The sequence below is a fragment of the Pseudomonas sp. Irchel s3b2 genome, assembly GCF_900187445.1.
Classification (GTDB): domain Bacteria; phylum Pseudomonadota; class Gammaproteobacteria; order Pseudomonadales; family Pseudomonadaceae; genus Aquipseudomonas.
In genome coordinates, this window is record NZ_FYEB01000005.1 from 345,090 (window position 1) to 401,841 (window position 56,752).

The 56,752-nt window shown below is 59.3% G+C and carries 52 protein-coding genes and 4 pseudogenes (1 of these 56 running past the window's edge); 35 read left to right on the top strand and 21 right to left on the bottom strand.

What is annotated here, in order from left to right:
* From CKW20_RS14975 to CKW20_RS15065, 19 genes are all read left to right on the top strand, one after another.
* Positions 1–103: the final stretch of a TonB-dependent siderophore receptor gene (locus CKW20_RS14975; protein WP_095053596.1), read on the top strand. It extends 2,021 nt beyond the left edge of the window; only the last 103 of its 2,124 coding nucleotides appear in the window; its start codon lies off the left edge, out of view; the stop codon is at positions 101–103.
* Between the two features lie 272 nt (positions 104–375).
* Positions 376–639 carry a PepSY domain-containing protein gene (locus CKW20_RS14980; protein ID WP_095053597.1) on the top strand — a complete coding sequence of 88 codons (264 nt, stop codon included), beginning with the start codon at positions 376–378 and terminating at the stop codon, positions 637–639.
* Between the two features lie 8 nt (positions 640–647).
* On the top strand, positions 648–1,175 hold the full coding sequence (locus CKW20_RS14985; protein ID WP_095053598.1) for a cytochrome b/b6 domain-containing protein: 528 nt from the start codon (positions 648–650) through the stop codon (positions 1,173–1,175).
* 197 nt (positions 1,176–1,372) lie between these two features.
* Positions 1,373–2,044, top strand: coding sequence for a GntR family transcriptional regulator (locus tag CKW20_RS14990; RefSeq protein WP_038980174.1), 672 nt, complete (start codon positions 1,373–1,375; stop codon positions 2,042–2,044).
* Positions 2,045–2,157: 113 nt separating this feature from the next.
* Positions 2,158–3,090 (top strand): 4-hydroxyproline epimerase, encoded by a 933-nt coding sequence (locus CKW20_RS14995; protein ID WP_095053599.1) that lies wholly within the window; start codon positions 2,158–2,160, stop codon positions 3,088–3,090.
* Positions 3,087–4,202 carry an FAD-binding oxidoreductase gene (locus tag CKW20_RS15000; protein WP_095053600.1) on the top strand — a complete coding sequence of 372 codons (1,116 nt, stop codon included), beginning with the start codon at positions 3,087–3,089 and terminating at the stop codon, positions 4,200–4,202. The genes CKW20_RS14995 and CKW20_RS15000 overlap by 4 nt, the downstream gene beginning before the upstream one ends.
* Complete coding sequence (locus tag CKW20_RS15005; protein ID WP_095053601.1) at positions 4,195–4,431, top strand: (2Fe-2S)-binding protein; 237 nt, start codon at positions 4,195–4,197, stop codon at positions 4,429–4,431. The genes CKW20_RS15000 and CKW20_RS15005 overlap by 8 nt, the downstream gene beginning before the upstream one ends.
* The gene (locus CKW20_RS15010; RefSeq protein WP_095053602.1) at positions 4,428–5,684 is read left to right on the top strand and encodes an FAD/NAD(P)-binding oxidoreductase; all 1,257 of its coding nucleotides are present in this window, start codon (positions 4,428–4,430) and stop codon (positions 5,682–5,684) included. The genes CKW20_RS15005 and CKW20_RS15010 overlap by 4 nt, the downstream gene beginning before the upstream one ends.
* A 71-nt stretch (positions 5,685–5,755) precedes the next feature.
* A complete protein-coding gene (locus CKW20_RS15015) occupies positions 5,756–6,505 on the top strand; it encodes an AraC family transcriptional regulator (protein WP_095053603.1) in 750 nt (249 codons plus the stop codon).
* A 529-nt stretch (positions 6,506–7,034) separates the two neighbouring features.
* On the top strand, positions 7,035–7,394 hold the full coding sequence (locus CKW20_RS15020; protein WP_095053604.1) for a DUF6124 family protein: 360 nt from the start codon (positions 7,035–7,037) through the stop codon (positions 7,392–7,394).
* A 384-nt stretch (positions 7,395–7,778) separates the two neighbouring features.
* Positions 7,779–8,597 (top strand): transporter substrate-binding domain-containing protein, encoded by an 819-nt coding sequence (locus CKW20_RS15025; RefSeq protein WP_095053605.1) that lies wholly within the window; start codon positions 7,779–7,781, stop codon positions 8,595–8,597.
* 10 nt (positions 8,598–8,607) lie between these two features.
* Positions 8,608–10,386, top strand: a complete 1,779-nt coding sequence (locus tag CKW20_RS15030; RefSeq protein WP_095053663.1) for an aconitase X — start codon at positions 8,608–8,610, stop codon at positions 10,384–10,386.
* Positions 10,379–11,044 (top strand): amino acid ABC transporter permease, encoded by a 666-nt coding sequence (locus tag CKW20_RS15035; RefSeq protein ID WP_095053606.1) that lies wholly within the window; start codon positions 10,379–10,381, stop codon positions 11,042–11,044. Before CKW20_RS15030 ends, CKW20_RS15035 begins: the two co-directional genes overlap by 8 nt.
* A gap of 10 nt (positions 11,045–11,054) precedes the next feature.
* Complete coding sequence (locus CKW20_RS15040) at positions 11,055–11,705, top strand: amino acid ABC transporter permease (RefSeq protein ID WP_095053607.1); 651 nt, start codon at positions 11,055–11,057, stop codon at positions 11,703–11,705.
* Entirely contained in the window at positions 11,698–12,420 is a 723-nt protein-coding gene (locus tag CKW20_RS15045) for an amino acid ABC transporter ATP-binding protein (protein ID WP_095053608.1), read from the top strand. Before CKW20_RS15040 ends, CKW20_RS15045 begins: the two co-directional genes overlap by 8 nt.
* A gap of 135 nt (positions 12,421–12,555) precedes the next feature.
* Complete coding sequence (locus CKW20_RS15050; RefSeq protein WP_095053609.1) at positions 12,556–13,584, top strand: proline racemase family protein; 1,029 nt, start codon at positions 12,556–12,558, stop codon at positions 13,582–13,584.
* 115 nt (positions 13,585–13,699) lie between these two features.
* Positions 13,700–14,617 (top strand): dihydrodipicolinate synthase family protein, encoded by a 918-nt coding sequence (locus CKW20_RS15055; protein WP_030132201.1) that lies wholly within the window; start codon positions 13,700–13,702, stop codon positions 14,615–14,617.
* 71 nt (positions 14,618–14,688) lie between these two features.
* Positions 14,689–16,083, top strand: coding sequence for a fosfomycin efflux MFS transporter AbaF (gene abaF, locus CKW20_RS15060; RefSeq protein WP_095053610.1), 1,395 nt, complete (start codon positions 14,689–14,691; stop codon positions 16,081–16,083).
* A gap of 149 nt (positions 16,084–16,232) precedes the next feature.
* Complete coding sequence (locus CKW20_RS15065) at positions 16,233–17,813, top strand: aldehyde dehydrogenase (NADP(+)) (protein ID WP_095053611.1); 1,581 nt, start codon at positions 16,233–16,235, stop codon at positions 17,811–17,813.
* A gap of 120 nt (positions 17,814–17,933) precedes the next feature.
* Here the strand turns inward: CKW20_RS15065 and CKW20_RS15070 are convergent, their stop codons facing one another.
* Complete coding sequence (locus CKW20_RS15070; RefSeq protein ID WP_095053612.1) at positions 17,934–18,941, bottom strand: Ldh family oxidoreductase; 1,008 nt, start codon at positions 18,939–18,941, stop codon at positions 17,934–17,936.
* A 252-nt stretch (positions 18,942–19,193) separates the two neighbouring features.
* Between CKW20_RS15070 and CKW20_RS15075 the strand changes: the two genes are divergently transcribed.
* Entirely contained in the window at positions 19,194–19,646 is a 453-nt protein-coding gene (locus CKW20_RS15075) for an Ohr family peroxiredoxin (protein ID WP_095053613.1), read from the top strand.
* A 190-nt stretch (positions 19,647–19,836) separates the two neighbouring features.
* Positions 19,837–20,292 (top strand): MarR family winged helix-turn-helix transcriptional regulator, encoded by a 456-nt coding sequence (locus CKW20_RS15080; protein WP_095053614.1) that lies wholly within the window; start codon positions 19,837–19,839, stop codon positions 20,290–20,292.
* 139 nt (positions 20,293–20,431) lie between these two features.
* Here CKW20_RS15080 and CKW20_RS15085 read toward each other — a convergent pair whose 3' ends face one another.
* The 7 genes from CKW20_RS15085 to CKW20_RS15115 form a co-directional block, all read right to left on the bottom strand.
* Positions 20,432–22,075, bottom strand: coding sequence for a fatty acid--CoA ligase (locus CKW20_RS15085; protein ID WP_095053615.1), 1,644 nt, complete (start codon positions 22,073–22,075; stop codon positions 20,432–20,434).
* A 25-nt stretch (positions 22,076–22,100) separates the two neighbouring features.
* The gene (locus CKW20_RS15090) at positions 22,101–23,879 is read right to left on the bottom strand and encodes an acyl-CoA dehydrogenase C-terminal domain-containing protein (protein ID WP_095053616.1); all 1,779 of its coding nucleotides are present in this window, start codon (positions 23,877–23,879) and stop codon (positions 22,101–22,103) included.
* A 7-nt stretch (positions 23,880–23,886) separates the two neighbouring features.
* Positions 23,887–26,406 (bottom strand): RND family transporter, encoded by a 2,520-nt coding sequence (locus tag CKW20_RS15095; protein WP_095053617.1) that lies wholly within the window; start codon positions 26,404–26,406, stop codon positions 23,887–23,889.
* A 31-nt stretch (positions 26,407–26,437) separates the two neighbouring features.
* Positions 26,438–27,511: a YCF48-related protein gene (locus tag CKW20_RS15100; protein ID WP_095053618.1), complete on the bottom strand. Its 1,074-nt coding sequence runs from the start codon at positions 27,509–27,511 to the stop codon at positions 26,438–26,440.
* Between the two features lie 150 nt (positions 27,512–27,661).
* Positions 27,662–29,020, bottom strand: a complete 1,359-nt coding sequence (locus CKW20_RS15105; RefSeq protein WP_095053619.1) for a DUF1329 domain-containing protein — start codon at positions 29,018–29,020, stop codon at positions 27,662–27,664.
* A gap of 41 nt (positions 29,021–29,061) precedes the next feature.
* On the bottom strand, positions 29,062–31,074 hold the full coding sequence (locus tag CKW20_RS15110; protein WP_095053620.1) for a DUF1302 domain-containing protein: 2,013 nt from the start codon (positions 31,072–31,074) through the stop codon (positions 29,062–29,064).
* A gap of 128 nt (positions 31,075–31,202) precedes the next feature.
* On the bottom strand, positions 31,203–31,769 hold the full coding sequence (locus tag CKW20_RS15115; protein WP_095053621.1) for an alpha/beta hydrolase: 567 nt from the start codon (positions 31,767–31,769) through the stop codon (positions 31,203–31,205).
* Positions 31,770–32,125: 356 nt separating this feature from the next.
* On the opposite strand from CKW20_RS15115, the gene CKW20_RS15120 reads away from it, so the two are divergent.
* A complete protein-coding gene (locus CKW20_RS15120; protein WP_095053622.1) occupies positions 32,126–33,160 on the top strand; it encodes an AraC family transcriptional regulator in 1,035 nt (344 codons plus the stop codon).
* A 315-nt stretch (positions 33,161–33,475) separates the two neighbouring features.
* Here CKW20_RS15120 and CKW20_RS15125 read toward each other — a convergent pair whose 3' ends face one another.
* Entirely contained in the window at positions 33,476–33,928 is a 453-nt protein-coding gene (locus tag CKW20_RS15125) for an N-acetyltransferase (RefSeq protein ID WP_095053623.1), read from the bottom strand.
* Positions 33,929–34,127: 199 nt separating this feature from the next.
* Between CKW20_RS15125 and solA the strand changes: the two genes are divergently transcribed.
* Positions 34,128–35,303 (top strand): N-methyl-L-tryptophan oxidase, encoded by a 1,176-nt coding sequence (gene solA / locus CKW20_RS15130; protein ID WP_095053624.1) that lies wholly within the window; start codon positions 34,128–34,130, stop codon positions 35,301–35,303.
* Between the two features lie 302 nt (positions 35,304–35,605).
* On the opposite strand, the gene CKW20_RS15135 is transcribed toward solA, so the two are convergent.
* The 8 genes from CKW20_RS15135 to CKW20_RS15175 all read right to left on the bottom strand — a co-directional run bounded on the left by CKW20_RS15135 (position 35,606) and on the right by CKW20_RS15175 (position 42,557).
* Positions 35,606–35,779 carry a VOC family protein gene (locus tag CKW20_RS15135; RefSeq protein WP_371857431.1) on the bottom strand — a complete coding sequence of 58 codons (174 nt, stop codon included), beginning with the start codon at positions 35,777–35,779 and terminating at the stop codon, positions 35,606–35,608.
* A 381-nt stretch (positions 35,780–36,160) separates the two neighbouring features.
* Positions 36,161–37,171: a YeiH family protein gene (locus tag CKW20_RS15145; protein ID WP_095053625.1), complete on the bottom strand. Its 1,011-nt coding sequence runs from the start codon at positions 37,169–37,171 to the stop codon at positions 36,161–36,163.
* Positions 37,168–37,494 carry a Rieske 2Fe-2S domain-containing protein gene (locus CKW20_RS15150; protein WP_095053626.1) on the bottom strand — a complete coding sequence of 109 codons (327 nt, stop codon included), beginning with the start codon at positions 37,492–37,494 and terminating at the stop codon, positions 37,168–37,170. The genes CKW20_RS15145 and CKW20_RS15150 overlap by 4 nt, the downstream gene beginning before the upstream one ends.
* Entirely contained in the window at positions 37,491–38,153 is a 663-nt protein-coding gene (locus tag CKW20_RS15155; protein ID WP_095053627.1) for a DsbA family oxidoreductase, read from the bottom strand. Before CKW20_RS15155 ends, CKW20_RS15150 begins: the two co-directional genes overlap by 4 nt.
* Positions 38,150–39,481, bottom strand: coding sequence for an MFS transporter (locus tag CKW20_RS15160; RefSeq protein ID WP_095053628.1), 1,332 nt, complete (start codon positions 39,479–39,481; stop codon positions 38,150–38,152). The genes CKW20_RS15155 and CKW20_RS15160 overlap by 4 nt, the downstream gene beginning before the upstream one ends.
* Positions 39,482–39,573: 92 nt before the next feature.
* Positions 39,574–40,626, bottom strand: coding sequence for a 3-keto-5-aminohexanoate cleavage protein (locus CKW20_RS15165; RefSeq protein ID WP_038980143.1), 1,053 nt, complete (start codon positions 40,624–40,626; stop codon positions 39,574–39,576).
* 87 nt (positions 40,627–40,713) lie between these two features.
* Positions 40,714–41,562: a TauD/TfdA family dioxygenase gene (locus CKW20_RS15170; protein ID WP_095053629.1), complete on the bottom strand. Its 849-nt coding sequence runs from the start codon at positions 41,560–41,562 to the stop codon at positions 40,714–40,716.
* Positions 41,563–41,576: 14 nt separating this feature from the next.
* Positions 41,577–42,557 (bottom strand): quinone oxidoreductase, encoded by a 981-nt coding sequence (locus tag CKW20_RS15175; protein ID WP_095053630.1) that lies wholly within the window; start codon positions 42,555–42,557, stop codon positions 41,577–41,579.
* Between the two features lie 234 nt (positions 42,558–42,791).
* On the opposite strand from CKW20_RS15175, the gene CKW20_RS15180 reads away from it, so the two are divergent.
* From CKW20_RS15180 to CKW20_RS15190, 3 genes are all read left to right on the top strand, one after another.
* A complete protein-coding gene (locus tag CKW20_RS15180; RefSeq protein WP_095053631.1) occupies positions 42,792–44,300 on the top strand; it encodes a PLP-dependent aminotransferase family protein in 1,509 nt (502 codons plus the stop codon).
* Between the two features lie 112 nt (positions 44,301–44,412).
* Positions 44,413–45,483, top strand: coding sequence for a sugar phosphate isomerase/epimerase (locus CKW20_RS15185; protein ID WP_095053632.1), 1,071 nt, complete (start codon positions 44,413–44,415; stop codon positions 45,481–45,483).
* Positions 45,484–45,534: 51 nt separating this feature from the next.
* A complete protein-coding gene (locus tag CKW20_RS15190) occupies positions 45,535–46,800 on the top strand; it encodes an MFS transporter (RefSeq protein WP_095053633.1) in 1,266 nt (421 codons plus the stop codon).
* A 157-nt stretch (positions 46,801–46,957) separates the two neighbouring features.
* Here CKW20_RS15190 and lysA read toward each other — a convergent pair whose 3' ends face one another.
* Positions 46,958–48,196 carry a diaminopimelate decarboxylase gene (gene lysA / locus CKW20_RS15195; RefSeq protein WP_095053634.1) on the bottom strand — a complete coding sequence of 413 codons (1,239 nt, stop codon included), beginning with the start codon at positions 48,194–48,196 and terminating at the stop codon, positions 46,958–46,960.
* 126 nt (positions 48,197–48,322) lie between these two features.
* Here lysA and CKW20_RS15200 point away from each other — a divergent pair, with 126 nt between their 5' ends.
* The 5 genes and pseudogenes from CKW20_RS15200 (at position 48,323) to CKW20_RS15225 (ending at position 51,129) form a co-directional block, all read left to right on the top strand.
* Entirely contained in the window at positions 48,323–49,252 is a 930-nt protein-coding gene (locus CKW20_RS15200) for a LysR family transcriptional regulator (protein WP_095053635.1), read from the top strand.
* Positions 49,253–49,268: 16 nt separating this feature from the next.
* Positions 49,269–49,499: pseudogene (locus CKW20_RS15205) on the top strand (transposase domain-containing protein); the annotation flags it as partial.
* Positions 49,500–49,521: 22 nt separating this feature from the next.
* On the top strand, positions 49,522–50,028 hold the full coding sequence (locus tag CKW20_RS15210) for an AAA family ATPase (RefSeq protein WP_095053636.1): 507 nt from the start codon (positions 49,522–49,524) through the stop codon (positions 50,026–50,028).
* A 457-nt stretch (positions 50,029–50,485) separates the two neighbouring features.
* Entirely contained in the window at positions 50,486–50,770 is a 285-nt protein-coding gene (locus CKW20_RS15220) for a hypothetical protein (protein WP_095053638.1), read from the top strand.
* 176 nt (positions 50,771–50,946) lie between these two features.
* Positions 50,947–51,129 carry a hypothetical protein gene (locus CKW20_RS15225; RefSeq protein ID WP_095053664.1) on the top strand — a complete coding sequence of 61 codons (183 nt, stop codon included), beginning with the start codon at positions 50,947–50,949 and terminating at the stop codon, positions 51,127–51,129.
* Positions 51,130–51,193: 64 nt separating this feature from the next.
* On the opposite strand, the gene CKW20_RS15230 is transcribed toward CKW20_RS15225, so the two are convergent.
* A complete protein-coding gene (locus tag CKW20_RS15230) occupies positions 51,194–51,769 on the bottom strand; it encodes a hypothetical protein (RefSeq protein ID WP_095053639.1) in 576 nt (191 codons plus the stop codon).
* A 300-nt stretch (positions 51,770–52,069) separates the two neighbouring features.
* On the opposite strand from CKW20_RS15230, the gene CKW20_RS15235 reads away from it, so the two are divergent.
* Positions 52,070–52,612 (top strand): DinB family protein, encoded by a 543-nt coding sequence (locus CKW20_RS15235; protein WP_095053640.1) that lies wholly within the window; start codon positions 52,070–52,072, stop codon positions 52,610–52,612.
* 236 nt (positions 52,613–52,848) lie between these two features.
* Positions 52,849–53,217, top strand: a pseudogene (locus CKW20_RS15240) (IS21 family transposase); the annotation flags it as partial.
* Here CKW20_RS15240 and CKW20_RS15245 read toward each other — a convergent pair.
* Positions 53,179–53,412, bottom strand: a pseudogene (locus CKW20_RS15245) (transposase domain-containing protein); the annotation flags it as partial. The pseudogenes CKW20_RS15240 and CKW20_RS15245 sit on opposite strands and share 39 nt — an antisense overlap.
* A 287-nt stretch (positions 53,413–53,699) precedes the next feature.
* Here CKW20_RS15245 and CKW20_RS15250 point away from each other — a divergent pair.
* On the top strand, positions 53,700–54,977 hold the full coding sequence (locus CKW20_RS15250; RefSeq protein WP_095053641.1) for a sugar MFS transporter: 1,278 nt from the start codon (positions 53,700–53,702) through the stop codon (positions 54,975–54,977).
* A 13-nt stretch (positions 54,978–54,990) separates the two neighbouring features.
* On the opposite strand, the pseudogene CKW20_RS30175 reads toward CKW20_RS15250, so the two are convergent.
* Positions 54,991–55,321 (bottom strand): annotated as a pseudogene (locus tag CKW20_RS30175) (site-specific integrase); the annotation flags it as partial.
* A 392-nt stretch (positions 55,322–55,713) separates the two neighbouring features.
* Here CKW20_RS30175 and CKW20_RS15265 point away from each other — a divergent pair.
* On the top strand, positions 55,714–56,739 hold the full coding sequence (locus CKW20_RS15265; protein ID WP_095053642.1) for a LacI family DNA-binding transcriptional regulator: 1,026 nt from the start codon (positions 55,714–55,716) through the stop codon (positions 56,737–56,739).
* The last annotated feature ends 13 nt before the right edge of the window (positions 56,740–56,752 follow it).

The following is a 56,752-nucleotide window of genomic DNA, read 5'->3' on the forward strand; positions in this document are numbered from 1 at the left end:
TGTATTCGACAAGGACTATTACGCCTCGGCCCATGGCTCAGTGGATCTGATCACTCCCGGAGCACCACGAACTTTGGAGCTGAGTACCAACTACCGCTTTTAGTAGGAGCGAGCTTGCTCGCGAAGACGGCGGTACAGCCAACATTGATGTCGCCTGATATACCGCTTTCGCGAGCAAGCTCGCTCCTACAGGGTTCCGTGGCTTAGCTGACTGGCATTGGGCAAGCCCGCTCCTACAAGTTCCGGCAGTCCAGGGAGTTTGTTGTAGCCCGCAACATCGTGACAACGATCAAAAGCTCATTTAATCTTCAGCGCGCGAGACTGATTGAGAATCTCTCGCGTTGTCGGACAACAACAATATTTCGAGGAAAACCCATGCGTAAACTTCTGTTGCTCTCCCTTCTTGCCGCCTCCCCCTTGGCCTTCGCCGGCCCTGAATGCACCAAAACCGACAAGGCCCAATGGCAGGACCAGGCCAAGTTTCAGGAAGATCTCAAGGCCAAGGGCTACGACATCAAGAAGTTCAAAGTCACTGGCGGCAATTGCTACGAGATCTACGGCTTTGACAAAGACAAGCGCAAAGTCGAAATCTACTTTGACCCGGTCAGCGGCAAAGTCGTGAAAGAAGAGATCGAATAAGGTCCCCTGTGAACGCTGAAACCCTGCGCCTCTGGGACCCTCTCGTACGTGTTTGCCACTGGTCCCTGGTGGTTGTCTTCATCAGCGACTACTTCCTCAACGAGGAAGGAGACGGCTGGCATCGCTGGCTCGGCTATTACGCCGTGGCGGTGGTGCTGGTGCGCGTAGTGTGGGGGTTCATCGGCCCACCATCGGCACGTTGGGCAGACTTCTGGCCGACCCCGACCCGGGTCGTTCATCATGGCCGGGCGCTGTTTTCCGGCAAGGGCTATCACCGCATGGGGCACTCGCCCATCGGTGCACTGGTGATGGTCCTCATGCTGCTGTTGATGACTGGCCTGGGCATCAGCGGTTTCCTGATGGAGGAAGTGGACTACTTCTGGGGCGAAGACTGGCTACGTGATGTCCACGAGTTTATGGCCAATGCGCTGCTCGCACTGGTTTGCGTGCACATCGTCGCGGCATTGGTGGAAAGCATACGCTTGCGTGAAAACCTGCCGCTGTCGATGATCACTGGCCATCGTCGCAAACGCTAGATCTCAAGCACACTCCCCGCCGCAAAGGTTCTTGCCCTCTCCCCCACGGGAAAGGGCGAGTACCAACCTATGTGTGATGAATTTCCCGATCCTTGGTTTCCGGCAGGAAGAATTCTTCGGGGCGGCCATCGCCTGGAACTTCGCAGCGAAAGAATTTCGTATACCCTATCGCCATCTCACTCCAAACGACCACTGCCGTGAACCTACCCAAACTCAACGCCCCCGACCTTGGCAATACACCTTCGACCTCGGAAATCATCACCCGTCATCTGCGGGATGCGATCGTTGCCGGGCATTTTGCCGAGGATGAGCCGATTCGCCAGGACGACATTGCCCGCCAGTTCAACGTCAGCAAGATTCCGGTGCGCGAGGCCCTCAAGCGGCTGGAGGCCGAAGGGCTGGTGATGTTCCAGCGCAATCGCGGGGCGATGGTCACGCGGGTGTCCGATGCCGAGCTGGCACAGATGTTCGAAGTGCGGATGTTGCTTGAGGACAAAATACTGCGCCTGGCCATTCCCAACATGACCGAAGAAACCTTCGCCCGTGCCGAGCGCATCTGTCAGGAGTTCATCGGCGAGGACGACGTGGGCCGCTGGGCCGAGCTCAATTGGGAGCTGCACGCTTGCCTTTACGAGCCGGCGCAACGACCGTTTCTGGTCAGCCTGATTCGTTCGGTCAACGATAAGCTGGAACGCTACCTGCGCATGCAGATGAGCCTGTCGGCTGGCAAGGAACGGGCTGATCACGAACACCGTGAGATCCTCGCTGCCTGTCGTGCCGGGGATGTGGATCTGGCGGTGAAGCTGCTGGACGAGCACATTGCCGGGGTCTGCAAGACCCTGTTCGAGCACCTGCCTCACGCCCACTGACTACTAGAATGCTGTGCTGATTTCGTCATCAGCACAGGATAAATCCATCAAGCCGACACCCCGCCGCACAGGCCACTCTTTCGTTCACTCAACCGAACGGACGTGGCCCTCCCATGAAACGCATCACCGTGATCGACTCCCATACCGGCGGCGAACCGACTCGCTTGGTGACCGCCGGTTTTCCTGACCTGGGCACCGGCAGCATGGCCGAACGCCGTAAGCTGCTCGCCGAACATCACGATCAATGGCGCGCCGCTTGTGTGCTGGAACCCCGTGGCAGCGACGTGCTGGTGGGCGCCCTGCTTTGTACGCCGGTGGACCCGAGTGCCTGTGCCGGGGTGATTTTCTTCAACAACACCGGTTACCTGGGCATGTGCGGCCACGGCACTATTGGCCTGGTGGCGTCGTTGGCGCATCTGGGCAAGATCAGCCCCGGCGTGCATCGCATCGAGACGCCGGTGGGTACGGTGCAGGCGACCCTGCACGAAGACCATTCGGTGAGCGTGCGCAACGTGCCGGCCTACCGTTACCGCAAGGCGTTGGTGTTGCAGGTACCAGATGTCGGCCCGGTGGTCGGCGATATCGCCTGGGGCGGCAACTGGTTTTTCCTGATCGCCGAGCATGGCCTGCGGGTGGCCGGCGACAACCTCGACGCGCTGACCGCTTATACCTACGCCGTGCAACAGGCGCTGGAGGCCCAGGGTATTCGTGGCGAAGACGGCGGGTTGATCGACCATGTCGAGCTGTTCGCCAATGACGATCACGCCGACAGCCGCAACTTTGTCCTCTGCCCCGGCAAGGCCTATGACCGCTCACCGTGCGGCACCGGCACCAGTGCCAAACTGGCGTGCCTGGCAGCGGACGACAAACTGCAACCGGGACAGATCTGGCGCCAGGCCAGTGTCATCGGCAGCGAGTTCGAAGGCTCTTACGAATGGCAGGGCGAGCGCGTTATACCGACCATTCGCGGCCGTGCCTTTATCAGCGCCGAAGCCAGTTTGATCATCGAACAGGATGACCCGTTCGCCTGGGGCATTCGTCCATGAACGAGGGCCTTGTGGCCGATGTGATCGTGATCGGCGCCGGCATCATCGGTGCCGCCTGTGCCCAGGCGCTGGCCCGTCGTGACTTGCAGGTGCTGGTGCTGGACGCCGGCCTGCACGGTGCGACGGCGGCGGGCATGGGTCACTTGCTGGTGCTCGACGACAACCCGGCCGAACTGGCCCTGAGTCAATATTCCCTGCAACGTTGGCGCGAATTGGCGCCGGACCTGCCCGACGGCTGCGCCTACCGCAACAACGGCACGCTGTGGCTGGCGGCCAACGCCGAGGAAATGGCGGTCGCCCATAGCAAATACCTGAACCTGAAAGCCCAGGGCGTGGCGTGCGAATTGGTCGGCGCCAGTGCTTTGCGCCAGCGTGAGCCGGAACTGCGTGAGGGGCTGGAAGGCGGTTTATTGATCAATGGTGACGGCATTCTTTATGCGCCGGCGACGGCCCGCTGGATGCTCGACACACCGAACATTCGTCAACGTCGGGCGCGGGTCAGCGCGGTCGATGGCAACCGTGTCTGCCTCGATGACGGTCGTTGGTTGAGTGCCGACGCGGTGGTGTTGGCCAACGGTATTCAGGCCAACGAACTGTGCCCGGAGTTGCCCATCGAGCCGAAAAAAGGTCACCTGCTGATTACCGATCGCTACCCCCGCACCGTCACCCACACCTTGGTGGAACTGGGTTACGTCACCAGCGCCCACAACGCCACGGGGCCGTCGACCGCCTGCAATATTCAGCCGCGCCCCACTGGGCAATTGTTCATCGGTGCCTCGCGCCAATTCGGCACCACCGACCCGCAGGTCGAAGGGTGGATGCTGGCGAAAATGCTCAAGCGCGCCGCCGAGTACATGCCGGGGCTGGCCCGACTCAACGGCATCCGCGCCTGGACCGGCTTTCGCGCCGCCAGCCCCGACGGCCTGCCGCTGGTTGGCCAACACCCGCAGCGCCAGGGCTTGTGGCTGGCCGTTGGTCATGAAGGGTTGGGCGTCACCACGGCCCCCGGCACGGCCGACTTGCTGGTGGCGCAACTGTTCAACGAAACCCCGCCACTGGCCGCACAACCCTATCTGCCCCAGCGTTTCCTCGGAGAACCTGCCTATGCCTGAATTGCTGCTGGACGGTCGCGCTTTGAAGGTAGCCGAGGGCACCAGCGTCGCCGCTGCCTTGGCGTTGGGCAGCGACGGCAGCACGCGCACGTCGGTCAGTGGTCAGCGACGCGCACCGCTGTGCGGCATGGGCATCTGCCAGGAATGCCGGGTGACCATCGACGGCCGGCGACGCCTCGCTTGCCAAACCCTGTGCCGAGACGGCATGCAGGTGGAGACACGCCCATGAACGTATACGCTGATCTGCTGATCATCGGTGCCGGCCCCGCTGGCATGGCCGCCGCGCTTGCCGCCGCACCTAGCGGCGCACGCATCGTCATGCTCGATGACAACCCGCTGCCAGGCGGACAAATCTGGCGTGACGGCCCGCAAGCCAACGTACCTGATCAGGCCCGTCGACTGCGTGAGCGTTTGCAGGCTTGCAGCAACATCCGTCATCACGCTGGCACCCGGGTGATCGCCAGTCCCGGTCCGAAACAACTGTTGGTCGAAGATGATGACGACGGCTGGTTGATCAGCTACGACAAACTGATTCTGTGCACCGGCGCCCGCGAGTTGCTGCTGCCCTTCCCCGGCTGGACGTTGCCGGGCGTGACCGGGGCCGGTGGCTTGCAGGCGCTGATCAAGGCGGGTGTGCCGGTGCAGGGTGAGCGCGTGGTGATCGCCGGCAGCGGCCCGCTATTGCTGGCGAGTGCCGCCACCGCGAAAAAACATGGCGCCCAGGTACAACGCATCGCCGAGCAAGCCTCGCGCATCGCCGTCGCTGGTTTCGCCGCGCAACTGCCGCGCTGGCCCGCCAAATGGTTGCAATCATTCAGCTTGTTCGACCGCCATTACCGCACCGCAACTCATGTGCTGGCCGCCCTTGGCATTGACCGATTGGAAGGTGTGCGCCTGCAACAGCAAGGCAAAGTCGTTGAGCTGGAATGTGATCGACTGGCCTGTGGCTTCGGCTTGATTCCGAACATTCAATTGGGCCAGGCACTGGGTTACGCCATCGAAGGTCAGGCGTTGGCGGTGGATGCCTGGCAGGCCAGCAGCCGTGCCGATCATTATGCGGCAGGCGAATGCACCGGGTTTGGTGGCAGTGAACTGGCGTTGGTCGAAGGTGCAATTGCTGGCCACGCGGCGGTCGGCAACCTTGAAGCGGCCCGCCAGTTGTGGCCACGCCGGGCACGCTGGCAGGGTTTTGCCAAGGCACTGAATCAGGCATTCGCCCTCGATCCACAACTCAAATCTTTGGCCCGATCCGACACCCTGGTTTGCCGCTGCGAAGACGTGCCCTACGCCGCATTGGCCGGGCACACTGACTGGCGCGAAGCCAAGCTGGCCAGTCGCTGCGGCATGGGTGCCTGTCAGGGTCGAGTGTGTGGTGGTGCAGTGCAGCACTTGTTCGGCTGGCAACCTTCGGCACCCCGCCCACCCTTCAGTCCGGCGCGAATCGAGACCTTGATGTGCCTGGACGACACCCCTCCGACCTGATTCCCCCTCGGGGGTTTCGGCCACGCTGCCGAGCCTCTATGATCCTGGGGTCGCCATCAGACCCCAGCGCCATGTATCCCTCGCTCAGCACCTTCAAACCCTGCGACCTGCCAACGCTGCTCAACAGTCTGCAGCCGATCGCGCCGCTGCTCGATACCCTGGCGGATGTGGTGTTTTTCATAAAGGACCGCGAAGCCCGCTACGCCTTCGTCAACCAGACCCTGGCCCGGCGTTGCGGTTTCAAGCATCGCGAGGAACTGCTGGGGCTCACCGCCGAAATGGTCTTCCCGGAACGCTTCGGCCCGCTGTACACCGAACAGGATCGACGGGTACTGTCCAGCGGCCGCGAACTGTCCGACCAACTGGAACTGCATTTGTACTACGGCAACCAGCCGATCTGGTGCCTGACCCACAAAATCGCTCTGAAGGATGAGCAAGGTCGAATCGTTGGCCTGGCCGGAATCTCCCGCGACCTGCAATCGCCACAGTCCAACCATCCCGCATTCCAGAAACTCGCCGCCGTGGATGCGCACATCCGCAGCCACTTCGCCCGCCCCATCAGCCTCGCCGAACTGACCACCATCGCCGGCTATTCCGTGGCGCAACTGGAGCGACACTGCAAACGGGTTTTCCAGCTCACCCCACGACAGATGATTCACAAGGCGCGCCTGGAAGAGGGTTCGCGGCTGTTACTGCACACCGAGTTGCCCATCACCGAGATCGCCTTGCGTTGCGGCTATACCGATCACAGTGCGTTTAGCCGGCAGTTCCGGGCGTTGACTAGTTTGTCACCGAGCCAGTTTCGGGATAATCAGCGTTAAGGATCGTTCCCACGCTCTGCGTGGGAATGCCTCAACGGACGCTCCGCGTTCGGCTTTAGGGAGTGGGACGCGGAGCGTCCCAGGCTGCATTCCCACGCAGAGCGTGGGAACGATCAGTACCGCGGTCGAACACAATCCCCTGTAGGAGCTGCCGAAGGCTGCGGTCTTTTGATCTTAAACGGTGATGTTTAATCGACATCTCCAGACACTCACCCAGGCTACACATCCTTGCGCCGCTGCCTACGACTACGCCAGAATCCGCCGGCTTGTGCGCCTTGAGGCCGGGCTCTATCGTTTCCGGGTCGCTGACGAATCAGCGATCGGATTTGACCGTCCGAATCAATCAAGGCGCGCCAGCGTCCAGACCAAATTCAGGCATTGTCTGAAATATCGTGTCGCGGTGGCTGTGCGTGGGACACCTTCGGGTGTGCCGGATTCCTTGATGTCCGGTCGGTCAACCCGCGTACAGCTGCCACCTTGTTCGTTTGACCGCGAACGGCGGTAGCTCCAGCCATCAAGGAGCTTCACCATGTTCAAACCAACACCCAACCCACCGGAAACCGATCCAACATCCCCCTACGAATCCCTCGATTCCAAAAAGCTCAACGAAGCCGCCGACCGCGCCCTCGACCACTACCTCAAGCCGTCCATCCCCAAAGACACCAAGCGCAAACCCAGCACCATTTACCATGTGGGTGCAAAGGTCGATAACGAAACCCTACTGGTCAACGCCTGCGAAACCCTAGCGTCAGCGAGCATGATGCTCAGTGAGTTCGCCGGATTGATGGACATGCCACATCGCAACATGATGTTGGGCATTCAACAGGTGGTCATGCTTGGGGAGTTAGCAGTGAATCGGGTGCTGGATAATCTCGATCCACAAGGCTAACAGACACACTGATCGTTCCCACGCTCTGCGTGGGAATGCAGCCCGGGACGCTCCGCGTCCCTTCCAGAGCCGAACGCAGAGCGTCCGTTGAGGCATTCCCACGCGGAGCGTGGGAACGATCAATCGCAAGCTCCCACGCCTGCCGGTGTTCCTTAAAGGGGCGCCCCGCACAATATTGCTCCCATCTGTAACACCTGCCGTTGCGGGCCCAAACCTTCACAGCATCCTTGCCCTCCAGTTGCTCCACTACAACACCTCTACTTCAAGGGCTGACGATTAATTCGCGCTTGCGCCTGGAAATGGGCACGTTGATTGCTATTGTTAATATCGTATACGAAATCCCCAATACGATATCCAACAGCACTTCACATCAACGAGGCCTCTATGAAAAACCCCGCATTTGCCGTAGCCCTCAGCGCTGTTCTCAGTACCTCCTTTATCGCCACCGCTCAGGCAGACAAGCTCGACGACATCATCGGTTCGGGCAAGCTACGTTGCGCCGTGACCCTGGACTTCCCGCCCATGGGTTTTCGCGATGCGGGCAACAACCCGGCCGGTTTCGACGTGGACTACTGCCATGACCTGGCGAAAATCCTCGGAGTTGAGGCGGAAGTAGTCGAGACGCCATTCCCGGACCGCATTCCGGCGCTGGTCTCCGGTCGGGCCGACGTGATCGTCGCCTCCACTTCCGACACCCTCGAACGGGCCAAGACCGTCGGCCTCACCGTGCCCTACTTTGCCTTCCAGATGGTGGTGCTGACTCGCGACGACACCGGCATCAACAGCTTCGATGACATCAAGGGCAAACCCGTGGGCAACACCAGCGGCACCTATGAGGCCATCGCCCTGGAGAAAGACGTGAAGAAATGGGGCACCGGCACCTTCCGCGCCTATCAGTCGCAAAACGACACGCTGTTGGCGGTCGCCCAAGGTCACATCGACGCCACTGTGGTCACCAACACTGTGGCCGCCGCCACGCTCAAATCGGGCAAATACAAGAACCTGAAAGTCGCCGGTAACGCCCCGTACGTGATCGACTACGTGTCCCTCGGAGCCAAACGCAACGAGTACGGTCTGCTCCGGTATCTGGACCTGTTCGTGAACCAGCAAGTGCGAACAGGCCGTTACAACGAGCTGTTCACCAAATGGGTCGGCACCGAGATTTCACCCACCGACCTGACCGTGCCAAAGGTCTATTACTGAGATGTCCGGCATGCCTGGGTCAATTTCTCTGACCGGTCGCAGCCTGGTCGCGGGCGCCGCCCAAGGCGCCCTACTGTTCGCCGATGTGGGCTTGAGTTTCTGGGGCGGGGTCGATCCGTATAGCGGCGAGATCATTGACCGTCACCACCCCCTCAGCGGCGAATACCTGGCCGGCCGTGTGCTGGCCATTCCCAGCGGTCGCGGCTCGTGCACCGGCAGTAGCGTGTTGATGGAACTGATCAGCAACGGTCACGCACCGGCCGCACTGGTGCTGGCCGAGCCCGATGAGATCCTGACCCTGGGCGTGCTCGTGGCACAGACCATTTTCGAGCGTTCCCTGCCGGTGCTGTGCATCGGCCGGGAGGCCTTCGCCGCTCTGCGCGGCAAGGCCTTCGCTCGGGTCGAGGACACAACGCTAAGCCTGTTCGAGCACCTGCCGGGCGATGCCTGGCAGGCACTCGACAGCCCTTTGCCGAGCACCGATATCGGCACCGCGATCGAACTCACCGAACACGACCAAGCGCTGCTCGACGGCCAGCATGGCAAGGCCGCGCAGGTGGCGATGCAGATCGTCCTGCGCATGGCCGAACTGCAAGGTGCCCGCCATCTTGTGGATATCACCCAAGCGCACATTGACGGCTGCATCTACACCGGACCTGCGAGCCTGCGTTTTGCCCAACAGCTGGTGCAATGGGGAGCAACAGTGCGGGTGCCCACCACCCTCAATTCGATTTCCGTGGACCAGCGCCGCTGGCGCGAGCTGGGCATCGACCCGACCCTCGGTGAACCGGCCAGTGCCTTGGGCGATGCTTATATGGCGATGGGTGCACAGCTGAGTTTCACCTGCGCGCCTTACCTGCTCGACAGCGCGCCGAAGGCCGGCGAGCAGATCGTCTGGGCCGAATCCAACGCGGTGGTCTACGCCAACAGCGTGCTCGGCGCACGCACCTTGAAGTACCCGGACTATCTGGATATCTGCATCGCGTTGACCGGTCGCGCCCCGTTGATCGGCTGCCATTTGGACGCGCAACGCAAGGCCCGACTGCAGATCGAGTTACCCGCCCTGGGTGAACTGGACGACGCCTTCTACCCGCTGCTCGGTTACCACATTGGCGCACTGGCTGGCAGCCGAATTTCACTGGTTCGCGGGTTGGAAAACCGCCAGCCAAGCCTGGACGACCTCAAAGCTTTCGGCGCGGCATTTGCCACCACGTCCGCCGCGCCCTTGTTCCATATCGCCGGAGTAACTCCGGAGGCCATCGACCCGTCGCGGGTGCTGGAAGTGGATGTATCCATACCCGTGGAAAAAATCCGCCTGATCGACCTATTGGTCAGTTGGCGCGAGCTCAACAGTGCCCGCGACAACCGGGTGGATGTGGTGTCGCTGGGCAATCCGCATTTCTCCCTCAGCGAGTTTGCCCACCTCGCGCGGTTGTGTCTCGGTCGGCACAAACACCCTGACGTGGTCCTCGCCATTACCTGCGGCCGCGCTGTGCTGGAGCAGGCTCGCGAAGCCGGGCATATCGCCGTGATCGAAGCTTTCGGCGCGACCCTGGTCACCGATACCTGCTGGTGCATGCTCGGCGAACCGGTGATCCCGCTAGCCGCGAAAACCTTGATGACCAACTCCGGCAAGTACGCCCATTACGCACCGGGCCTGGTGGGCCGCAAAGTGCATTTCGCCAGCATCAAAGAATGCGTCGATGCCGCCTGCAATGCCATCGCCAGCGGGCGCCTGCCGACGTGGCTACAACCTGCCGCCCAACTGGAGAGCCCTGCGCATGTTTGACTACAGCTTCCAATGGCGCTCAGCGCTGCGCGCCCTGCCGGACATGCTTGCCGGTGCCGTCGTCACTTTCGAGACCGCGGCGCTGTCGATGATCTTCGGCGTGCTGATCGCCCTGGCCCTGACCGTGATGCGCGAAAGCAAAAACCCATTGTTGCGCGGCATCGGCAACGGCTGGGTATCGATCGCGCGCAACACCCCGTCGCTGTTCCAGATCTACGTCCTCTACTTCGGCCTCGGCTCGCTGGGCATGCATGTCAGCTCATGGCTCGCCCTGCTGGCCGGGATCACCTTCAACAATGCCGGGTATCTGGCGGAGAACTTTCGCGGTGGCCTCAAGGCTGTACCGGACACTCAAGTGCGCGCCGCACGTTCGCTGGGCATGAGTGCCTTCCAGGCCTACCGCATGATCATCGTCCCGCAGCTGCTGCGGATCGTCTTCTACCCGCTGACTAATCAAATGGTCTGGGCGGTGCTGATGACGTCGCTGGGGGTGATCGTCGGGCTGAACAATGACCTGACCGGCGTGACCCAGGACTACAACGTCAAAACGTTCCGCACCTTCGAGTTCTTCGCCATTGCAGCGGTGCTGTATTACCTGATTGCCAAGGCGATCGTCGCGGCAGCCCGGCTGATGGCCTGGCGGTTGTTCCGTTACTGAGGAGTCGTCCATGTTTAATACCGGGTTTTCCTCCAATGACCTGTTGTTCCTGCTCAATGGCGCCTGGGTCACGCTGCAACTGACGTTCTGGTCGATCATGCTCGGCTCCCTGGCCGGTCTGCTCTTCGGCTTGCTGCGGGCCTTGTTGCCACGGGCCAGTTTGCCCCTCGCCTGGGTGCTGGACGTGTTTCGCAGCGTGCCGTTGCTGATCCAGTTCGTGCTGTTCAACTCGCTCAAAAGCATCGTCGGTTTGAACATCAGTGCCTTCAGCGTCGGCTGCATTGTGCTGGGGGTTTACGCCGCCGCGTACTTCACCGAGATCGTACGCGCTGGTGTGTTGTCGGTGCCGTTCACCCTGCGTCGGGCCAGTCGCTCGCTGGGCCTGAGCTTCCTGCAGGACCTGCGCTGGATCGTCCTGCCGATGGCCACCCGGGTGGCTTTTCCGGGCTGGCTGAACCTGGTGCTCGGCGTGATGAAAGACACCGCGCTGGTGATGTGGATCGGCATCGTCGAACTGCTGCGCGCCTCGCAAACCATCGTCACCCGCATCCAGGAACCGTTGCTGGTGCTGTGCATCGCGGGCCTTATTTACTACGTCATGAGCCTGGTGGTCGCACGCCTGGGCGCTCGTCTGGAAAGAAGGTGGCAAGAAAATGATTGAGATCGACAACGTACATAAATCCTTCGGCGACCTCGCCGTGGTCAAGGGTGTCAGCCTGACGGTAAACAAGGGCGAGGTGGTGTCGATCATCGGCGGCTCGGGCTCCGGCAAATCGACCCTGCTGATGTGCATCAACGGCCTGGAACCGATCCAGAAAGGCAGCATTCGCGTTGACGGCGTCGAGGTTCACGACAGCGCCACCGACCTCAATCGCTTGCGGCAGAAAATCGGCATCGTGTTCCAGCAATGGAATGCCTTCCCGCACCTGACGGTGCTGGAAAACGTGATGCTGGCGCCGCGCAAAGTGCTGGGCAAAAGCAAGTGCGACGCCGAGGAGCTGGCGGTGCAGCAACTCACCCATGTGGGCCTTGCCGACAAGCTCAAGACCTTCCCCGGCAAGTTGTCCGGCGGTCAGCAACAACGCATGGCCATCGCTCGCGCCTTGGCCATGTCGCCGGACTACATGCTGTTCGACGAAGCCACGTCGGCCCTCGATCCGCAATTGGTCGGCGAGGTGCTGGACACCATGCGCATGCTCGCCGAAGACGGCATGACCATGGTGCTGGTGACCCACGAAATCCGCTTTGCCCGCGATGTATCCGACCGCGTGGCGTTCTTTCGCAATGGCCTGGTGCACGAGATCGGCTCGCCGGATCAGGTGATTGGTAATCCGGTGCATGCGGAAACGGCGGCGTTTCTGAAATCGGTGAAATAACTGATGGCCCCTTCGCGGGCAAGCCTCGCTCCTACAGGGTTGGTGGTGTACGCAAAATCGGTGACCGCCACAGATAAATGTAGGAGCGAGGCTTGCCCGCGAAGGGGCCCGCACAAACAAAACAAGGAGCAGGCAATGCGCTCATCGAAAGTGATTCATGTAGTCAGCTGTCATGCCGAAGGCGAAGTCGGTGACGTGATCGTCGGGGGTGTCGCACCACCACCGGGCGCCACTGTGTGGGAGCAATCGCGCTGGATTGCCAAGGATCAGACACTGCGCGACTTCGTGCTCAACGAGCCGCGCGGCGGCGTGTTCCGCCACGTCAATCTGCTGGTGCCGGCCAAGGACCCTAGGGCGCAGATGGCCTGGATCATCATGGAACCGGCGGACACGCCACCGATGTCCGGCTCCAATTCGCTGTGCGTCGCCACCGTGCTGCTGGACAGCGGCATTCTGCCGATGACCGAACCGCAAACCCGACTGGTGCTCGAAGCGCCCGGCGGCCTGATCGAGGCCGTGGCCGACTGCCGTGATGGCAAGGTCGAGCGGGTAGAAATCAAGAACGTGCCCTCCTTCGCTGACCGCCTCGACGCCTGGATCGAAGTCGAAGGCCTCGGCTCGTTGCAGGTCGACACCGCGTATGGCGGCGACAGTTTTGTCATCGCCGACGCCAAGGGGCTGGGCTTTTCCATTCGTCCTGATGAGGCTGCCGACCTGGTGGCGGTCGGGCTGAAAATCACTCGCGCGGCCAATGAACAATTGGGCTTCGTCCATCCACTGAACCCCGAGTGGTCACATATATCCTTCTGCCAGATTGCCGCGCCCATCGTCGTTGAGAACGGCATCGCCACTGGCGCCAATGCAGTGGTGATTCAACCCGGCAAGATCGACCGCTCGCCCACCGGCACTGGCTGCTCGGCACGCATGGCGGTGCTGCAGGCCAAGGGACTGATGCAGGTGGGCGAGCGCTTTATTGGGCGTTCGATCATCGGTTCCGAATTCCACTGCCGCATCGATTCCCTGACCGAAGTGGCCGGACGCCCGGCGATCTACCCATGCATTTCCGGCCGGGCCTGGATCACCGGCACCCACCAATTGCTGCTCGACCCGAGCGATCCGTGGCCACAGGGCTATCGCCTGTCAGACACCTGGCCGGGTGCCTGAAACTCGCCCAGACCAACGGTTACCAAAACCCCTGACTAATTGAAAAAAACACTAGCCGAGTCATTGGCATTTAAAATATCGTATACGAAATACAATTGACGAACCGGAGGCAACAATGAGCAAGCGTATTAACTGGAGTGGCGTCTTCCCCGCGGTGACCACTCAATTCAACGATGACTTCACCATCAACCTGGAAAAAACCCATCAGGTGATTTCCAACGTGATCCGTGATGGCGTATCAGGCCTGGTGGTGTGCGGTTCGGTGGGGGAAAACACCTCATTGACCGCCGAAGAAAAAATCGCCGTGACCGAAGTCGCGGTCGACGCCTCCCGGGGCCGCGTGCCAGTGATCTGCGGTGTGGCCGAGTTCACCAGCGTGCAAGCGGCCAAGGTCGCCAATGCTGTGCGCCGGGTCGGCGTCGACGGCGTGATGCTGATGCCGGCGCTGGTCTACGGCTCCAAGCCGTTCGAGACTGCCGAGCACTACCGCTACGTGGCGAAAAATGCCGACGTACCGCTGATGGTCTACAACAATCCGCCGATCTACAAAAACGACGTCACCCCGGACATCCTGATTTCCCTGGCTGACTGCGACAACGTGGTGTGCTTCAAGGATTCGTCCGGCGATACCCGTCGTTTCATCGACGTGCGCAATGAAGTCGGCGACCGTTTCGTGCTGTTCGCAGGTCTCGACGACGTGGTGCTGGAAAGCATCGCGGTGGGTGCCGAAGGCTGGGTCTCGGGCATGTCCAACGTGTTCCCGAAAGAAGGCGAAACCATCTTCCGCCTGGCCAAGGCCGGTCGCTTCGCCGAAGCCATGCCGATCTACGAATGGCTGATGCCGATCCTGCACCTCGATGCCCGTGCCGACCTGGTGCAATGCATCAAGCTCTGTGAAGCCATCGCCGGTCGCGGCAGCGCGCTGACCCGTCCGCCACGCCTGGCACTGCCGGAAGCCGATCGAGTGTTCGTCGAGCAGATCATGGCCAAGGCCCTGGCTAACCGTCCGGAGTTGCCAGACGTCGGTCTCTGAGTGATTGCCGGGCGGGTCTTTGCGGACCCGGCCCGGCTGCCTGTTCTTGCGCCTCTACAGGAAACGCCAGCATGTCCAATCCTCTACACACGCAAAGCGCAACCACCCCCTCGGGACTCAAACGCGTAGTGGCCGCCGCCATGGCCGGCACCGTCGCCGAGTGGTATGAATTCTTTCTCTACGGCACCGCCTCGGCACTGGTCTTCGGCCAGTTGTTCTTCCGCCAGACCGACAGCCCCATCGACGGCATCATCGCCGCCTTCGCCCTGTACGCGGTCGGCTTTCTCGCTCGTCCATTGGGCGGTCTGGTGTTCGGTCACTACGGTGACAAATTCGGCCGCAAACGCCTGCTGCAACTGAGCCTGGTGGTGGTCGGCATCACCACTTTTCTGATGGGATGCCTGCCCGGCTTCGACAGCATCGGCTATGCCGCGCCAGTGCTATTGGTGTTGTTGCGGCTGATCCAGGGCTTTGCCTTTGGTGGCGAATGGGGCGGCGCGATTCTGCTGGTGTCCGAACACTGCCCCGACAACCGTCGCGGCTTCTGGGCCAGTTGGCCGCAAGCCGGTGTGCCGGCCGGCAACCTGGTGGCCACGGTCGCGCTGTTGCTGTTGTCGTCGAACCTGCCGGAGGAACAATTCCTCGCCTGGGGCTGGCGCGTGGCGTTCTGGTTCTCGGCGGTGGTGGTGCTGATCGGCTATTGGATTCGCACCAGCGTCGATGACGCGCCGATCTTCAAACAAGCCCAGGCCCGTCAAGCGCAGACCAAGCAGCAACAGCTGGGCGTGGTCGAAGTGCTGCGTCATCACTGGCGCGCTGTGCTGGTGGGGATCGGCGCACGCTTTGCCGAGAACATTCTCTATTACACCGTGGTCACCTTTTCGATCACCTACCTGAAACTGGTGGTGCACAAGGACACCTCGGAAATTCTGCTGCTGATGTTCGGCGCGCACTTGGTGCACTTCTTCCTGATTCCGTTGATGGGCTATCTGTCGGATATCGTCGGGCGCAAACCGATCTACCTGACCGGCGCGGTGCTCACTGCGTTCTGGGGCTTTATCGGTTTCCCGATGATGGACACCGGCAACAACTGGCTGATCATGGCGGCGATCATTCTGGGCCTGGGCATCGAGTCGATGACCTATGCGCCCTACTCGGCGCTGATGGCCGAAATGTTCCCGACCCATGTGCGCTACACCGCACTTTCACTGTGCTACCAGGTAGCGCCGATTTTCGCCGGTTCCCTGGCTCCGCTAATCGCCATCACCTTGCTCAACAAATATCACAGCTCGACACCCATCGCCTGGTATCTGGTTGGCGCCGCGTTGATTTCCATCGTGGCCGTCGGCCTGACCCGGGAAACCCGTGGCAAGTCGTTGCATCAGGTGGATGCCGAATCTGCCGCGCGTATTGCTGCCCTCGATAGCGCCGCGCCGGCCACACGCCGGGGTGATTCATTGGCCTGAGCTCAATACCTGTAGGAGCGAGCGGTGCGGCGATCCGACTTGCCCGCGAAGGCGCCATCACATTCAACATCGATGTCGACTGACACACCGCCTTCGCGGGCAAGCCTCGCTCCTACAAGGACCTCACTTTTTTTTGACAGGAGTTTTCCATGCCCGAGATCATCGGCCACAACTACATCGGCGGTGCTCGCAGCGCCGTTGGCAGCATCACCCTGCACAGCCACGACGCCAGTACCGGCGAAGCACTGCCCTTCTCTTTCATGCAAGCCACCGCTGAAGAAGTGGACGCCGCCGCTCAGGCCGCTGCTGCCGCTTACCCGGCCTTTCGCAACTTGCCGGCAACTCGCCGTGCAGAATTTCTTGAAGCCATTGCTGCGCAACTGGATGCCCTGGATGACGAATTCATCAACCGGGTCACCCGCGAAACCGCGCTGCCGACCGGACGCATTCAAGGCGAACGCAGCCGTACCAGCAACCAAATGCGTCTGTTCGCTCAGGTTCTACGCCGGGGCGATTTCTATGGTGCGCGCATCGACCGCGCCTTGCCCGAACGTCAGCCATTGCCACGGGTCGACCTGCGCCAATACCGGATCGGCGTCGGTCCGGTGGCCGTGTTCGGCGCCAGTAATTTCCCGCTGGCCTTTTCCACTGCCGGCGGTGACACCGCTGCTGCCCTGGCCGCCGGTTGCCCGGTGGTATTCAAGGCCCACAGCGGACACATGGCGACCGCCGAACGCGTGGCCAATGCAATCATCCGCGCCGCCGAGCAAACCGACATGCCCAAAGGTGTGTTCAACATGATCTACGGCGCGGGTGTCGGTGAAGCGCTGCTCAAGCATCCGGCGATCCAGGCCGTCGGTTTCACCGGCTCGCTAAAAGGCGGTCGCGCCCTCTGTGACATGGCCGCCGCCCGGCCACAACCGATCCCGGTGTTCGCCGAAATGAGCAGCATCAACCCGGTGCTAATACTGCCTGAAGCCCTGCTTGTGCGTGGCGAGAAAATCGCTGGTGAACTGGTGGCGTCGGTGGTCCAGGGTTGCGGTCAGTTCTGTACCAATCCGGGATTGGTGATCGGTATGCGCTCACCCCAGTTCAGCACTTTCATCGCGCGGCTCAGTGCCTTGATGGCCGAACAACCGGCGCAAACCATGCTCAACGCCGGCACCCTCGGCAGCTATGAAAAAGGCGTGCAGGCCTTGCTCGACCATCCAGGAATAATCCGCCTGGCAGGCCACGATCAGCACGGTAATCAAGCGCGGCCGCAACTGTTCAAGGCCGATGTCAGTCTGTTGTTCAAGGGTGATCCGCTGTTGCAGGAAGAAGTGTTCGGCCCGACCACCCTCATCGTCGAAGTGGCCGATGAGGCCGAGTTGCGACAAGCACTGAACAGTTTGCACGGTCAACTCACCGCCACGTTGATTGGCGAAGCACAGGACCTGAAGGAACACGCCGATCTGCTGATACTGCTGGAACAAAAGGTCGGCCGGGTGCTGTTCAACGGCTATCCCACCGGCGTCGAAGTGTGCGATGCCATGGTGCATGGCGGACCCTATCCGGCGACCTCCGACGCCCGTGGCACTTCGGTCGGCAGCCTGGCCATCGAACGCTTCCTGCGCCCGGTATGCTACCAAAACTGCCCGGACTCCTTGTTGCCCGACGCCCTGAAAAACGCCAACCCGCTGGGCATAGCGCGACTGGTTGATGGCAACATCCACCGCGAACCGGTTTAACAACACGATCTCCTGTAGGAGCGAGGCTTGCCCGCGAATGGGGCCTGACATTCAGCATTGATGTCGCCTGACACAACGCCTTCGCGGGCAAGCCTCGCTCCTACAGGATTTTTATCGCATTCAAGTCAGCAGTGCTTTCAGGTCGTTGTATAACGCCTCAGGAATCTGCACCCCCTCCACCAGACTGCGTGCCCGCGCCGCATAACGCCGTTGCGACGGCAAGCGGGCGCCCTGCCCTTCAATGCCCTGAAACAACACCTCGGCCCGAGCCAAATGTTCCTCAGTGGCCGCCCCCAGAAAACGTCGCGGATCCAGCGCGATGATCAACTCGCCATGGTACGGCGACGACTTGCTGCCCGCGTCATAGGCCAGCGATTCGGCACTGGTCAAATCACCAATCAAAGGCCCGGCGATCAACTCCACCATCACTGCCAGCGCCGACCCTTTGTGCCCACCGAATGTCAGCATCGCGCCGCCGTCGAGCACCACATTGGCATCGGTGCTCGGCCGGCCTTCAGCGTCCACACCCCACCCCTCGGGAATCGCCTTGCCGGCACGCCGATGCAACTCGATATCACCACGGGCAATCGCACTGGTGGCGAAGTCGAACACAAACGGATCCTGCCCCGCCCGCGGCCAGCCAAAGGCAATGGGATTGGTGCCGAACACCGGCACGCGTCCCCCGGCGGGTGCCACCCAGGCATGACTCGGATTACACGCCAGCGCCACCAACCCGGCCGCGGTCAACTGCTCGATCTCCACCCACAGCGCCGAGAAATGCACACAGCGATTGATCGCCAACGCCGCAATCCCGTTGGCCCGGGTTTTCTCCGCCAGCAACCCAAGTCCCGCCTGAAACGCCAATTGCGAGAAACCACCACCGGCATCCACCCGCACGATCGACGGCGCCTGGTCGATCACCTGCGGTTCGGCATCGGCCGACACCTTGCCGGCCCGCAGGGAATTCACGCAGCCCAGAATCCGGTACAAACCGTGGGAGGCACAGCCATCGCGCTCGCCGGCGATCACCGTCGCCGCCACCGCTTGCGTGTGGGCCAGATTAAAACCGTTGCGCAACAGGATCGATTCGGCCAGCTCGCGGGCTTCGATCAAGGTAAGTCGGATCATGGTCATCTCCTTGGACAGACCGTCCAGACTGGACCAGTCCAAGGCTCACGGCTTGATCGCTTTAGGTCAGGTTGATGACGAATTCGGCATATCGTTGAAACGGTCGACGTTGTGTGGCCGCACCACTCGTCGGCAGGCGCAACGTGATCAATTGACATCGATGGGTGTCTGCGCAATTATTATTACATCGCATACGATACAAACGTATACGATACATAAGTCACATCTTTTGAAACGTTGAGGATCCACCCCATGAGCAAGATCGAAAAAGTACTGGCCACCGGCAAAACTCACACCACCGTTAGCGCCGCTGGCAATACTTCGCGGGGCCATAACGGCAGCCTCGACATCCAGCTCTCGTCGCCTGGGAACGCGAAACTGGCGCACGAGTTCAAAGCCATTGCACCGCACCCAACCGCAGAGCAGCTGTTCGCCGGTGCCTGGTCGGCCTGCTACACCGCCGCCGTCGGGCTGGTGGCCAATGAAATGAATGTGGTGCTGCCGTCTGATTTGTCAGTCGACATTGAAGTCGATCTGGGTCAGACCGGGCCGGCGTACTTCCTCCAAGCTCGATTGACGCTGCGCGTGCCGGGTCTGGCGCACGACATTGCAACAACGCTGGCGCACACCGCAGATCAAATCTGCCCGTACTCGAAAGCGACGCGGGGTAACATCGACGTGGCCTTGAACGTCCTCACGGCTTGACGCACCGAGTCGCGTTGATACACCACATATGTCGCATGCGCTTTAAGCGCATGCGAATAAGAAACCAGCCAGGCCTATTTCCTCCAGGCCCGGCTGAACCCCAGTCGACAGTCAGAGCTGTTCCGATACAATCGCATACGCGGTATATTTTGCCTTTACGAGCCTTCAACTTTGGCCAATGAGGAAGCACATGAAACCCACCGACAAGATGGCTCCCGCCAAGCTCTCCGACTTTCTGTGTTTTGCGGTCTATTCCACGAACCTGGCCTTCGGCAAGGCCTACAAGCCGATACTCGAGCAGTTGGGGCTCACCTATACGCAATTCATCACCATCGTTGCGCTATGGGAGGAAGACCATCAAACCGTGGGCAGCCTGGGCGAGAAGCTGTTTCTCGAATCGAACACGCTCACACCGATCCTGAAGAAGCTGGAAGCGATGGGCTATCTACAGAGGCAGCGTGATCCCGAGGACGAGCGGCAGGTGCGGATCAGTCTGACGAAGAGTGGTCGACAGCTGCGCGAAGGCCGTCCCGAAATGAGCCTCTCCGACGCAACTGGCCTGACACCGGACGAGTTCACGCAGATGCAGAATGCGATCGTGAAGCTGCGCAACAATCTCATCAAATCGACGAAAGCCGGGGAGTGAGTGACTACTGATCGTTTTTTTGATCAGGGTCTTTTTTGGGTATGAAAAAGCCCAACCTTTTCAGACTGGGCTAGTCATTGAATCATAGGATCGGGACGGCGTGATTCGAACACTCGCCCCTGGTACCCCATCTTCTTTTTCACCCCAATTCGCTTTCCCGAATCAGCTTCTTATTTATCTTCCCGACGCTGGTTTTAGGAATCTCGGCGACGAACTTGAACTGCTTGGGGATCGCCCATTTGTTGAGGCGGCCACGCTCGACAAATCCTTGCAGATGCACCTCCAGGATCTTGCGGTCGAGATACTGCCCAGGCTCGCACACCACCAGCGCCATCGGTCGTTCGCCCCATTGCTCATCGGCAATGCCCACGACCGCGACCGACATCACCGCCGCGTGCTCGCTGATCAGGCTTTCCAGTTCCAGGGAGCTGATCCACTCTCCTCCGGTCTTGATGACATCCTTGATTCGATCTTTGATTTCCACTCCTCCCAACGCGTCGATAGAGGCCAGATCGCCGGTGTGCATCCAGCCGTTGTGCCACAGCTCGGCACCCTTTTCGGGCTCCTTCAAATAACCTTGGGTCAGCCAGGGTGCGCGCACCACGATCTCGCCCAGAGACTCGCCGTCATGGGCAACGTCATTGCCACTGGCATCGATGATTTTCAGGTCGACCATCGGCACCGGCGTGCCCGTCTTGATGCGAGTGGGCAACTGGGCTTGCGTGGATTGTTCGAGGTCTTGATCACGCAGGTACGTCAGGCACAGCAATGGGCAGGTTTCCGACATGCCGTAACCGCTGTGCACCTGAATACCTTTGGCGCTCGCTTCGCTGGCAATTCCCAGCGTCAGTGCGCTGCCACCCAAGAGCATTTTCCAGCCATCGAAACGGGTCTGTGCCGCTTCTTCGCAGTTCAGGATCATTTGCAGAATGGTCGGCACGCAATGGGAAAAAGTGACCTTCTCCTCACGATACAGCCTGACCAGGCTGTTGGGTTCGTAGCGGCCGGGGTACACCTGCTTGAGCCCCATCAGGGTGGCAACATAAGGCACACCCCAGGCATGCACGTGAAACATCGGGGTGATGGGCATGTACACATCATCGGAACGCAGCAACGGCAGGCCTTGATAGACGCCCAAAGTGCCCACGGCATTCAAGGTGTGCAGGACCAATTGGCGGTGGGTGAAATACACGCCTTTAGGGTCGCCAGTGGTGCCCGTGGTGTAGAAAAGGGTTGCCACCGAGTTTTCATCGAAGTCGGGAAAATTGTATTGGTCTGCGGCCTTGGACAATATGTTTTCATACTCCCCCAGCACCGGTAACGACGTATCGATTGCTGTGTCGTCCGTGAGCTGCAGGTAACCTTTGACGGTTTCAAGCCGGCCCTGAATCTGTTCAACCAGCGGCAGGAAATCATCATGCACCAGCACCAGGTCGTCCTCGGCGTGGTTCATGGTGAAGAGCACCTGATCCGGCGAAAGACGAATGTTCACGGTATGCAGCACCGCGCCGATCATCGGTACGGCAAAGAAGCATTCCAGGTAGCGGTGGCTGTCCCAGTCGAGCAAGGCCACGGTATCCCCGGCCTTGACGCCGGCAGCGGTCAAGGCGTTGGCCAGCCTGCGGATCCGCTGGTTGAGGGTCTGGTAGCTGTAGCGCAGTTTGTCGGCGTAGACGATTTCCCGGCCCGGCTCGTAACGCACACCGGACAACAACAATTGCTTGATCAGCAAGGGATAGGCATAGGCGCCATCGGCGGGCGGAATTATTTTTGTCGCCATCATGGTTGGGGGTTCCTTGTCCTTTCGATCAGAAGTGCGCTGCTTCCAGCTCGTAGAGGGATTCGCTGCCGGCCTTGACCGATGCGCTCAACGAGTGGATGCGCGGCAGCAGGCGGGCGAAGTAGAAGCGCGCGGTGCCCAGCTTGCTGGTGTAGAAGTCATCCTCGGCCTGTTTGCCCATGGCCGCTTTGGCCATCAGTGCCCACATGTAGGCATAGGCGGTGTAGCCGAATACCTGCAGGTACTCGACCGAAGCAGCGCCGATTTCATTGGGATTGTGGGTGGCCCGATCCAGCAACCACGCGGTCAGTTCGTCGAGGGTGTCCACGGCGGCGTCCAACGGTTTGCAGAACTCGCCGAGGTCGGCACTGGCGTTGGCGGTGAAGTGGCGGATTTCGGCAGCGAATAAACGGTAGAGCGCCCCGCCGCTGCCGACGATTTTGCGCCCGGCCAGGTCCAGCGACTGGATACCGTTGGTGCCTTCGTAGATCTGCGTGATGCGCACATCGCGAACCAGTTGCTCCTGGCCCCACTCGCGGATGTAGCCGTGGCCGCCGAAGATCTGCTGGCCATGCACTGTGGTTTCCAGCCCCATGTCGGTGAGGAACGCCTTGGCCACCGGGGTCAGCAGCGACACCAGGTCCTGGGCGCGGGTGCGGGTTGCCACGTCATCGCTGTACTTGGCGGTATCCAGTTGCAGAGCCACGTAACTGGAGAACGCACGGCCGCCCTCGTTCAAGGCTTTCATGGTCAACAGCATGCGTCGTACATCCGGGTGCACGATGATCGGGTCGGCGGCTTTGTCCTTGTTCTGCGCGCCAGTCGGTGAACGGCTTTGCAGACGGTCACGGGCGTATTCAACTGCGTTCTGATACGAACGCTCACCCAACGCCAGGCCCTGGATGCCCACGCCAAGGCGCTCGTAATTCATCATGGTGAACATTGCCGCCAGGCCCTTGTTCGGCGCATCGACGATCCAGCCAGTCGCTTCGTCAAAGTTCATCACACAGGTGGCGGAGGCCTTGATGCCCATCTTGTGCTCGATGGAACCGCAGGACAGCGAGTTGCGTTCGCCCAGCGAGCCATCATCATTGACCAGGACCTTGGGCACCAGAAACAGCGAAATTCCCTTGGGACCGGCCGGTGCATCCGGTAACCGCGCCAGTACCAGATGGATAATGTTTTCGGTCAGGTCGTGCTCGCCGCCGGTGATGAAGATCTTGCTGCCGCTGATCTTGTAGCTGCCGTCGGCTTGGGGCTCGGCGCGGGTGCGAATCAGGCCCAGGTCAGTGCCGGCATGGGCTTCGGTCAGGCACATTGAACCGGTCCAGGTGCCGGCGTACATATTCGGCAGATAGCGTTCCTTGAGCTCTTGACTGGCGTGCGCATTGATCGACAGGCACGCTCCGGCGGTGAGCATCGGGTACAGGCCGAAGGACAGACTGGCCGAGTTGACCATCTCTTCGACCTGAGCCGAAATGGCCTTGGGCATGCCCATGCCACCGAACTGCGGATCACCGCCAACACCCACCCAACCGCCTTCGGCGAAGGCTTGGTAGGCGGCAACAAAACCGTCCGGCGCTGTGACCGTGCCCTTGCTCCAGGTGCAGCCCTGCTCGTCGCTGCTGCGGTTCAGCGGCGCGACCACCTCCGCGCTGATCTTGCCGGCCTCTTCAAGAATGGCGGCGGCCGTTTCTTCATCAATCACCTCGGCCAGGCCAGGCAATTGGGCCCATAGCCGGGACACCTCGAAGACCTCGTTGAGTACGAAGCGCATGTCGCGCAAAGGAGCTTTGTAATCAGACATTGTTGGCTTACTCGGAAGTGGTCAGGGCATGCGACATGCCAGGACGTTCAGTGGATTCAGTGTTTTCGGCTACCGCAACGGCACCGGGCTCAGGGGCCCGCTCGCGCAGCAGGAAGTACGACAGGGCCGGGATCAGGATCAGCGCGCCGAGCATGTTCCACAGGAACATGAAGGTCAGCAGGATGCCCATGTCGGCCTGGAACTTGATGGGTGACCAGACCCAGCACACCACGCCCGCCGCGAGGGTGATGCCCACCAGCCCGACCACCCGGCCGGTGAACGACACGGCGTTGCGGTAGGCCTGGGACAACGGCAAACCCTGACGCTGGAAGTGCAGTTGCACGCTGAGCAGGTACAAGGCGTAGTCCACGCCGATGCCCACGCCCAATGCGATCACCGGCAGGGTCGCGACCTTGACGCCGATGCCCATGGCCACCATCAACGCCTCGCAAAGGATCGAGGTCAGCACCAGTGGCAACAAGGCGACCAGGGTCGCGCGCCAACTGCGGAAGGTGATCAGGCAGAACAGCGTCACCGCCGCGTACACGTACAGCAGCATGGTGCGGTTGGCCTCGCGCACCACAATGTTGGTCGCCGCTTCAATCCCGGCCGACCCGGCCGCCAGCAGAAACTGGCGATCTTCGCTGTTGTTCTCCCGGGCGAACTTTTCGGCGATGCCCACCACGGCGTCCAGGGTCTCGGCCTTGTGATCCTTGAGGAAGGTGATCACCGGCATCAGCGAACAGTCGGTGTTGAACAACTCCGGGGAGTTGACCGAGGCTTGCTGCGCGGCGTAGTTCAGCACGTCCTGATTGCGCTGGATGCTGTTGAGCTTGGGGTTGCCTTCATAAGTACCGGCGGTGATTTGGCGCACCGCATTGACCAACGAAGCCGTGGCTTGTACGCCCGGATACTGCTGCAGCTCCCAGGCCAGACGGTCGGCGAGGACCAGCGTCTTATAGTTCAAGCAGCCTTCCGGCGCGGTCTTGATCATCACCGCGAACAGGTCGCTAGACAGCGCGTAATGGCTGGTGATGTAGGCGTTGTCACGGTTATAGCGAGAATCGGCACGCAACTCCGGCGCACCGCTTTCCAGGTCGCCGATCTTCAGGTTCAGGCTGACCATGAAGCCGCCGATGCCCATAAGTGCCGCGACCAATACCGCCCCCGTGGCCCATTTGGCCGTGGTGAAGCGGTCGAGCAAGTCCCACAGTTTGCCGAAGCCCTTGTGCCCTTCTGCACGTGTGTCGATTTTCAGCGCACGCTCGGCCGCCTTGGCACCGACACCGACATAAGACAGCGCCACCGGCATCAGCAACAGCGAGGTAAAAATCAGCACCGCCACACCAATACTGGCGGTGATCGCCAAGTCGCGAATCACTGGAATGTCGATCAGCATCAGTACCGCGAACCCGACGGCGTCGGCCAGCAACGCGGTGACGCCGGCAATGAACAGGCGGCGGAAGGTGTAGCGTGCGGCGATCAGTTTGTGGGTGCCACGGGCGATGTCTTGCATGATGCCGTTCATCTTCTGCGCCGCGTGGGACACACCGATGGCGAAGATCAGGAACGGCACCAGCACCGAATACGGGTCGATGGCATAGCCGAGCCAGGCGACAATTCCGAGTTGCCAAACCACCGCAATCAGCGAGCAGCCGACCACCAGCAAGGTGCTGCGCACGCAACGGGTGTAGGCATAAATGATGATCAGCGAAGTGACGACGGCCAGGCCGAAGAACATCATCACCTGAATCAGCCCGTCGATCAGGTCGCCCATCAGTTTGGCGAAGCCGATCACCCGGACTTTGTACTGGCCCTTGCCCTCCTCCCCGGCCTTGCGCGCAGCGCTGTCACCGGCGAACTCGATCTGGTCGCGCAACTGCTCTTCGAGCATTTGCGAAAACCCGTGGTAGTCGATGCGCTGACCGCTGGCCGTGGCCTTGTCCAGCAGCGGCACGATCAGCATGGTCGATTTGTAGTCGCTGGCCACCAGACTGCCAACGATACCGGCGCGGGAAATGTTCTGGCGCAGCTGTTCTATTTCTTCAGGCTTGCCCTGGTAGGTATCGGGCATCACCGGGCCACCCTGAAAACCTTGCTCGGTGACTTCGGTCCAGCGCACTGCCGGGCTCCACAACGACTTCATCCAGGCGCGGTCAACGCCTTCGGTGAGGAACAATTTGTCGTTGACCTGTTTGAGCACGTCCAGGTAAGCGGGGTCGAAGATATCGCCCTGGGTGTTCTCCACCACCACCCGTACCGAGTTACCCAAACCGCGCAGCGACTGGCGGTTTTCCAGGAAGTTCTGGATGTACGGCTGGCTCTGCGGAATCATCTTTTCGAAGCTTGGACGCAGCTCCAGGCGAGTCGCGGCCATGTAGCCCAACACCACGGTGGCCAGCGCCATCAGCAGCATGAACAGCGGACGGTAGTTGAATACCAGTCGCTCCAGCAGGTTGCCGGAATGGCGGTCGAAGTCCCGCAGATCGCGGATCACCGGCATGGTTTCTTGTTTGGTATGGCCCATGTCTGGGTTCTCGCTCTAAGGGTTCGAGGGCTTATTCAACGGACAGCATCCGTGCACCACGGCTACCAACCACCACCAGCGCACCGTCGGCGGACTGAGTGGCGCCGGTCACCGGTGTCGGTGCTGGCTGCTGAACCAAATGCAATTGCGCGCCTGCACCCTGGCTGACCAGCATCTGCCCGCCCTGGGTGAACAAGCGGTAGTTGCCACGGCCATCGACGAGGCCAGCGGTGATGCTGACGCGCAGACCACTGTCCAGCGGGGTCCAGCTGAATCCGCCGTCGGTGCTGCGCAGCACATTGCCGCGCAAGCCGTAGACGAGCGCTTCGCCGGGTTTGCCGAGCACCCCGAAAAAACTGCCCTGATAGGGTGTCTGCACGGCGGCAAAGCGCTGTTGGGCGTCATCCCATTTGAGCAACAAGCCCTGCTCGCCGGCGATGTACAGCGCATCGCCGGTGGAGGCGATGGCGTTGAGGTGAAAGCCCTGCGGGTTGTCGGTGCGGTCCTGGAATGGTGTCCAGCTCTGGCCGCCGTCCTCGGTGCGCAGGATCAGGTTGAACACCCCGACCACATAACCGAGGCGGTCGTTGGCGAACCAGACATCGAGCAAGGGTTTGTCGGCGCCCTGCGCCACCAGGCGTTCACCTTCGGCGACCAGCAGTGGCCATTGTTCGTTACCCGGTTCTGCACTGGCCAACGCGCCGTAATGCTTGACCAGCAAGGCACCGATATCGCGGCCGTCCAGTTGCTTATGCCAGGTCGCACCCGCATCACTGCTGTGCAACACCACGCCGTCGCCGCCCACCGCCCAGCCTTGGGTGGCGGAAGGAAAACTCACGGCATTGAGGTCGGCACTGACCGGCACCGCTGCCTGTTGCCAGTGTTTGCCGACGTCATCGGAAAACAGAATGTGGCCTCGCTGCCCGACGGCGACCACACGGTCGCCGGCGCGGGCCATGCCGGATAATGGGCTGTTGGCGGCCAAGGCACTGACCCTGGCCGGCAGATCCAGCACGTCGACATAACCGGATGCCTGGCTCAGGCCCTGCAACATTGCAAGCAGAGCGCCGAGCGCCAGTTGCAGGTAATTTTTATACGAACACATACCGCGTCCTCTTCGGATAACCGCGCCGGGACACACGTCCGTGTGCCTGACATTCCAACCAGACGTCCGAAACGATCGGCATACGCCGACCGTCGTGCGGTCCCCTGCCTTGCAGGCAGCGGACCGAACGAACGCTTTGTCACGGTTTGCTTAGCGAATCCCGGCACCTGCCAGGGACTCCGGCGACCACTGCGCCTTGGAAAGCGGATCGATGTACTTGATGCCGCCATAAGGCCCGACCACGCCATTGATGTTGTAGGAACCACCCACCAGGTCGTAGATCATGAACGGCGTGGAGTCCGGGATCTGCTTGTCATAGCTCTGGCTGAGGAACGCGAAGGAGCCACGGTACAGCTGACCACGAGCGTCGTATTGGTCAGAGGCCAGAGCGGTCCAGCTGTCTTCATCAAGGTAGAAGCGGCGCTTCTGATAGATGTGTCGGGCGCCGGACTTGAGGTTGCCCTCTACCACCCAGACCCGGTGTTTTTCCCAACGTACGTAATCCGGTGCCAGGTGATTGGGCATGGTCAGCGCCTTGGGATCCTGGGCGTAAGTCAGCTTGTAGGTGTTGTAGGGCACGATCATTTCCTGCTTGCCCACCAGCTTCCAGTCGTAACGGTCCAGGGCACCGTTGAACACGAAAACATCATCGTAGGTGCCGGCACCGGCGGTGCCAGGGTTAGGCGTGTCGTAAGCCAGGTTCGGTGCCAGCTTGACCCGACGCTGGCCAGGCAAGTATTGCCAGGCGCGACGAGGCTGTTGTAACGGGTTGGCGGCGTCCTTGAGCATCACCGCTTCACCGGCCCGGCGTGCAGGGCCGGTATAGGACAACTTCATCTGGTAATACACGTCGGCGCTGCTGATCGGCTGCGTCAGGTTCTCGTAGATCGGATAGGAAATGAACGCCTGCCCAGTGATCGCCAGACTCGCAATGCCGGCGGAGTCGACGTTCCAGGAGTCATACTTGGAGTTGATGTTGACCCCCTGATAGCGCAGCAGGAAGTTCCACATCGCCTCATTACCCGATTGTGGAATCGGGAACGGCACGCCCGGCAGTACGTTGTCGATGGCCAGGCCACCTTCGAGGGACTTGGCGCCGGTGGCATTTTTCACGCCGTTGTCCAGCACGGCCTTGGGCAGTGTGACGGTGCGGTGGGTCGGGTAGACATTGATGTGAAAACTTGGGAAGCGCTTGGCCAGCTCGGCAGTGGTCGCCGTCAGCAGACCCTTGTGTTGATCGACGTTCTTGCCGTCGATCACCAGCACTGGTTTCTCGTCGGCAAAGGGGTCCGGGCGCATGCTGTCACCGGCCTTGAACGTGGCCGGTGGCGTGGTCAGGCCACCCGAATAGGCTGGAATCGAACCATCGGCATTTCCGGCCTTTTCAGCTCCGACCAGGGTCAGACTGCTGCCCAACTTGGCGGCGTCCTGGGTTGAAACAGCGGCCTGTGCCTGGGCGGCAAGGATCATGGCCAGCGAAGCGGCCAACACGGTTTTTGTGAATTTCATCTTGTTATTCTCCTGCTTGCATTGAGCAAATCAGTGGTGCATCAAAAAGTGGTTTTCATCGTCAGGTAAACGGCGCCACGGTCCTCAGTCGTGGCACCACCACCGGAGAAGGCCGAGTAGCCGCCGCCGTAACACGCGTAGTTTTCATTGCCGCTAAAGGCATTGGGTGTGGAGCCATCGCCGCTGCCGGCATTGGCGGCGCCGGTGCTCAAACCGCTGGTATCGCACTTGTCGGTCTCGCCGAAGGAGTCCACGTACTTCAGGTCGACGAAGTATTTGTTGTACACAACGGCACCCACGCCCACGGCATAGTTACCGGTGTTTTTGGCACCGCCACCGGACACCGGTGACACGCCGTCGAGGCCAACGTTGATGGACATCGGTGCGTTGAGATCGACCCCCGGGAACACCTGGTACCAGGTCGGTGTGAAGTTGACCGCGACACCCCAGTTGTCGCGGGTCGGCTGGTCGATACCGCGATAAGTGTCCTTGCCCTTGTAGAGCGCTTCGTTCTTGCTATCGAGCTTGAGCAAGTTGCTGTAGTACAACTCGGCGAGCAGGCTGGCCGAATCGAACACCGGTGTTTTCGGGAAGGTCATCAGGCCGTTGAGCGTCCAGTGCAACGTGTCACCGGTGGCACTCATGCTGTCGCCCTTTTGCGGGGTGTCATAGATCACACCGGTGGCCGCCGTGCGGGCCGGCAACAGCCCAAGGCCTGCGCCCAAACTCCGCGGCCCTGTCGAGCTGACAACCGCGGGAATACTGGCCAGCGGCATGTTGTGACGAATGTTCAGGTCCGAACCGACGCTGATACCGCCCACATCCTTGGACAAACTCAGGCCGACGATCTTGATGTTGTCGGCATAGGCCAGCTGATAGGTGCTGGTGCTCAGCGAGTTGAGGGTGTTGACCACAGCGGGCACCATGCCGGCAGGCGGGGTGCCATTGGGATTGGCCGAGGTCAGGCCGGTGGCATTCAACCAGGCTTGCGGCAGGATCTCCGAGGTTTCGCGGTAGTAAACGCCGAGGGTGCCATCCAGCCAGGCCGGCGACCACTTGGCCATCACGCCCCAGTCGCCGCGCTTGTCCGGCGTCAGGTCGTGACCGCGACGCACATTGGTCAGCCCGTTGCACGGCGCCAGACCACAACCCAGTGGACTGCCCGGCACCACGCCATTGGTGTTGCCCAGCAGGAACGACTGCGCACCGAGGCCGACCAGATCGGAACCGCCATAGTAAGTACCGGCTTCAGGCAGGCGGGCGGCATCCCAATCGAGGAAATACTGAGCGCCCACGGTCAACTCGGGATTGACCGTGAACGACATCGACAACTGGTTACGCGGAACAAACAGCTCCTTGGCTTCAGTTCCCGGCGAGGCGGCCAGTTTGGCCAGGTCGAGGCCGGACTGGCCGTAGCTGACCGAGTGCACCGGGTTGAGGAGGGTTTCACCCCAGAACACGTTGTGCTGACCGGCCTTGACGCTCAACAGCGACTCCTCGCCCACTTCGGTGCTGTAGAACACGAAGGCATCGAGAATTTCGCCGGATGGACCGGTGTAGTAACGCTGGGCGTAGTTGCTCAGATGCGGGCTGCCGTTGCCGACATTGTCACCGGTGACCCCGGCCAGGCGCGGATCGTTGGCGACCAGACCCGACCTTGCGTCATTGCCGTTGACGAACGGGTTGGAGTTGGAACCTGTGTTCTCGTAGGCCTTGTCGTACCAACTGGCGGCACTGACGCGAAAGCCCATGTGGTTCTGGTAAACCACATCCATCTCGGTCAACAGGTCAACGCGGTTGGTGATGTTGGTTCCGGCCTTGCGGAAGTTGTAGTCGCCATCGTTGTTGTTCGGTGTCGCCAACATGCGCTTGTCAGCGCTTTCGGTGCGTACGCCGTAGTTGTACTTCACGGTGTTATCCAGGCGCACGGTCCAGTCCGGGTTACCTGTGTCGAATTCGACCGCATGGGCAACCGGCACGGCGGCGACCAGAATGGCCGAGGCCAACAAGGTGTAACGCGAGGGTGCGAACCCGTGACTCTTATTGTTGTGCATTGCGTTGTCTCCGCCTTTTTGTATTTGTTTTAAGCGCAGCCGCCCTCGCGCACCCTCTTGTTCCAGGGGTTTGCGTTTTTCAGGAGTGAGGGCAAATGCCGGATGGATGCGGCCAACCGGCGCCTGAATTAGCGATCCAGTTCCAGGATCAATGCTTCGGCTTGCGGCCAGTGGCCAAAACCTGCAACTGGATTGAGATGACCCACCTCGCCCATGTTGAGCAGTTCGCTGCCCCAGCCTTCGGCCAGGCGAGTGACGGCGTCCAGGCTGGCGAGGTGGTCGTTGGTACTGGCGGCCACCAGACTGCGGAACGGCAGTGGCCCTTTTGGTAGAGGATTCCAACCCTGGGTGCGCAGGGTTTCAGCGGATGGGTAGCCTTGCGGCCACTGAGCATCGAGATCTGGAGGGGTGGCCAGCAGCGCGCCCTTGATCCGCCGACTGTGCTGCGCGGCCCAGTGCGCGACCATCAACACGCCGGCACTGTGGGCAACCAGAATCACCGGCCCGTCGATCTGCTCCAGCGCGTGCTGGATCGCTTCGACCCGCTTGGCGCAGTCGAGCTTGTCGGTTTCCAGCGGCGGCACACTGCGCACCTTGCACAGCCTGGCTTCAAGCAACGTTTGCCAATGTTCGGCAACGTGCTCGCGCAGGCCGGGTACGATCAGAACGGTTGCGGCAGTTTGCAGTTTGTCCACTTCAACACCTTCGCTTTCTCGATGACTCGACTGGCTCTATCGCCAGGGGCTTTTTGTAGGACTGACATTAAAGAGCGCCCACCCCAGGCGCTTTTCATTGGACGTCAGGCACTTTTCTTTTCATGACAGATTTCCAGGTGTCGGGCATGCCGCGACCATTGGTCGAAAAACCCCGCAGCTTCTCTGCAGGTCACTGTAATCAATGGATGAGCGTCGATTGCCCCATGAGAATGATCGTGATTCGGAACAGGATTGGCCGAGCGTCCTCGGCAACGTCACAACTGTTCAATTGCTGAAGTGCTGGATATAGTCGCCACGCTCATTTGAATCGCAACCGGCCCAGGAAAGACCCTCGCATGCCCAAGCTTGTTCGCGCCGCCGTCTTGACCAACTACCTGGAGGTCACCCAGTACCTGGGGTTCAACCCGCGCGATTTACTGGCGGCTGTCGGCCTGAGCAAAGCCCAGTTGCAAGCCCCTGAACATCGCATCCCCATCGATGCCGCCGTGCGCCTGCTGGAAGATTCGGCTGCCGCCAGCGGCTGCCAGAGTTTCGGCCTGAGCATGGCCGAGTCACGCCAGCTCTCGGACTTCGGTGTGGTCAGCTTGCTGCTCAGCCATCAGCGAACGCTGCGAGATGCCTTGCAGGTCGTGGTGCATTACCGGCATCTGATGAACGATTCGCTGGCCATCTTCATTGAAGAGGCCGGTAAGATGGTGATCATTCGCGAAGAGGTGGTCACCGAATCGCCGATGCCCAGCCGACAAGCCACCGAACTGGCCATCGGGGTGATGTTCCGCCTGTGCGCTGCCCTGCTCGGCACCCACTGGCACCCTTACAGCGTCAACTTCACGCACCAGCCTCCCGACAACCTGCAACTGCATCGCCGCCTGTTTGGTTGCAAGCTGGAATTCGGCAGCGAGTTCAACGGCATTGTCTGCTCCGACGCCAGCCTCGACGTGACCAACCCCAATGCCGACCCGGCCATGGCGCGCTATGCGCAGAGTTACCTCGACTCGCTGCTGAGCCATGAGGGCCCATCGATGCTGTTCGAGGTGCGCAAAGCCATCTACCTGCTGCTGCCGATGGGGCGCGCCACCATTGAGCAGATCGCTCAGACCCAGGGCATGAACGTGCGCACCCTGCAACGTCGCCTGAAAGACGACGGCTGCGCCTTCAATGACTTGATCAATGACGTGCGTCGTGACCTGGTGCTGCGCTATCTGGAAAACCCCAATTACTCGTTGGGCCGGATCGCTGACATGCTCGGCTACTCCATGGCGAGTTCCTTCACACGCTGGTTCATCACCCAGTTCGGCATGCCGCCCGCCGCATGGCGCGCACAAAAGCAAGCCACTTCTAAATCTCACTCTGGTTCCAAAGAGTCTTGAGCCAGCCGACCGGCGATAATCTGTCACTGGCATGGGCAAAAAGTGATGCCGAGCGTGAAAAGCTTGGGCTCTGGCGCGAGGTAAATAGGGTTTGAGTTTTTTACGTCTGGTGCAAGTGAATTGCGAAAACTGGAGTATTGGGTTTGGGCAGCGGAGACGATGTCTTCGCTGCCTTGGATGGTCTTGTAGCCTTCGGGACGTAACACCGAGTGTAAGCGTCCAGCCAGGAGTTGCTTCCGCATAAGTGGGCGCAGGTCTAACTGGCAAGGTGTTGGGCTAACTGGCCATCAGACACCAACCGCAAACTATGACGCTCTATGCCAAATCGAGGTAGTAGGTGTAGTAGCCAGTATCTCGAACATAGCCTTGAGCCTCATAAAGTCGCTGAGCGCCTTCATTATCCCTACCGGTCTCCAATAAAATTCCTTTGGCTCCCGTTGAAATCACGAATTCCCTGGCGGCATCCAATAAAGCTGTACCGACCCCTCGCCCTCTCGCAACATCGGTTGCGTAGAGGTCGTTGAGAAGCCAGGTTCGTCGCGCGGACACTGACGAAAAAGTAGGGTACAACTGCACAAACCCTAGCGTTTCGCCAAGTTCGTCGTGAGCATAAAAAATCGTCGACTCATTGTGGCTTAGTCGCTGGGCAAGAAAATCACGTGACTCTAGAAGGTTGGAGGGTTGCCCGTAGAACCCTCGATACGAATCAAAAAGGGGGGCGAGTTTTTCTACACAGTGGTTGTCAGCGCGGCTAATTTTTACGGCCATGAAATTTACTTCCCTGTTCGTGATCGTCTTATGTCGCCCAATAATACCTGCCTCAACCACTAGATTGGTTGGTATTCATATCCTGCGCGCCATCGTTCTCGGGGTTGGAAGGTGTGTCGGCCGGACGCTTACAATCCAGCGCCTCTTGGGGCAGGATGCTTTCATAAAGAGCTAACCCATTTTCAAGGAAGACACGTCGATGGAGCGGTGCGAAGTAGCAGTTCTCGGATTGGGTGCGATGGGCGCCGCGACTGTTTATCAATTGGCGAAAACCGGGGTTAAGGTGATTGGCATAGACCGGCATCACCCACCCCACACCTTAGGCTCAAGTCATGGCGATACGCGGATTACCCGACTTTCGGTCGGTGAAGGTGCCCAATATTTGCCTATCGTCCGCCGCTCCCACGCGCTCTGGCGAGACCTCGAAGCACTGTCCGGTGAGTCGTTGTTTGAACAGTGTGGCGTGCTGGTGTTCAGCTCCAACCCCCGCGATGCCCTCGATGGCAAAAACGACTTCACCCAACGCACGATAGGGCTAGCGCAAGCCAATGCGATTGAGCACGAAGTACTGTCGGCTGAGCAAATTCGTCAACGCTTCCCGCAATTTTCTACAGTGCTAGACAACGCTATCGGTTACTTCGAACCCAGTGGTGGCTACCTTCGGCCTGAGCGGTGCATTGCCATACAGCTCAATCTCGCCGAACAACACGGAGCGACGCTGCTCAAAGGTGAAATCGTTATGGGCCTCGCCTCAGACCAAAAAGGCGTGACCATCACCACTGACCAGCGCACGATTCTCGCTGACAAGGTAGTAGTCAGTGCCGGTATGTGGTCACGCGAGTTATTGGGGGCGCCCTTCGACCGATTACTCCGGGTCTGTCGACAGAAGTTGTTCTGGTTCGAGCTGGAAGAAGGCGCAAAGTTTGCCGAGGCTTCGCCGACCTTCATCCTCCGGCATGGGCAAACTGAAGACGACATGAATTACGGCTTCCCACCGTTACCTGGCGAAGGCAGCCTAAAAATTGCCACAGAGCAGTACATTGAAGAATCAACGCCCAGCACATTGGATAGAACTGTCTCCGCCGCCGAAGAACGTGAAATGTTCAATACTCAAGTCAGGGGAAAAATCACAGGCGTGACTTCACGGGTGGTCAAATCGGCGGTATGTCCCTACACCGTGACTCCGGATAGCAACTTCATCATTGATGAGCATCCGACCCTGAAAAACACTTTAGTGGTGTCTGCCTGCTCCGGCCACGGTTTCAAACATTCCGCAGCTTTGGGTGAAGCACTGGCTCAATGGTGCATACATGGCAGAAGTGATCTGGATCTATCCGCGTTTTCGCTGAAGCGGTTTGAGGTGCCACTTGCATAGATGGACGCCATCGCCTCAGGCGACGGCGTCAGGATGGTGACATCGACGCGATAGTAGGTAACGGTCAGTCACCCCTGCGCCGCGTATCAGGTTGCCAAGTCAGAACATCGAGTTACCACTAACGGCGTCTTTGGCGAGAACCTCTTCCTGCATCACATCCCAATGCTCAACAAGCTGCCCGTTTTCAACGCGAAAAATGTCCACAGCGATAAGTGGTTTTGGACCCCAGCCTGTGGTAAGCGTCTGCCCAAGTCACCTTGCGTGACTCAGAACCCGCTGAGTCGGCAACCAGAAGTCGAAGGTCAGTCAGCGCTGTGACATACGCAACATATCTTGTTGCCGTCGGGATCTCTGATGTAAGCACCGTAATAATGAGGACGCAGCCCTGGTGCGCCTTCGTCTGATCCCCCGTTAGCCATAGCGATCGCGTAGAAGTTATCAACCTGCGCCCGCGTTTGGGCTTCGAACGCAACCATCGACCCGTTACCTGGTGTCGCGCGTAGCCACGGGGAATGAATTTCTGCGACGTGAGTTCGTAAAGCTTCGTAACAAGATCACTGCACCTTCGAATTTCCCAGGAGGGGCTTTGACCTTGGAATTGGGAGCGCCTGATCTCAACCAGGAGCCAAACCTAGAACGCTATTTTCACAGTAAATCCAGCACGAGTGATGCACTGCTTGTGATAGGAGATGACCGTTGCGGCGCATGCCTGGAATTTACCCGCACAGCGCTCTTTATAGGCCCCATAAAAAAGCGGCGACTGCTGGTACAGTCGCCGCAAAAGAACCGGTGTTTGAGACACCGGCCGAGGAGTCCCGTGGCGAGGGAGCTTGCTCCCTCGCCACAAGTTTGTGTACCTACATTCCCCAACGCAGCAACAGCAGCACCAGCACGACGAGGAACACTGTCTCCCCCACCATCAGCAGGATCGGCTTGATGCCCACCGCCGCCAGTTCCTTGAGCTGGGTCTTCATGCCCAAGGCGCTGATGGAAACCACCAGGCACCAGCGCGACAATTCATTGACCGATCCCTGCACCACCGGGGCTATCCAGCCGGTGCTGTTGATACAGGCCAGAATCAGAAACCCGACGGCGAACCATGGCAGCAGCGGCGGTCGTTTGCCGGTCGGGTCGGCTCCCTGCATGCGGGTAATCATCGCGGCGCAGACGATCACCGGCAGCAACATGGCAACCCGCATCAGCTTGACCACTGTGGCCGTATCGCCGGTCTCGGTGGACATGCTGTAACCGGCACCGACCACCTGGGCGACATCGTGGATGGTGGCGCCGAGGAACACGCCCGCCACTTGCGGCGACAACGACAGCCAATTGGCAATCATCGGGTACACGATCATCGCCAGGGTCGACAGCGCCGACACCCCGATCACCGTGAATAACGTCGCGCGTTCTTTCTGCGGATGGTTCGGCAATGCCGCCGCCAGCGCCAACGCGGCCGACGCACCACAAATCGCGGTGGCCCCACCGGTGAGCATGCCGAACAAACGCTGGAATCCCAGCGCCTTGGCCGCGATCACCGAAACGCCGATCGTCACCACCACCACAAGCACCACCAGGGCCACAGGCTTCCAGCCCAGCGCCACCATCTGTTCGAGGGTGATGCGCATGCCCAGCAGCGCCACACCAATGCGCAACACGGTGCGTGCAGTGAACTCGATGCCGGCCTTGCAGACGCCATCACCGGCCAAAAAGTTGAGCGCCATGCCCAACAGCAAGGCAAACAGCATCACCGGTGCGCCGTAATGCTCGGACAAAAAGGACGCGGCCGCCGCCACGATCAGACTGACGACAAAACCTGGCGCCAGTTCACGCGTTCGGCTGTGGATACGGGTAAGAGCGATGGCGCTCATGGCGCGGACTCCTCGGGGACGATGACGATGAATGCCTGGCCGTCGATGATCTCGACCGGGTAGTTGGCGACTTTGAGCTGGGTTGAATTGAGCAAGTAACCGCTGCGCAGATCGAAGCGCAGGCCATGGGCGCAGCACTGAATCACCCGCCCCTCAAGGCGCCCGCCACACAGCGAAGCGCCCTGATGGGGGCAGCTGTCGTCGATGGCGAACAAGTCACCTTCGACGTTGAATAACGCCAGGCTTTTGCCATCGAACTCGAACAGCGCACGACCACCGGCCTGCGGGTGTTTGCCAGCGGGTACGGGAATGCGCCGAGTCATGCCGGCTGACGCTCACGAGCACTTTCTTTCAAGGCGTCGCTCATGGCCTTCAGTAGCGCTTCGGCAGGCTGCGCGCCCACCACCGTCATCCGACGGTCGAACTGAAAACACGGTACACCACTGGCGGCGCCGGGGAATCCGTCAAAGGGACTGGCGTCGCCCTTCAGGCAGTCGGCTACCGTTTCTGCATCAATGCCGCAGGACCGGGCAATGGCAAGCAAGGTTTCACGGCAACCGAGGTCTTCGCCCTTCTGGAAATAAGCGGCGAACAGACGCTCGAGCAAGGCGTCACGCCGGGCAGGATTGCCCAGTACGCTGACACGCTCGAACAGCCGATGGGCGTCTGCGGTATTGGGCATGGTGGTTATGCGACTGAAGTCGATGGACACCCCCACTGCCTTGGCGGCCTGCTGCACCTGAGCCTGCCGCATGACCACAGCGTCGGCATTGCCCAGACGCTGGCGATAGAAATCGGCGAAAGGTTCACCTTCTACCGGCAACTGTGGCAGCAATTGCACGCCATGCCACACCGTGGTGATCTGCACATCCGGTTGGCGACTGCGAAACTGTACCTGCGCATGCTCCAATTGGCGTTTGCCGATCAGGCACCAGGGGCAGATGAAATCGAAAAACACATCAATACGTAAACGATGACTCACAACTTCACCTCTAACCCGGCTTCGCTGACGGGGTCAGGAAGGCTCTGCCCCTGAAGGCGGGCAATATCTTTGTGGTAATGACACCTGGCATAAAAGAACACGGACGCTGCCGCGATGCTGACCAGTGGCACCAGTTGAAAAGCAGCATGCAAGCCGATCACATCGGACACCCTGCCGGTAATGAACGGCCCAGGCGCCAGCCCCAGCATGTTGTTGGCCAGGGTCAGCGTGGCGAAGGCCGTGCCATGCACAGAGTAATGGGTCAGGTTGGCAACCATGGCGCCGCAAGGGCCGGTCGTGCCGGCGGCAATCAACATGCCCAGGCAGATCAGCAGCAATTGCACAGGCCCTGCCGGCAGGGCGAACGCCGCCGATAACAGCAGACAACTGCCCAGGCAATAGGCGATGGCCAAAGCGACTTTGCGCTCCGGCGAATGGCGACACAGTCGATCGCTGAGCATGCCGCACAGGATCATTCCCGCACCGCTGCACAGCACGATGATCGCCGCGACGCCGCCCGCCTTGTCCGTGACCATGTCGTAATAACGATTGAGGTAACTGGGCATCCACACAATCACGGTGCCACCGACGAACAGTTGCAAGCCACTGCCGATGTAGGCAGCGATCACCGAGCGGCTGGAAAACAGCGTACGCAACGGCCGCTTGACCGCGGCAGTCGCTTTGTTCGCCGCTTGAGTGGCACGTTGCGGCGCAATGCGTGCTTCCTTGACGATGATCGGGTAAAGCACCGCCAGCACCAGGCCAAACAGCGCCATGCCGGCAAACGACCAGCGCCAGCCAAGCTTGGCGGCGATTGCCCCGCCCAGCGCCATACCTAATACCGAACCGAACATGCCGCCCGCCATGAACGCACTGGCCAGGGTTGCACGCAGGTGTTTGGGAAACACCGAAATCACCACCGCGATGCCGACGCTGCCGTACGCCGCTTCGCCGACGCCAACCATGAACCGTGCAATGAACATCTGCTGGTAGTCCTGCGCCAATGCGCAGCCCAGCGTCGCCAGACTCCACAGCAACGCCATCAGCGCCAGGCTCTTGACCCGGCCGAAACGATCCGCCAGCAATGACAGGGGAATTGTCAGCAGCCCCACCATCAGGGCGACAATGCCACTGAGCAGGCCGAGCTGACCGTCGCTCAGGGCCCACTCGCCCTTGAGCATCGGGAACACCGCGTTCAGCACCTGGCGCGACATGTAATCGGAAATCAACAAGCCGAACGTCAGTGCAAAGACGATCCAGGCATACTTGCGCGCAACGCCGACGCCACTGCAGTCATCATCGTCTGCGGCGATTGGGTGAAAGGCCATGCAGCCTCCTCAAAGCTTCGTTTTATTGTTGTTATCAAGCGTGTTGCAGTGCAGCGAGCGGGAGGCCATTGACCTCCCGCGTCGTCTGCCGATCAGCCGCGTTGCGGCACACCTTTCTGCCCGGCCTTGCGGTTGGGGGCCATGCCATTGGCCAACAGGGTTTCTTCGATGCTCTGGTACTGCACACCGATGCGGTAGATCTCGCGGGCTTCTTTACCCGTGGCGATTTCGCGACCCAGTTCATGGGCGATGCGTACGGTTTGCTTGATCTGCGCAACTGAGCCGAAACGATCGCCCTTGTGATCAATGATAGTGTCTTCATTGCCCACACGCGGGTGCATACCCATGGCCATCGACATGGTGTTGAACGGCATGACGTTTTTCAGCAGCGACTCGGAGGTCAGGGTGCAACCGTCTGGCGCGCGGTGGATGAAGTTGAAGAAGTTGAACGGATTGGGGCCATCGAAACCGCCGCCGATACCAATCCAGGTCAGGTTCAGCGGTCCCTTGTACACTCCCTTGCGCACCAGGCGCTCAAGGGTTTCCATGGCATGCATGCCGGTCAGTTGGAAGTGCGGCTGGATGCCGTTGTCCATCAGGCGTTTGAGGTGCTCGGCGACCCACGCCGGGCCGGCCGGTACGGTCATCTCGCTGTAGGCCGCCTGATAGGCAGGATTGGCCAGGGACGTGCCTTCCAGATACTCCGGATACAACAGCTCCATGATGTTCATCTGGGTGGTGTTGATGGCCACCGTGACCTGATCCGGTTTTGGTGTCAGTTCGGCCAGCATGTGGCGAGTATCGTCAGACAGCCACTTGGCCGCTTCACCATCGCTTTCGGGGGCGAATGAAATCGAACCACCGACCTGGATGATCATGTCCGGCACAGCTTCACGCACACCGGCGATCAACTCGTTGAACTTGGACAGACGCTTGGAACCCTTGCCGTCCAATTCACGCACGTGCAGGTGCAGGACTGTGGCACCTGCCTCATAACAATCGACCGCTTTTTGTACCTGCTCATCCATGGTCAGCGGGATGTCTTCGGGAAAATCTTCCGGCATCCACTCGGGGCCATACGGGGCCACGGTAATGACCACTTTCTCCATGTTTTCCGGGTGCAGGGAATCGTCGAAGAATTGCATGAGTTACTCCTATTCTTATGATTGTTCCGCCCACCCTGGATCGTGCCGGGCAGGCGTGTTTACGAGTGCGAATGCAGCGGCGGTCGATCAGTAAGTCTTGTCGCCGATGATGCCGGCGCGTTCCATCTTGCGATGGCACGGCGAGTAATCCATGACGGCGTAGTGCTGGGTACTGCGGTTGTCCCAGATGGCGATGCTGTTGGGTTTCCAGCGCCAGCGCACCTGATACTCGGGGATGTAGGCCTGGCTGATCAGGTAGCGCAGCAGATCGCTCGCACCAGGATTGGCGTCCTGACCGAAGCGCACCCGCTCGGGTGTGTGGTAGTTGCTCAAGTGCGTAGTGAAGGCGTTGACGAACAGCACCTTTTCGCCGGTTTCCGGATGGGTGCGCACCACCGGGTGCTCGGCGTCCGGGTACATTGCCTTGAGCGCCAGACGCTTTTCGATCGGCATGGCGGCACCGAAACTCGCTTCGATGCTGTGGCGGGCACGCAGGTCAGCGATTTTCAACTTCACGTCTTCCGGCAAGCGCGCATAAGCCTCGACCATGTTGGCCCACATGGTGTCGCCGCCCACCGGCGGGCACTCTACGCAGCGCAGCACGCAACCCATCGGCGGCGCCTCGCGCCAGGTCGCGTCGCTGTGCCAGGAGTTTTCATAGCGGTCGGCCGGCTGGTCCGGCCGCTTGTAGATGCGCACCAGCCCTGGATGATCCGGATCACTGCCGGCCACCGGATGATCTTCCAGTTCGCCAAAGCGGCGGGCGAAGGCCACATGTTCAGCGCGCGTGATGTCCTGATCACGCAGGAACACCACCCGATGCTTGAGCAACTGAGCACGAATCTCGGCAAAAAGACCGTCGTCATGCACCGCGTCGGCGAGGTTGACGCCCACCAGCTCCGCGCCAATGCTGCAGGTCAATTGTTCGACTTTCATGGCAGACGACTCCCTTAAATGACGAAAATCGATGAGCCCGTGGTTTTGCGTGATTCCAGGTCGCGATGGGCCTGGACGGCATCCTGCAAAGCATAGTGCTGGTTGATCTCGATCTTGATCCGACCGCTGCCGACGTGGTCGAACAGTTCGCCGGCCAAGGCGGCTTTTTCCGCCGGATCGGCGATGTAATCGGCCAGGGCCGGACGGGTCAGGAACAACGAGCCTTTCATCGCCAGCATCACCGGATCGAAGGCCGGGATCGGGCCAGACGCCGTGCCGACACAGACCATCAGGCCACGACGCTTGAGCGAATCCAGCGAGCCCATGAAGGTGTTCTTGCCGACACTGTCGAACACCACATTAACACCCACGCCATCGGTCAATTCGCGAACGCGCTGGGCGACGTCTTCATGGCTGTAATTGATGACATGCTCGCAGCCATGGGCCAGGGCAATTTCACCCTTTGCCTCGGTGGACACGGTGCCAATGACGTTCAGGCCGAGCAGCTTGGCCCACTGCGAAACGATCAGGCCCACGCCACCGGCGGCGGCGTGCAGCAGAATGCTGTCGCCGGCCTTGAAGTCGTAAATGCGCCGCATCAGGTACGAGGACGTCAAGCCGCGCATGGTCATGGCCGCGGCGGTTTCGAAACTGATGGTTTCCGGCAGTTTGATCAGCGGCGCGGCCGGGATCAGACGCTCGGTGCTGTAGGCACCCAATGTATTGAGAAAACCGGTGTAGGTGACGCGATCACCCACGCGTACATTGGTAACCCCCTCGCCGATGGCCTGGACCACACCGGAAGCTTCAACCCCCATGCCGTTGGGCATCGGGATCGGATAAGTGCCATTGCGAAAGTAGGTGTCGGCATAGTTCAGGCCGACCGCCACATGACGAAGACGAACCTGACCTGGCCCGGGATCTCCAACTTCAACCTCTTCATATCGAAGGACTTCGGGACCACCGGTTTCGTAGAAGCGTACGGCTTTGGCCATTTTTTCTTATTCTCCAGTCTCAGTTGGGCGTGCTGCGTCGAATTGCGCTGATTGGACTGTAGGACGCCGTCTGGTGAGTCGCTTCTCATCAGACGACAATGGCTTTTCATTTGATGACAGTGCGCGTTGCATCACTGCCTGCGGTGGATGACTTATCCAGTGCCTCTCGATACCCTGCGCATATCGGTACATGGTGTTCCAGGTCAAACCACCCTCCCTCCAGACGAGCATGTAATGAAATCCCCTGCAGGTTTGCTGCTGTCGGCTATCGAGCTGGACCGTGCCAGCGCCATCCCCCTGTACCGCCAACTCTATTTGCAGATTCGCAAACAGATTCTCAGCGGAAAAATGCAAGGGGGCGTGCGCCTGCCATCGACGCGGACCCTGAGCAAAGAGCTGGCGCTGTCGCGGATCACCATCCTCAATGCATTCGATCAGCTGATTGCGGAGGGTTTCCTGGCCTCGCGCACCGGGGCGGGCACCTATGTCGGCGATGAGTGGGAGCGTCGAGGGATGGCCGACGAAGAGCAGCAGCGCCAGCCACCGCGCCTGTCCGACCTGAGCCAGTCCATGTTGTCGCTGCGCAGCAGTCATTTCCAAGGTGTTTCCTATTCCGGCTGGGCCGCCGGGAGCCCAACCTCATTCCTGCCCAGCCACAGCGCTTACGACGCGTTCCCGCAAGCTGTCTGGAAACGTCTGATGAATCGCCACCTGCACAAGCCAACCAAGGCCATGCTCGGCTATGGCGAGCTGCAAGGATTGCTGGCCCTGCGCAAGGCGATTGCTGAATACGTCTTTGATGCCCGTGGAATCGACTGCAGTGCCGAGCAGGTGGTCATCGTTTCCGGCGCCCAGCAAGCCTTTAACCTGCTGGGCATGCTCTTGCTCAATCCACAGGACAGCGTATGGATGGAGGATCCGGGGCATATCGCGGCGCGAATCGCGCTCCAGGCTCAGGGTGGTCTGGTGGTCCCGTTGCGTATCGACGAACAGGGGATCGATATCCAGCAAGGCCTGGCTCGGTGCCCTGACGCCCGCCTGGTGTTTACCACGCCGTCTCGCCAGCATCCCTTGGGCGTGACCATGAGTTATGCGCGGCGCCAGGCACTTATCGATTGGGCCGCGCAGTATCAGAGCTGGATCATCGAGGACGATTGCGACAGTGAGTTGCGCTACAGCGGCCGCCTCCTCCCGGCGCTCTATGCCATGGACCGGATGGCTCGAGTGATCTACGTCGGCACCTTCAGCAAAGTCCTCTTCCCCTCACTCAGACTGGGCTATGTGATATTGCCGCAAGCCCTGATCGAAGCCTTCTGTACCCTGCGCGCGGTGATGGATCGCAGCCCGCCCACGCTTCTCCAGGCGACGACGGCGGACTTCATGCGCGAAGGCCACTTCCTCGGGCACATCCGCCGCATGCGTGCGCTGTACCAGGCTCGCCAGCAAGCATTGGTCGAGCAACTTCAGCAACAGCTGGGCGGCTTCTTCAACATCACCCCGGTGGAAGCCGGCATGCACCTGATCGCCTGGCTGCCACCCACGCTTGATGACGACGCCATCGCCAGGGAACTGGCCCGGCACAACATCCACACTTATGCCTTGAGCGATTACTGCCTTGAGCATGTCCTGCCACCAGCCCTGCTCATCGGATTTGCCGGCACGCCTGAGGACCAGGCCAAGGAGCGTGTCGAAGCGCTGGCCCGGGCCTTGAGCAAAATGGGGTACCTGCAGCAGGCCACTTGAAGCAAGGCAAGTGGTCTTATGATTTAACTGATAATGGATCTATCGAGAGTTCCTGACTGGCGCGATAAAGGCTGCGCCGGTAGACCCGGCGTCTGAACCAGGAACGACTCGAATGAACAATAAGATCCAAGAGCGATTCAATGCCTTGCTCAGCCACAAGGCTGCCGAGGCCGGAACGCCTCCGCTACTGACTGAAGCACTGGCCCGTCAACTGCTCGACCGCCTTGGGCAGATGCGCATGTTTGCTCATGCTTATCCCTTGCTGACCAACCTCACCCATGGCCGTGTCACGCCGGCCGATCTGCTGGATTTCGCCTATCGCCACGAGTTGCAAGGTCTGAGCCTGCACTTGCTGGACGGCGAGGAAAACAGCCTGAGTCAAATGACACCCGCTCAGTTGCAAGCGTTTGCCGACAAGGCCAATACGCTCGCACTGGATGTGCATCTGGAAATCAGCAGCACGCTGAAAAAAGATGTCGATCAAGTGATCGCCATTGCCAAGGCGCTGGGTGTGCGCAACATCCGCGTTTACTCACGCTACGAGGGCGCGTTGTCGAGGGTCATGGACGTCATTGAATCCGATCTGCATTACCTTGCGCAGCAGGCCGACAAGCACGATCTGTACTTCGACTTCGAGCAGCATGAAGAACTCAAGAGCGGCGAGATCGCGCAACTGCTGAACCGGCTAAACCACCCACGGCTGCATGCCTTGTTCGACTTCGGCAACATGATCAACGCCTGCGAACAGCCACTACCGGCGCTGCGGACCCTGGCGCCGCACATACGCCAGACCCACCTCAAGGGTGTGCGCATCGTCCCCGAGCAAAACGGCTTCGGTCATTACGGCGTGCTGCAGGGCAGCGACGAAGACGATCTGCCAAGCGCCCGCATGCTGTTCGAACTGTTGATGCTCGGCGACTCAACCCCGCAAGTGATCGCGTTCATTCTTGAGCAGGAAAACCACTACATCGCCCCGGCGTTCCGCCAGACCTCTGAGGCTGCCGATCCATTCATTGCGTACCGGGAAATGAGTGACACGCCACTCCCGGACGGCTACTCGCTCGAACGAATGCTCGCCGACGAACACCGCTGGGCGAACAACCAGGTCGCCTATGTGCGAGGCCTGCTGGCCGAGTTCCGAACTCTGGCCGAGTTGACCCTGAACAACCGCGAAAACGCCTGAACCTGACGCGACAACCAACACTGCTTACCCGAACACGCCTGGAGAACAATAATGACAACTCGTGACAAGGCCAAATGGCTCAGATTCCTGATTCTCATCCTCGGTGGTGGCACCATCTACAAGCTGTCGAGCCTCAAGGACGCCTTCTATGTGCCCATGCAAGAGTTCATGGGATTAACCCATACCGAAATCGGCTTGCTGTTGAGCGCCAACGCCATTGTCGCCACCGCGCTGTTTGTCGTCGGTGGTCTTCTGGCGGACCGCTACGACACACGCAAACTGATCCCCATCGGTCTGATTGGTACCGGTGGCCTGGGGCTGTATCTGGCGACCTTTCCGCCTTTCAGCAATCTGCTGATCGTGTTCAGCCTGTTGGCCGTCTGTGCCGACTGCTTCTTCTGGCCATCGCTGCTCAAGGCCATCCGCAACCTGGGCGACGACCAGGAACAGGGTCGGTTGTTTGGACTGTTGGAAGGTGGGCGTGGCGTCATTGACACGCTTGTGGCTTTTTCGGCGCTGGGCGTATTCGTCGCCATGGGCTCCGGTGAAACCGGGCTGAAATCGGCAATCCTCTTCTACTCGGTCATCGACATTCTTGCCGGAACCCTGACCTGGTTCCTGCTCAAGGGCGGCAGCGCGCTGTCGACCGACAAGCCGAAGAACGGATTGGCGAATCTGTTCGAAGCCATCAAGGTGCCGGGTATCTGGCTGGTCAGCCTCAACGTGTTCATGGTCTACATCGTCTACTGTGGCCTGACCTATTTCATTCCCTACCTCAAGGAAATGTACGGACTGCCCGTGGCACTGGTGGGCGCCTACGGCATCATCAATCAGTACTTCCTCAAGATCCTCGGTGGCCCCGCCGGTGGTTTCATTGCCGACAAGCAATTCAAGAGCACCAGCCGCTACCTGAAGTGGGCATTCCTGGCCTTGCTGCCGCTGATGGGCGTGATCATGCTGATCCCGAAAAGCCCGAGTTTTATCTATGCGGGCATGGCAGCCACATTGTCCTTCGCGCTGATTGTATTTTCCATGCGCGGCGTGTTCTGGGCGCCCATGGGTGAAGTCGGCATCCCTTCGCACATCACCGGTTCAGCGTTCGGTATCGGCTGCCTGATCGGCTACGCACCGGGCATGTTCGCTTACGTCATCTACGGCGCCATCCTCGACCATTTCCCGGGTCAGCAAGGCTACAACTATGTCTTCAGCTTGATGAGCCTGTTGGCGATTATTGGATTCATGGTGTCCAGCCTGCTGTATAGGACCGTTCAGAATAAATCCACGGTAACCGGTGCGGTTAGCGCGGTGCAAAGCTGAATATTGCCTTGGCAACCAGGAGAGGCGTGCGTAATGCCTCTCCTGGAAGAGTTGCGGTGCCCGTCTAATCAGGAAGACGCTTTATGCCAAATCGAGGTAATAGGTGTAGTAGCTGTCATAGATTCGACATCACCGACGATATCGTGGCAGGAATCACTTAAAGCCCCAATTCCAAGGCCAACAAGTCAGACAATGGTTGCGGGCGTCGAATCAATTTAGCTTGCCCTTGCTCGATCAATACTTCCGGCAACAGTGTGCGGCTGTTGTAATTGGATGACATGGAGGCGCCGTACGCGCCGGTATCGTGCATGATCAGCAAGTCGCCAACCTGCGCTTCAGGTAGCAAACGGGGTGTGACACCCTGTTCATCCTGCGTAAAAATATCGCCGGATTCGCACAGGGGGCCTCCCACTACACAGAGGTGCTTCGGACGACTGACCGGGACACCCTGGGAGTCCAGCAAGGTCATTTGGTGATAGGCGCCATAGAGGGCTGGCCGCATCAGGTCATTGAAGCCGGCGTTCACCAGGATGAAGTTTCGGCTACCGACTTTTTTTACTGCGCGGACTTCGGTAACCAAATAGCCTGACTCGGCTACCAGGAATCGACCGGGCTCGATCTCCATCCGTACCGGGTGAGCGAGAAAAGCCTCGATGTCCTGTTTGGCCTGGCGCCATGCGTTCGCATAACGCTGGATATCCACCGGCTCATCCCCAACACGATAAGGCGTGGAAAGCCCCCCACCTATGGAGAATGCTTCGATATCGTGGTCAAGTGCCCTCACGGCCGAGACCATTGCACAGGCCACTTGCTCAAGGTGCGCGTAATCCACACCTGAACCAATATGCATGTGTAATCCCACCAGTTTCAGCCCGAATTGCCGAATCACGCCGAGCGCTTCCTGAACCTGGTCATGCCAGATTCCATGCTTGCTGTTTTCACCGCCGGTATTGGTCTTGCGGCTATGACCGTGGCCAAACCCTGGGTTGATCCGCAGCCAGACGCGATGGCCCGCAGACGCTTTGCCCAATTGACGGAGCATGTCAATCGAGCCGGTATTGACCTCGATGTTCAGTTCGACGACCCGTCGCAATGTCGCTTCATCGAACAGATCACAGGTCAGAACAATGCCCGCCGGGTCACCGGCAGGACTGTATCCAGCGAGCAACGCACGCTCGATTTCCCCCAATGATACGGCATCGACCCGCACGCCTTGTTCACGGATCAAACGGAGAATATGCAGATTGGAGCAGGCTTTTTGCGCGTATCGAATGACATCGAAGCCTTGCAGTTGGTCGACGCGTGCCCTGATGGTCTGGGCGTCATAACACCAGAGCGGGGTCCCGTGCTGTTTTGCAGTTTCGGCTAATTGCTGGAAAGCGGAATGGTTGGGCATGCGGTATTCAATCTGAGGTAAAGAGAGAAACCATCATGTCGATCGCCCAGCATTCAATAAAATATCTATTCTTTGTGGGTCGATTCAGTTTTGATATGGGGATTGCTCAATTGACGGAGGCCCGGGGTGGGAATTTCCATACGGCATATCGAAGTCTTCCGCGCCATCATGCAGGCGGGGAGTGTTACCGGAGCGGCCCGCTTGCTATTTACTTCCCAACCGACGGTCAGCCGGGAACTGGCGCGGCTTGAAAGTATCTCTGGCCTTAGGCTGTTTGATCGAGAGGGAGGGAGGCTGGTACCGACGGCTCAGGCCATTATGCTGCTCGAAGAGGTTGAACACTCCTACATCGGGTTGGAACGAATCAACAGCGTTGCACAGTCGATCCGTCGCTTCGAACATGGCCAACTGAGCGTCGCCTGCCTTCCGTTGTTTTCCCAGACGCTGTTGCCCAAGGTCTGTAAGCACTTTCAACAACAGCATAGCGGCATAGGCTTGAGCATTGCGGCACAGGAATCACCCTTACTGGAAGAGTCTCTCAGCGCCCAGCGTTACGACCTCGGATTGACCGAGGGCGAGCATGTACCACGAGGTACTCAAGGGGAATTGCTCTTTTGTTCCGACATGGTCTGCATTCTACCGGAGGGCCATCCTTTGCTATCCCGGTCGCTCCTGGTAATGGAAGACTTTCGCGGCGTCGATTTCATCAACTTTTCGGGTCTGGACATCTATCGTCAAACCCTTGATGAACACTTTCGTCAGGCCGGAGTCAATCGGCACACCGTCATCGAAACCACCAATGCTGCATCGGTCTGTGCCATGGTCAGACAACAGTTGGGGGTGGCGATTATCAACCCGTTGACCGCAGTGGATGAGTCAGGCAGAGGATTGGCCATTCGGCAGATCAACGTGTCCATTCCCTATCGCGTTATGTTGATCCGGCCCGATTATCGCCCCTCCTCTAGCTTCGTCGACGCCTTTTGCAAGTCGTTGAGCGATGAAGCAATGTGTCTCGCCAATACGCTCGACAAGAGATTAGTACGAGTTAAAGAATGACGTTACGTATCCGTCCGAGAACCAGATCCGACCATGGGCGTTGGGTCGCAAGAACTGGCTCTTCGCAGGGTCGCTACGCAGCGGCAAACGGGCAGCGGCGATCATGAGTTTGATCCAGTCTGCGCGGTTGAATGGGCATGATCCGTATGCTTTTTTGAAGGATGTTCTCACGCGGCTGCCGACACAGCGGGCGAGTGAAATCGACCAGTTGCTGCCGCATAACTGGCAGCCACCTAAACTGGGTTAACTCACTAACCTAAGGACATAGAATGCTCATTGTCTTCAGCGGCCTTCCAGGTACCGGAAAAACGACTATCGCAAGTGACCTTGCCACCAGAACAAGTGCCGTGTATCTGCGGATCGATACGATTGAGCAGGCTATTCGAGACTCCGGTGCTCTTGCACAAGACGTAGGGCGGAGCGGTTACATGGTCGCCAATGAGCTTGCTCTGAGCAATCTTCGTTTTGGCAGCACGGTCATAGTTGACTGTGTTAACCCAGTAATCGAAAGCCGAAAGGCGTGGAGCGATATCGCCACACGCTCTGGTGCTCCATTAGTGAACATCCAAGTGATCTGCTCTGATAAACATGAACACCAGCGCCGGGTAGAAACCAGAAAGATTGATATTCCTGGGCTGACTCCACCAACCTGGCAGTCTGTACTGGATCATGAATACGAGGCGTGGGAAAGCGCTCCGTTTAATATAGACACAGCCCTGACGTCTCCGGCGCAGGCGGTGGCGATGATCACCGAACGATTTTTATCCAAGGAGTAGCGCCAGCTAAAAGCCCAAGGTCGCAAGGTGTGATTAGCAGACGCTTACATTGGAATGAACGAAATTGGTAATCTGCAAGAGCCTATTTTCCTCGACGGGGATGATGAGTCCCCTCAAGAGCTACCTCTGATGGTCACTCGCCAAACGTTGAGATCTAGAGGCCTCGCAAAAGACTTGCTCGACCAGCTGAGTGCCGGGGCTACCACAGATGAGCAAACCGAAACGAGCCACCAAACCACTGGGGCTCCGAACGGGCAAGTCGACTGAGGCAGCCACGGCTTCCTCAGTCTGGCTTAGCACTGCAAGCGGGGCTATCCTTGGCAGCCACCCTGAAAAAACTCTATCTCATCGCTTAATTTACCGACGCAGACGGCTAAAAATCACGCAATGCGTACGCTGACCGATGAATCTGTTTAGCTACGGAACACGGTATCATCCAAAAGGATCTTGAAGATTTATGAACATTCGCTCATACCTCCGACCAACAGCAGTACTGCTGGCTGCAACCTTCCTCGTTGCCTGCGGCAAGTCAATTGAAGGCACTTACACCACCACGGAAGGACCAGTTAAAGGCATCAAAGTCACGCTCGGAAAGGAGACTTTCTCATTTGCCACCGGAGCCAGCGGTACCTACGAGGTGAGCGGCGAAAATGTCATATTTTCCGGCCAAACCTTCACCGGCACTATGCATATTGAGGGCAAGGATCTGGTGAACGAAAAATGGCGTTTCCAGCGGAATTAAATCTATAAAACGACGATGTTGCGCGTCAGATTGGCATGTAATGCCTATGCCAGGTAAGCGTCTGCCTAGTTTACGCAAGGTGACTTTGGCAGACGCTTACGACGTTACAGCCGCTTACCTTGAAATCGTTGAAGGTTGCGACTATCAGTGAGATTCAATCCTTCGAGGGCAATCACATGCCAACGACTGAAGAATCGATAATTGCAGCAGCAAGACTGCGCGCCGCCTACCGGGGAGAAAACGAGGCGCTGGCTGCGGCTTCAGCGCTCGAAGCCCTGACCGTGCTGAAAAAAACGTTAAAGGGAGATAAGTACCAAGAGGCTCTCGAAAGGCTGTATCTCGAATACTCAACCTCTTGATCCACCTGTGCCGCCTTAGCGGGCGGCACATTGTTCACGTATCAATGTCCGGCATAACCAGGCTTCACTGGCTGCCGGTACGTGACCATTCATCCCCCCTGGCGCCTGCTGCACTGGCGACTATCAGCGCCACTACACAAGCAAGCAACGAGAACACGGCAAAAGCCCCCATCACATGTAAGTAGGGCAGCACGTTGTTCCACGCTCGAGCTACCCCCAGGAAAGCAGCAAATAACCAGCCGCTCATAGAGAGAGCCCCCAAAAGAGCGAGGCGAGTGCGGCCGGAGGTACGTAACGAGACAAAGGGCGCCTTCTGCAGCAGCGGGAAACCAATCCGATGCAACAAAGCACCATTCAGGCTAAGCAGCGTGACAACACTCACCTTGGCCCAGAGCTTTTGATTGAGCAGATATGCGCTCCCCTCATCGAGGTAACCCTGGAGCACCAGCAGCAAGCCACTTCCCCAAAGAGCCAATAGCGCAAGCATGACAATTTTTTGAGTCTCCTCGAGATATTCACGCTGTACCTGCCCCAACACGTCCTTGCGCCAGCTCCATAGCTTTTGATCAGCCTGTAACACCCTCCCCAGAGCAATACAGGTGGCAATCAGATGACCATACACGAGTAGCATTTTGAGCATTACCTTGACCTTATTTTTATATGGGCAATGCACTCCCTCGCACCCTTGATATGAAACTAAATGATACAGATTCATATTTGTATCAACAAGTTACACATTCAACCATCCATCCGGAAGCGCCCGCTCTCGCGGATTCCGTAGCCCGGTGCTTGCCGAGCTGACGATGCCGTCTCTACTAAAATCTAGCTCGCCCCGCCCAGGCTTTATACTGCCCACCAGAAATACCAAAGCCCAGCACTAGACTGGGCTTTAGATGAGCGAGGATCGCTTATCAAAATCCCCACTCATAGGATGAACACGATGAGCCGCACTAGCCATATCTGTCTGATGGCAACCTATAACGAGTGGATGAGCGCCAAGGTCTATGAAGCAGCCAGGGGCTTGTCCGATGAAGAGCTCTCGGCGGATAGGAAAGCTTTTTTTGGCTCTATTCTCGGGACCCTAAACCACTTAGCGGTCGGAGATACGATCTGGCTGAAGCGATTCGCCCAGCACCCGACGAACCACTTTGCACTGGCGGCGGTGAGGCAGCTTCCTGATCCGAAAAGCCTCGATCAATTGTTGTTCTCTAATCTTCGAGAGCTCTCAGCGTATCGAGAATGGCTCGATCGAATAATCATCCAATGGGCGCAATCCATTACGGAGTCCGATCTGGATGGTCCCCTCAATTATGCAAACATGAAGGGTGTAGTGTTCGATAAGGATTTTTACAGCCTGATCATGCATTTCTTTAACCATCAGACCCATCATCGCGGCCAAGTTACAACTCTGCTTTCGCAGGCGGGTGTCGGCGTAGGCGATACGGATCTAGTCGTTTTGATTCCATCCGAGTCCGGCACTTAGCAAACACCCAACATTCGACTGGAGCCCGTCGAAAGCTTGATCAATGGGCCTGACAACAAGATGGGTCAGTGGTGAGTGCAAGAGCTTCTCGCTCGACTCAAGGTCATCGGCGTGTTGCCGCTGACCGAAAACTGACCCAGTAAAGGCTGTTCTGCCGACTGAAAACTGCCCCAGGTGTTCAACTGCTTCTGCTCAATTTCCGGGCAGGAGAACACAGGGTGATCAGCATGGAAATGATGGGAAAAATTCGGCGGATGAACTTCCGCGACAAGCTGTCGCTGCATCAGATAGCCAAGCGTACCGGGCTGTCGAGAAACGCCATTCGAAAATGGGTCAGAGCGCCCGAAGCCACTCAGCCGGCGTACCAACGGTGCGCAACCTTCAACAAACTCAGTCCATTTCACGCGACGCTGGAGCAGGCGCTCAAGGCCGATTCGTTTCGGGCAAAGCACAACCGCAGGAGTGCCAAAGCACTCTTCGAACAGATCAAGGCCGAGGGGTACGGGGGTGGCTACAGCCAGCTCACCTCCTTCATACGCTCGTGGCGCGGCGAGCAAGGCAAGTCTTTACGGGCCTTCGTACCGCTGACCTTTGCACTCGGCGACCCAATGCTGTGGCAGCAGTTGATCGATCTCACTCGCTCGCTGCGTCGGCAGGCGCGTCAGCACATCTTTGAGATACGCGTAAGAATCATGCCGATTCAGGCGGGCTGACTGGATCAAGCTCATGATCGCAGCTGCCCGCTTACCGCTGCGTAGCGCCCCGGCGAACAACCAGTTCGAGCGTCCAAGTGCCCACGGCCCTGCTGCAGCCCAAATGAGCGAATTTACCCCTTATCTCGGCATAACCCCCAAGAGATCCAGCGGCTTGCCAAACGAAAAGTCAGGCACTAAGGTAGCGCCCTCTAACGGCTGGCCCCGGACTTTGGGTGAGCGGTAACGGCTACAGACAAAAAATCAGATGGCAGCGCACCCTCCTTTGGCGAGTACTTCACCGCACAAAGATAGCGCTGTCTCACTATCAAGGTGCCTGAGACTCGATAGAGTTTTCCTTGAAAGTAACAATCACAAGAAAGAGGAAGCCCGTGATGACGAACGCTAGTGCTAGCGCGACTGTCACCAACAGTTTGGCAACACCCCACACCCAACGGATGAGCACCTACGTGTTCGCGCTGTTTTTCATCCTCGGCAGCATCACCAGCCTTAACGATGTTCTGGTGCCAAAACTCAAGCACCTCTTCAGCCTCAGCTATACCGAGGCCATGCTTGTGCAGTCGTCATTCTTTTTTGCCTATTTCATTTTCGCCATACCCGCAGGCCTGCTCATTTCGCGAGTCGGCTACATGAGAGCGGCCGTCCTCGGGTTGCTGCTGATGGCTGGTGGATGCCTGCTCTTCATTCCTGCCACCCAGTCCGCATTGTTTCCAGCCTTCCTCGGCGCCCTCTTTGTGCTTGCGATTGGCGTGACAACCGTTCAGGTCGTTGCGAACCCGCTGCTTTCACTACTCGGAACCGCCGCAATGGCCCCCAGCCGCCTCACCCTCGGCCATGCGTTCAATTCGCTGGGAACCACGGTCGCACCCTACCTGGGTGCCATACTGATCCTGGGTTCCCTCAATGCGGTAGATACCTCCGCATTGTCGCCAGCAGAACTGACGTCCTTCCTGTCGCAGGAAGCCAGCGTGATCAGCAACACCTATGCAAGCATTACGCTCTTCATCTGCATCGTCGCCTTGATCGTCTGGCTGAAAAGAAATGAGCTGCAACCGTCAACAAGACCTGAACGTCTCAATCCACTCGCTGCGCTCGACCTTCTAAAGCAGCCGCGCTTTGCACTCGGCACCGTTTGCATATTTCTCTATGTCGGCGCCGAAGTCACGATTGGCAGCCTCATCACCGACTACCTCATGCTGCCGACAACCCTGGCCCTTCCCGCCGAAGCCGCAGGCAAGCATGTTGCCTTCTATTGGGGTGGCGCCCTGGTTGGCCGCTTTATCGGCTCGGCGCTGATGCGCACTTTCGCGCCCGGGAAACTGCTGGCCTTTGCCGCCACGGCAGTCATTGTGCTGTTGACGATCTCTGCCACCACACAAGGCGTTGTTGCCGGATGGTCGCTGCTGGCCGTCGGGCTGTTCAACTCCATCATGTTTCCGACGATCTTTACCCTTGCGACCGCAGGGCTCGGTCATCGCGCGGCGGAAGGTTCGGGCCTGTTCTGTTGCGCCATTGTTGGCGGGGCATTTATTCCGCCATTGACAGGGTATGCGGCCGACCTCTCGACGCTCGCGATGGCATTGAGCGTGCCAGCGACCTGTTATGCCGGCATCGCAATCTACGGTTGGTATGCCCGCGCTCCGAAGCACTAGCATTCCCTGGCGCGCGGCTAGCCCATTGGTAGAAGCTAACGATCAGATTCAACCGCTTGTTCGCCGTGCCAGGATCGAGCCCCAGCTCGCCTTGAGACCAGTCCCGGTAACGAGATAGGACGCTCAGACCGTTAGCAGGGCTCTCTTCATTCCAGGCCATTGGCTTCCAAGAAGGCGAAATAGTCGTACAGACGACGTCCGTAGGCTTCCCAAGTCAGTTCGCTTCGTGCCTCACCGGACTCCACGAGAATATGCCTGAGGAAGGATTGCACGGGCTCAACAGGCCAGCCATCTGAGCCAACCAACAGCGGAAAACCTTCGAAAGATCGACCTGCTAACGACAGGTCTTTTTCCGGGCACCGCGTGGTATTTGAAGTATCCCGTGACCACCCGGGTAAGCCACTGACCCACGACTCGAACAGGCTCATGACGTCGGCGTTTCAGCTCATCCCGAATAGCCAGCAGTGTTGCACGTATTCGCTTCTTGACCGTCAGTCGCAGTATTTGAAACCCACCGCTTCTGTTGGCACTACAACCTGGTCCAGGAGACCGCGGGGCGTTGTTGCTGGATTCAACCTGGCTGAGCGTGCGGATCTGATCGCCGCCCGTCGATCTAAACCGTATGTACGTGAACCCTCCACTTGACGGCGCATTTTTTTTATTGTTTCCTGAAACCGGTTTCAGCAATGTTTTAAATGTACCCGACCTGATAAATCCAATAAGAAGGTTTCAGACCGTGAACGATTTTTCCGCCGCCCAGCGCAGCCGCGTGACCATGCTCGACGTGGCCAAACACGCCAAGGTCTCCAAGGCCAGCGTTTCGCGGTTCATTGGCGATGATCGTGCCCTGCTTTCCGATGCCATTGCTCAGCGCATCGAACAGGCAATTGCCGAACTCGGCTATCGCCCGAACCAGATGGCCCGCGGCCTGAAACGCGGGCGTACCCGCCTGATCGGCATGCTGGTGGCCGATATCCGCAACCCTTATTCCATTGCCGTGATGCACGGAGTGGAAACCGCGTGCCGTCAGCACGGCTATAGCCTGGTGGTGTGCAACACCGATCGCGATGACGAGCAAGAGCGCCAGCATCTGGCCCTGCTGCGTTCGTACAACATCGAAGGCTTGATCGTGAACACCCTCGGTCATCACCGTGACGAGTTGCACGACCTGCACCGGGAGATGCCCTTGGTGCTGATGGATCGCAAGGTGGAGCACCTTGAAAGCGATATGGTCGGGCTGAACAACCCGCAGGCCATCGACATGGGCCTCAACCACCTTGAAGAACGCGGTTACCGCGATGTGTTGCTGGTGACCGAGCCGCTTGATGGCACCAGTTCGCGGATCGAACGGGTCAGCAGCTTCAAGGCGCAAATCGAGCAACGCCCGGCGCTTCGCGGCACGCACATCGAAACCGGCAGCGAACTGAGCGCACAATTCAAAGCCTTCCTCGACACGCCTGGCCCCGGCCCGAAGGCGCTATTTTGCGCGAACGGAATTGCGGCGCTGGCCAGCACCCATGCGTTGCGTGAACTCAAGTGCAACCTGTTCGATGACGTGGGCTTGATTGCCCTCGATGACCTGGACTGGTACCCGTTGGTGGGCAGCGGCATTACCGCTCTCGCGCAGCCGACCACCGAGATGGGCGTCAGTGCATTTGAGTGTCTGCTCAAGCGGCTGCGCGGGGATGACGGGGCGGTACGGATGCTGGATTTTTCCGCGCGGCTGATTGTGCGGGGGTCGACCCTTGGTGTTTTCAGGTGACTGGAATGGCCCT

What these genes read in the sequence shown, in the direction of transcription:
- CKW20_RS14980 (WP_095053597.1), top strand. Translation starts at nt 376, where the DNA reads ATGCGTAAACTTCTGTTGCTCTCCCTTCTTGCCGCCTCCCCCTTGGCC.
- CKW20_RS14995 (WP_095053599.1), top strand. Translation starts at nt 2,158, where the DNA reads ATGAAACGCATCACCGTGATCGACTCCCATACCGGCGGCGAACCGACT.
- CKW20_RS15000 (WP_095053600.1), top strand. Translation starts at nt 3,087, where the DNA reads ATGAACGAGGGCCTTGTGGCCGATGTGATCGTGATCGGCGCCGGCATC.
- CKW20_RS15005 (WP_095053601.1), top strand. Translation starts at nt 4,195, where the DNA reads ATGCCTGAATTGCTGCTGGACGGTCGCGCTTTGAAGGTAGCCGAGGGC.
- CKW20_RS15010 (WP_095053602.1), top strand. Translation starts at nt 4,428, where the DNA reads ATGAACGTATACGCTGATCTGCTGATCATCGGTGCCGGCCCCGCTGGC.
- CKW20_RS15015 (WP_095053603.1), top strand. Translation starts at nt 5,756, where the DNA reads ATGTATCCCTCGCTCAGCACCTTCAAACCCTGCGACCTGCCAACGCTG.
- CKW20_RS15020 (WP_095053604.1), top strand. Translation starts at nt 7,035, where the DNA reads ATGTTCAAACCAACACCCAACCCACCGGAAACCGATCCAACATCCCCC.
- CKW20_RS15025 (WP_095053605.1), top strand. Translation starts at nt 7,779, where the DNA reads ATGAAAAACCCCGCATTTGCCGTAGCCCTCAGCGCTGTTCTCAGTACC.
- CKW20_RS15030 (WP_095053663.1), top strand. Translation starts at nt 8,608, where the DNA reads ATGCCTGGGTCAATTTCTCTGACCGGTCGCAGCCTGGTCGCGGGCGCC.
- CKW20_RS15035 (WP_095053606.1), top strand. Translation starts at nt 10,379, where the DNA reads ATGTTTGACTACAGCTTCCAATGGCGCTCAGCGCTGCGCGCCCTGCCG.
- CKW20_RS15040 (WP_095053607.1), top strand. Translation starts at nt 11,055, where the DNA reads ATGTTTAATACCGGGTTTTCCTCCAATGACCTGTTGTTCCTGCTCAAT.
- CKW20_RS15045 (WP_095053608.1), top strand. Translation starts at nt 11,698, where the DNA reads ATGATTGAGATCGACAACGTACATAAATCCTTCGGCGACCTCGCCGTG.
- CKW20_RS15050 (WP_095053609.1), top strand. Translation starts at nt 12,556, where the DNA reads ATGCGCTCATCGAAAGTGATTCATGTAGTCAGCTGTCATGCCGAAGGC.
- CKW20_RS15055 (WP_030132201.1), top strand. Translation starts at nt 13,700, where the DNA reads ATGAGCAAGCGTATTAACTGGAGTGGCGTCTTCCCCGCGGTGACCACT.
- abaF (WP_095053610.1), top strand. Translation starts at nt 14,689, where the DNA reads ATGTCCAATCCTCTACACACGCAAAGCGCAACCACCCCCTCGGGACTC.
- CKW20_RS15065 (WP_095053611.1), top strand. Translation starts at nt 16,233, where the DNA reads ATGCCCGAGATCATCGGCCACAACTACATCGGCGGTGCTCGCAGCGCC.
- CKW20_RS15070 (WP_095053612.1), bottom strand. Translation starts at nt 18,941, where the DNA reads ATGATCCGACTTACCTTGATCGAAGCCCGCGAGCTGGCCGAATCGATC.
- CKW20_RS15075 (WP_095053613.1), top strand. Translation starts at nt 19,194, where the DNA reads ATGAGCAAGATCGAAAAAGTACTGGCCACCGGCAAAACTCACACCACC.
- CKW20_RS15080 (WP_095053614.1), top strand. Translation starts at nt 19,837, where the DNA reads ATGAAACCCACCGACAAGATGGCTCCCGCCAAGCTCTCCGACTTTCTG.
- CKW20_RS15085 (WP_095053615.1), bottom strand. Translation starts at nt 22,075, where the DNA reads ATGATGGCGACAAAAATAATTCCGCCCGCCGATGGCGCCTATGCCTAT.
- CKW20_RS15090 (WP_095053616.1), bottom strand. Translation starts at nt 23,879, where the DNA reads ATGTCTGATTACAAAGCTCCTTTGCGCGACATGCGCTTCGTACTCAAC.
- CKW20_RS15095 (WP_095053617.1), bottom strand. Translation starts at nt 26,406, where the DNA reads ATGGGCCATACCAAACAAGAAACCATGCCGGTGATCCGCGATCTGCGG.
- CKW20_RS15100 (WP_095053618.1), bottom strand. Translation starts at nt 27,511, where the DNA reads ATGTGTTCGTATAAAAATTACCTGCAACTGGCGCTCGGCGCTCTGCTT.
- CKW20_RS15105 (WP_095053619.1), bottom strand. Translation starts at nt 29,020, where the DNA reads ATGAAATTCACAAAAACCGTGTTGGCCGCTTCGCTGGCCATGATCCTT.
- CKW20_RS15110 (WP_095053620.1), bottom strand. Translation starts at nt 31,074, where the DNA reads ATGCACAACAATAAGAGTCACGGGTTCGCACCCTCGCGTTACACCTTG.
- CKW20_RS15120 (WP_095053622.1), top strand. Translation starts at nt 32,126, where the DNA reads ATGCCCAAGCTTGTTCGCGCCGCCGTCTTGACCAACTACCTGGAGGTC.
- CKW20_RS15125 (WP_095053623.1), bottom strand. Translation starts at nt 33,928, where the DNA reads ATGGCCGTAAAAATTAGCCGCGCTGACAACCACTGTGTAGAAAAACTC.
- solA (WP_095053624.1), top strand. Translation starts at nt 34,128, where the DNA reads ATGGAGCGGTGCGAAGTAGCAGTTCTCGGATTGGGTGCGATGGGCGCC.
- CKW20_RS15135 (WP_371857431.1), bottom strand. Translation starts at nt 35,779, where the DNA reads ATGGTTGCGTTCGAAGCCCAAACGCGGGCGCAGGTTGATAACTTCTAC.
- CKW20_RS15145 (WP_095053625.1), bottom strand. Translation starts at nt 37,171, where the DNA reads ATGAGCGCCATCGCTCTTACCCGTATCCACAGCCGAACGCGTGAACTG.
- CKW20_RS15150 (WP_095053626.1), bottom strand. Translation starts at nt 37,494, where the DNA reads ATGACTCGGCGCATTCCCGTACCCGCTGGCAAACACCCGCAGGCCGGT.
- CKW20_RS15160 (WP_095053628.1), bottom strand. Translation starts at nt 39,481, where the DNA reads ATGGCCTTTCACCCAATCGCCGCAGACGATGATGACTGCAGTGGCGTC.
- CKW20_RS15165 (WP_038980143.1), bottom strand. Translation starts at nt 40,626, where the DNA reads ATGCAATTCTTCGACGATTCCCTGCACCCGGAAAACATGGAGAAAGTG.
- CKW20_RS15170 (WP_095053629.1), bottom strand. Translation starts at nt 41,562, where the DNA reads ATGAAAGTCGAACAATTGACCTGCAGCATTGGCGCGGAGCTGGTGGGC.
- CKW20_RS15175 (WP_095053630.1), bottom strand. Translation starts at nt 42,557, where the DNA reads ATGGCCAAAGCCGTACGCTTCTACGAAACCGGTGGTCCCGAAGTCCTT.
- CKW20_RS15180 (WP_095053631.1), top strand. Translation starts at nt 42,792, where the DNA reads ATGAAATCCCCTGCAGGTTTGCTGCTGTCGGCTATCGAGCTGGACCGT.
- CKW20_RS15185 (WP_095053632.1), top strand. Translation starts at nt 44,413, where the DNA reads ATGAACAATAAGATCCAAGAGCGATTCAATGCCTTGCTCAGCCACAAG.
- CKW20_RS15190 (WP_095053633.1), top strand. Translation starts at nt 45,535, where the DNA reads ATGACAACTCGTGACAAGGCCAAATGGCTCAGATTCCTGATTCTCATC.
- lysA (WP_095053634.1), bottom strand. Translation starts at nt 48,196, where the DNA reads ATGCCCAACCATTCCGCTTTCCAGCAATTAGCCGAAACTGCAAAACAG.
- CKW20_RS15210 (WP_095053636.1), top strand. Translation starts at nt 49,522, where the DNA reads ATGCTCATTGTCTTCAGCGGCCTTCCAGGTACCGGAAAAACGACTATC.
- CKW20_RS15220 (WP_095053638.1), top strand. Translation starts at nt 50,486, where the DNA reads ATGAACATTCGCTCATACCTCCGACCAACAGCAGTACTGCTGGCTGCA.
- CKW20_RS15225 (WP_095053664.1), top strand. Translation starts at nt 50,947, where the DNA reads ATGCCAACGACTGAAGAATCGATAATTGCAGCAGCAAGACTGCGCGCC.
- CKW20_RS15230 (WP_095053639.1), bottom strand. Translation starts at nt 51,769, where the DNA reads ATGCTCAAAATGCTACTCGTGTATGGTCATCTGATTGCCACCTGTATT.
- CKW20_RS15235 (WP_095053640.1), top strand. Translation starts at nt 52,070, where the DNA reads ATGAGCCGCACTAGCCATATCTGTCTGATGGCAACCTATAACGAGTGG.
- CKW20_RS15250 (WP_095053641.1), top strand. Translation starts at nt 53,700, where the DNA reads ATGACGAACGCTAGTGCTAGCGCGACTGTCACCAACAGTTTGGCAACA.